Raw genomic sequence first — 57,671 nt, forward strand, 5'->3', positions numbered from 1 at the left:
CTAATAATTTACCTGCTAGACGGACGCTGATACTATCGAGTGGTAAAACGGAGGGATCGGTTAATAATTGGGAGAGATGGTCGTCGGCTTGTAAGTTGAAGGGTTTAATTTCTGGAAAAAAGGCATTAATCCGCATGACTGTACCGATGCTAAAGCCAATCATAAAGAAACCGATCACGAAATTCCAATCATCGTAAATCCATTTCAGGTTTAATAAATGAATGGCAAATGCGGTTTGCCAAATTAACCAGAATAGAACTGCTAATAGAAAACTGATGGGAATTCCCAACCAAGGGGCGATTTGTAATAGGAATGACTGAGGCTTAACTTGGCAGGATTGTTCAATGGTTAGATGCAGTTCAGGTTCTAAGTGCCAATGACGGGCTATTTCACATAAGCGTTCGATGCGATCGCCCATTAAGGGGTGGCTATTATTAATCGTAAACCATCGCCGATAGGGATTGAAGTTTTCCCACATTAAGAATGACTCAAAGGAAAGATGCCCTACTATACTTCCTAAAGAGAGACTTTGTTGGTAACTGACTGGAGCTAAGACATTCAAGCTTTCTAACTGCCAACTAGTCTGTTCTTGTTTTTGAATATCACCAGCAACACCAATGGAAATTTTGAGTAAGGCACGAATTAGCCCATTGGGATTACCTGTAATTTCGGCGGCATGGCGATCGCTATAATAAAGCCGAAACCGTGAATTAAGCAAAGTTGTACCAGTCAGTAAACACCAAATTCCATAGGTCAGTCCAGCCAAACCAGTAGTAGTCCAGCGCCAGATTTTATTTTCGCTTTTGTTTCCCCAAACTGATACTTGGTGATACAGTCGATAAAATGGCAGAGTCACTAGCAATGCCAAGGACATGACATTAAAATCCCATCGGCCAATTTGTCCAAGAGCAAGTGCGTAGATAGTAGCTATTTCATCATCTGTTAATTGTTCCAACAGACCCTGACTCACCGTAATTCTGGCTGTACTGGGCAAATTCCCATAGGACAGCATGATAGGTGCTGATATTGGTAAAATTCGCAATTTGGGAATTTTCCAATGTCGCTGTTGACAAGTTCGTTGTAATACCCGAAATGCCTCACGACTGTGAGTATGTAAAACTTCTTTGGATAGGTGTTGTTGACTATAAAAGGTTGCCAATAGCCCATCTATCAACCAAGGCGACAAACCAATCAAAACCAACAATAAAACTAGTATTAATAAACTAGGATTGCCATATAAAAGTTGTAATGGCTTTAAATAGGGAAGTTTGTCTAAAATCTGGTTGATTAAACCCATTCCCAACCTGACGAATGCTCGCAACATCCAAAATAGCGCCATGAATGTTCCTGCGGCTAGTAAGCAGGAGAGCATGGAGAGCATGAAATTCGGCTTGCGTAGGGGTTGCCATATCTTAGCGCGTCTGGCTTGTCGCCAAAAGATGTTAATCGGTTCAGTTTTTGTCCGACCGACAGAGCCTATTAAGCCAGTATTTGATAGTTCTGGGGAAGTAGCAGAGATATTCTTTTTAATCACACCCTCTAGTGGTGGATGTGTTGACACAGCATCGACTGGGGAAGTATCTAAAGAATTATCAAAGTTGACAAATTCGGTTTCAATTTTTTTGCTTTTTTGATGGCGTTTTTGGCGTTTTTTGAGGTGTTCAAGAGCGCGTTTTGCCCACTCTTTAACTTCTGGATTACCACTAGAAATCAGATTCTCACACAGGGCGATCGCCTGAGAACCTTCTCCTGTACGTGCATAAGCCATAACCAAACCAACCTGTGCTTGCAAGCAAGTATTGCTCTGATTTTGGCTGCCAGCAAGAGGTTCAAGTTGAGTAATGGCTGCGTAGTAATTTCCCTGCTTGAGGGCAACTAAACCAGCCTCCAAAGACGATTTTTCATGTGAAGGCATACAAATTTTGGCACTCCAATTTCTTCAAGGTGATACACGTTGGTGCAAAAGTGCGAAATTGAGATACTCTGATAATTCGTAATTCGTAATTCGTAATTCGTAATTCGTAATTCGTAATTAAGAATGACGAATCAAGTTGATAATTGCTCCCTTGGTTGTGTCAAAAGTGAATTATTCCTCCACGGGTTTTTGGCTAGAGAACACAGGAGCGATCGCACTTAATTTCAACTCTGGGTGGTCTCCCTCTAGCTGTTGACAATTCCATTCATTACGGAATAGCAACACCGGCCGTCCCATAGTATCTTTCACAGTAGTTGTGTTGAATAAACGTCCCACCTGATTCAAAGCTTCCCAACCGCCATCAACCCAACGGGCGACACTGTAAGGTAATACATCCAGTATGGTTTCTACACCATACTCATTTTGTAACCGAAACTGCACCACTTCAAATTGCAACTGACCCACCGCTGCCAAAATAGGATCGCGCTTGGCTTCATCAGTAGAGTACATAATCTGCACAGCACCCTCTTCCCGTAATTCGGAAACGCCTTTTTGAAATTGCTTAAATTTGGAGGGATTGGGGTTTCTGAGAGTGGCAAACAGTTCTGGTGAGAAGTAGGGAATTCCCTCATATTCCAGTTTTTGTCCTGTATAAATTGTGTCGCCAATTGCAAAAACGCCGGGATTATTCAAACCGATGACATCACCAGGATAAGCAACATCAATGGATTCCCGTTCTTGAGCGAAGAGTTTTTGCGGTCGAGATAGACGGACAACTTTACCTGTGCGAGCATGGTTAACTGTCATATCTTTTTCAAACTTACCTGTGCAGACCCGGACAAAAGCCACGCGATCTCTGTGCTTGGGGTCCATGTTGGCTTGCAGTTTGAAGACAAATCCTGAAAACTCTGGGTAGCTAGGGGGAACTTCACCGAGACTGCTGTTATGTGTACCTGGTTTGAGAGCATAGTCCAGGAAGTACTTGAGAAATAACTCCACCCCAAAGTTAGTCATGGCACTACCAAAGAATACGGGGGTCATTTTTCCTTGATGCACTAAATCTAAATCTAAGTCTCCTCCTGCTCCTTCTAATAGTTCTAAATCACTTTTTAGTTGGTGGTAAAGGCTTTCTTCTAGTAATTCTTCAATTGAGCGATCGCCTAAGTTGATGATAGTATCACGGGCTTCCTTGCTGCCGTGGGAGCTACGTTCAAACAGATGGATTTGCTGTTGGTGGCGATCAAAAACACCTTTAAAGCGATCGCCCATCCCAATCGGCCAATTTACCGCATAGGTCTGTAATCCCAATTCTTGCTCAATCTCATCCAATAGTTCTAGGGGTTCTCTTCCCGGACGGTCGAGTTTATTGACAAATGTGAAAATAGGTATACCCCTAAGCTTACACACTTCAAACAGTTTCCGTGTTTGGGGTTCTAACCCTTTAGCGGCATCAATTAGCATCACCGCATTATCTGCTGCTGCTAAAGTTCGATAGGTGTCTTCACTAAAATCTTGGTGTCCAGGAGTATCAAGTAAATTAATTTGACAATTACGGTAGATAAATTGCAACACCGTCGAAGTAATAGAAATACCCCGTTGTTGTTCCATCGCCATCCAGTCAGAAGTCGCTTTACGCTGCGCTCTCCGGGCTTTTACTGCCCCAGCTTCGTGAATAGCACCCCCGTATAATAATAGTTTTTCTGTTAACGTAGTTTTACCAGCATCAGGGTGAGAAATAATTGCAAAATTGCGTCTTAGTTCCACCGCTTCCAGTAGTTCGTCTTGAATTTCAGTAGACATGAGTGTAATTTGTTTGTTACCTAACTTAACTTAATGTAATCTTTTTCAGGACTAGGACTAGGAATCACATTTGTAAATTCTATTAATCTTTACATCTAAATCAATCTTACTCAATTCAGAAATTAATCAGTGTGATAGTTGACAAATGCCCGATTTTTCATTATATTTTTATTATAGTGGGAATCTGTACGCGCATATATATAAAGGTGAGATTTTCCCAACATAATTATTATTGTCAGAATCAAGATTTACAAGATTTTAGGATTGACAGGATTTAAAAACTAAATATCAATTAACGCTTCCTTTAATTTTGCAGCACTCTGAAAATAGATTTGCGGCTTTTCGGTTAAAACGATATAACAAAAGATTATATGTTTCTAGATAAACAGGAAAGGAAAGTAGGATTGTTAAGTTTTCTGCATTGATTCTTTGTATTTGGATTTTTGAATGCTGATGATATTGATCATCTATTTGTTCAGCGAGAATTTGATCATGATTTACCGACGTATTCAAAAATCCACTTCCCTTAGTTGCAGGAATAAAGTTGATTATTTTTTTTGGAGGTAAATAACCACGTTGACCAAGAAATTCTATGATCGCATTTTCAATAATATCATTAGCAGGTAACACATTTTCCTGATCTTTGATATAACTATTGAGAGCTTTGGCTAATGTATCTGGTAATGTGATATTTAGGGATTGCATAGGCTGTTAGTGCAAACTATGTCTATATTATATTACTGTCTGAATCAGGATTTTCAGGATTTAAGGATTTTCAGAATTTTGGTTTAAAGAATGATATTTTGAATATTGATTTGATGAGTAATTCTGAAAGTGCGAGAGTTAAGATAGAATTACTGGATAAGTATAATTCCGAAAATATCCAAAAAATCTCTACATCAAAAAAATGTATCCCCTCAATATTTCGGGGAAAGAGTTATTCAGGCACCCATGACAAACCAAAAGGATTGAGAACAGATTTTTCGCGAATAAATAATAGTTGCTAAAGAGGGAATATTCCCAAGCTGAGAAATGCGGTCACGGATATATTCAAAAAAGCTAATTCCCAACTGACGGGTAGTGGCAACAAGAGACATGATGTCATGTGTCCTATTCTATGACACTGTGTGTACCCCGTTTCATTTATTTTCCTCTGCCACCCCTACTTATTGATCGGATACAGAAAAAATATCTCAAAGAAGCTATGAAAGCTTATGATAAAATTATAGAATCAAAAGATGATATTCTCAAAATAGCCAATCAGTATCAATTAAGTTCTGAGGATATTGAAAGAGCTAAACAGTATGCTTTTGGTAAGGGAGTATTACAAAATCAATTTATCCCTGATTTACGTATGGCTCAAAGTTGGGAAAGAATGGTATTAGGAGAAGAAATTGATAGTGATGAGGTTTTACTAAAGCACGAAATTCTGGAATCTGACTTGGTAATTAATCAAGGTTTAAATCAATTAGATGCTCATAAAATAGCTCAAGCCCAATATCCTTGGTCTATGATCATAACTAAAGGAAATAAGCAAACATGAACCAAACATCTGAACAAAAGTTTGTTGAGTCCTTAGATATTTGTCAATCATTGATTGATTTTAAATATCGTCCTACCAATTTAACCTATCAAGCAATAGAGTTCTTTTGTGAAATCGGTAAAAATCCTTTTGAATTATTAGAATTATGTCAAAAATATTCCAGTAAAATTGATAACATATGTCGAATGATCAAAGAGTATACAACAAGTATAGATAATTGGCGTGTAGATTGTCGCCTAGGTTTTGGTGCAAAAGATCATTGCAGTTTTTTGAGTTTTTTTCTCAATCTTGATATTTGTAAATTTGAATATTTCACAGAAAACTTTACCACACCTGAAGAAATTGCTGAATTATTTAAAGATTGGAAGGAAATTGATTTCAATCCTGTCATTGCAAAGCGAAAAGCAGTTACAGTTTAATAAATCTTTGGTTAACAGCCGGTTGGCATCCACCTATAGATGATCCATGTCAAGAAAAATAAAAAATGCTTAATTTATATTATTAATAAATAAATGATGCAATCAGATTTACAAACGCCTTTAGATTTAGAAGAAATCACTTTTTCCCATATTCCTGTTCTCAGTCAAGAAGTGATTACAGGTTTAAATATCCAACCTGGTGGACATTATTTAGATTTAACTGTTGGTGGTGGTGGCCACAGTCGGTTAATATTAGGAAGTGCTGAAGATGTGAAAGTCACCGCAGTTGATCAAGATGAAGATGCTTTAAAAGCAGCAAAAGAGAATTTATCAGAGTTTGGAGATAGGGTTAATTTTATTCACAGCAATTTTGCTAATTATCAATTTCCAGAAAATACTTATGATGGAATTTTAGCTGATTTGGGTGTGAGTTCCTATCATTTGGATAACCCAGAAAGAGGTTTTAGTTTTAGAAATACTGCAAGTTTAGATATGCGAATGAACCAGCAACAATCTTTAACTGCTGGGGATATTATTAATGAGTGGGATGAAAAAGAATTAGCAGATATTTTCTTTCAATATGGAGAGGAAAGACTTTCACGACGTATTGCCAGAAGAATTGTTGAGAAACGCCCATTTCAGACTACTACAGAATTGGCAGATGCGATCGCATATTCTGTTCCTGCCAAATACCGTCATGGTAGAATCCACCCCGCTACCCGTGTTTTCCAAGCTTTGCGAATTGCTGTCAATGATGAGTTAAAGGTGCTGGAGACTTTGATAGCAAAAGCACCTTTAGCGCTGGTTCCTGGGGGAAGAATTGTGATAATTAGCTTTCACAGTTTGGAAGATAGGTTAGTCAAGCATGGGTTAAGAAATTCACCTATGTTAAAGGTATTGACAAAAAAGCCAATTATTGCTGGTGAAGAAGAAATTTCTCAAAATGTGCGATCGCGCTCCGCTAAGTTAAGGATAGCAGAAAAAAATTAGGTGCATCAAGCCACATCCGAGTCATATCATGTCCGGTTGAATACTTATCATTAAGGCAGCAGGCTTGCCGTGAGCGTAGCCGATAGCGTAGCGTGGCGTTAGCCATACGGGGGCAGGGAGCAGGGAGAAAAAGGGTTTTAGCCTTGTTTACTTTTCTTTACACAGTTTGGTTTTATTCTGCCCACCTACTGATCTGATAGCTTTTTAGTCAATCTTGCGCTCCGGCTTGCCGTAAAATCTGGGCAATTGTGCGATAGTTATTAAACTCGGCAATCATTAAAGCTGTGTAATTACCCTGATTTTTTAAATTCACATTTGCCCCTGATTTAATTAACATCTGCACAGCTTGACCATAACCCTCAGCAGCAGCCCACATTAAGGCCGTTGCTCCAGATGAGTCCTGAAAATTCACATCTGCTCCTTGTTCCAGCAGCAGTTTGAATACTTCTGGATGGTTGCTGGCTATGGCTTTAACTAAAGCAGTTTTACCATCATCTGCGATCGCATTGACATTAGCTTGGTGGTCAAGTAATACTTTTACTGTCTGAGCGTGTCCTTGGGATACTGCCAGTGTCAGAGCTACTTCACCAAAGTTTTTCTTATCCATATCTGCTCCAGCACGCAGTAAAGCCTCAACTATTTCGCTGTGTCCCTGGAATGCAGCTAAAAGCAATGGTGTATCACCAAGATGATTTCTAATTTGTACATCTGCTCCCCGTTGAAGTAATAGTTGCACTACATCAATGTAGCCTTCAACAATGGCACAATGTAGGGCAGTTTCACCTTCTTTATCTTGGTGATTTATTTCTGCGCCTCTATCTAATAAAGCTGCGATAATATTACTATGTCCGGCGGCAGATGCGGCTAAAAGTGCAGTGCCACCATCGGGATTTTGCAAATTAGGATTAGCCCCTTGTGACAACAGTGTTTGCACTACATCTAAATATCCCAAGTCTACCGCTATCATTAACGGTGTCTCACCTTCTGCATCTGGTTTATTGACGAAGGCACTATTTTGTGTGATTGCTTTAACAACTGCTGTATAGCCTTGCTTAATGGCAAGTTTTAAAGCCGTATCATCATCTTGATCAGCAATATTTGCATCAGCACCCGCACCTAATAAGACTTCTACCACATCCAGATGACCTTTGAGTGCTGCTGCCATTAAGGCTGTGCTGCCATCTTCATTAATAGCATTTACATCTACACCTTTAGATATTAGAAGCTTAACAATATCAAGTTTATTAGCACTCGCTGCCAACATTAAAGCCGTTAAACCATAGGTTTTTCTACGTAAGTTGATGTTAGCACCAAAATCTAGGAGCAATCGCACAATTTCTGTATAGCCTAAATTCGCCGCAAACATTAATGCTGTCGTGCCAGTGCGATCGCACACATCCACCTTAGCACCCGTAGCTAGTATTTCACACAGCCGCTGAATATCGCCATTTTTTGCAGCCTTGAGCAGCAAGTTCTCTTTGTTTTCAGTCATAAATGCAATCCCGCTTCGGCAAATTTATTGATCTAGCCTCCAATTTCAGTCTGAGATTATTTAACCACTTTTGCAAGAGAAAATTTTTAGCTACTGTAACTTCTGAACTCCTAAACCAAGGTATGCTAAATTTTATTAAGATTTAATAATTGGAAAAAACACAATGAGTCTTGAACTTTCTCCAGACATAAAATTTGCTTTAAACTTCTTTCACCCAGCCATCATGTGGATCTTATTGGCACTATCACTTTATGCCGCCTACTTAGGACTGCAAGTACAGCGTACCAGAAATGCCAAGGGTGAAGAAAAGAAAGAACTAATTCAAGGTAAATATACCATCAAGCACTACCAAATCGGCTCAATTCTCTTAGCTGTGATGGTAGCGGGTTCAATTGGTGGTATGGCTGTCACCTACATTAATAATGGTAAATTGTTTGTTGGCCCCCACCTATTAGCAGGTCTGGGCATGACAGCTATAATAGCTTTCTCTGCATCCCTCTCTCCCTTTATGCAAAAAGGGGCAAATTGGGCGCGTGCGACGCATATTTTACTTAATTTCGGGCTTTTAGGATTATTTGTTTGGCAGGCTTTCTCTGGTGTAGAAATTATCCTCAGAATTATTAGTAAAGCATAGATGATCCGTCCTGAGGAGGCAGGAGATAGAAGAAATATTATTCCCTATTCCCTATTCCCTGTTCCCTGTTCCCTGTTCCCTGTTCCCTGTTCCTCATGACTAATGACGCTTTTTCGAGGAATTAACAGGAAAGGGGAGATTGAGAGATTGATGAAAATCTTCTTGGACTTTGCGGGTTAAGCGACGGGAGACTTGGCGAACAATTTGATTAAGTAAGCGATCGCCTGTAGATTGAATCAAAGAATGTGGTAAACGCTGAATAAATCTGGGAAAATGCAGCTCAACGATCAAATCTAATTCCCATTCTACCCGCGTCACCTGTTCCAAACCTTCTACTAAGTGCATTGAAGCATTATAGTCCACATCATAACCAGGCGCTTGATAGTCAGGGATGGGAATTGTACGGATACGGTATTTACCTTCCTCTGGAGCTAACAATTCCAAACCAATTTTTGGTTCTACCTCATAACCAAAAGAGCCAAACTTACCAATCACCAAAGCATAACCATTATCACCCAAAGGTTCCACCCTCATTGGTTCAGCACAGCGGACAAACCATGAAGAATGACTACTAAGATACTCAGCCACCTGATCAATAGGAGCATACATTTCCATACAGTCTTGATAACGACTGCGAAATTTACTTGGCCCTACATGATGAGCCTCTTTTAATGGCGTTTCATTGACCGTAACACTAGAACCCATAGGCAAAACTGACTCTGTTATATCTAAAGATTGATATTCCCACTTGTTTGTCACCATAAATCTGTTTTTTGTATAGTTTGCAGTTTGTCTATATTAATCATTCCCTCTTCAGGAGGGTTTTTCACACAAAAATGCAAATTTCACGAAAACCTCAAGAATCTGTCATCAACTCCATAGAATTACTAAAATAAAGAACGGAACAAACACATATTAGTTTCCTAGGATAGCGTTAATTATGAAAGTATTTGTAGCAGGGGCGACAGGTGAAACAGGTCGTCGGATAGTACAAGAGCTAGTATCCAAGAATATTCCCGTTCGGGCGTTGGTACGGGATGAAGATAAAGCTAAGGCTATCTTGTCTCCTGAAGTCGAGTTATTTGTAGGCGACGTATTAGAACCAGCAACCCTAACTGCTGCATTAGGTGATAGTACGGTGATAATATGCGCCACAGGAGCAAAACCAAATTTTGACCCCACAAGCCCCTATAAAGTAGATTTTGAAGGTACGAAAAATTTAGTAGAAGTTGCTAAAGCCAAACAAATAGAGCATTTTATTTTAGTTTCTTCTTTGTGTGTTTCCCAATTTTTTCATCCGCTCAACCTGTTTTGGCTGATTTTAGTATGGAAAAAGCAAGCCGAGGAATACATTCAAAAAAGTGGACTTACCTATACAATAGTGCGACCGGGAGGACTGAAAAATGAAGATAACTCTGATGCCGTCATCATGCAGAGCGCCGATACGTTATTTGATGGTAGTATCCCTCGGCAAAAAGTAGCCCAGATTTGTGTTGAATCCATGTTTGAATCTGCCGCACGGAATAAAATTATCGAGATTATCGCTAAACCTGAAGCTACACCAAAAAGTTTTCAGGAATTATTTCAAAGCACAGGGAATAGGGAATAGGGTTGAAAGTCTCTTTGCATAAGGCTTTGTCCTTAAATTTTGTGCCTCATCTGAAGCACCCTAATAATATGCCAGTTGTGTAAGTCCTGGTTTAGACAAATACGTAGCAGATGATCAATTTCCCGAAATCAGATCATTGGTGATTGTTGTTTTAGATTAGAAAGTAAATTTTAAGGAGTCCAACTCTGAAAGGCTTTGAACTCAAAGGCGTAGAAAAACTGATTGCCCCCCTAGCGGCACTGCTCGGCTTTGTATATTTATTACAGTGGTATATTGGTGGAAATTTGCGTTCATCTTCAGATCCTGTATTTGAGCGCAAACAACCTCCCTTAGTCATGCAAGACGGTGATCCTTACATCCGGGCTTTGATGCGAACTATTTCTACAAGCGAGGCAAATAGTAACCGTCCCTACTCTCTGCTATATGGTGGACAGCAAGTAAATGACCTCAGCCGTCATCCTGAGATATGTGTCACCATTGTCACAGGCCCCAATATTGGTAACTGTTCCACTGCGGCGGGTAGATATCAAATCATTAATACCACCTGGTATCAAATTGCGCGTCGCTATCACCCAAAACCAACGCAGTTGATGTTATGGTCTAGTTATAGTTTTGAACCAGAGTATCAAGATGTAGTAGTTTACCGTTGGTTAAACGATTCAAAAGTTTGGGGAACAGATATTTCTCAACTGCTCAGACAGAAAAAGTTAGATGAAGTTTTAAAGCGGCTTTCCCCAACTTGGACAAGTTTAGGATATGGAATAGAAACTAATTCTAATACTCGTTTTTTACCTCAAGTTTATCGGAAGTTATTGCAAGAAGAATTAAAATAATTTGTAATTCGTAATTCGTAATTCGTAATTAAAAATTATCGGTATGTATTTGGCGAAATTTTCTGGAAAGATATTGCTAATAAATCAAAAAAGCTCGGATAGTTTTCACAAATGCCAATGTATTTTCTAGATGAATATTATGTCCAGCTTGACTAATAATTTTGAGTTGGGCATTTTCACATTTATAAGCCATTGCTGTATTAATAGTGATAAATTTTTCATCATATTCTCCAACTAACAAAAGCAAGGGTATTTGATTTTCTTGAATCTTGTCCCATAGCGAAGGTTGGTATCCAGATCCCATAAATCGCAATGATTTTGCCAGTTCTAAAGGATTATTCTCTAACCTTTTGGTTAGCATTTGTTCATATAATTGATTATTTTTAATAGCACCAAAAATTTTTTGACTATACCAATTATTTAAAAATATCTTAAATTCATTTTTATTGACCATTCTGGTAATTTTTTTTGCAATTTGGGAATCACTTTTAATTCTGGCTAGTCTTTCTGCTCCTGTTGGTAAACCTGGGGAAACTGACTCTAATACAACTTTTAAAAAACGTTCAGGAAAATGAAGCATAAGATATAAACCTAATCTTCCTCCCATTGAATAACCGACTAAAAAGCATTTTGCTATTTCTAATTTATCCAATAAATTGATTATACCTTGAGCGGTAGGTTCCATTTTATAGTATTCATCACCTCCTAAAACTTGAGTTTTACCATGTCCAGGTAAGTCAAGTGTGAGATAATAAAAATCTTCTCCTAGTAATTTTATGACTTCATCAAATTCTTCAATATTACCCATGAAGCCATGTAGAAAAAGAATTAATGGTTTTTGGGAATTACCTTGCAAAGAACAGTGAAATTGATAATTTTTTAGCGTCATGTTTCCGAAGCCCAAGCAAAAAGATTTATGGCTGTATAAATAAGGCTTGTTTATACAGCTTAGGTACTTGTTTGACTTAGATACAAGACAGTATATTATTTCTGCACGTGATTAAGCAAGTGCATATACTTAATGTTTACGATTTTTCGTAATTGCTAAGGCAAAAACCGATCTAAAGCTGCTTTGAGTTGTTCAATTTCTACATCAATATTGCCATTTTTTGAAGCTCTAGCAATACATTCAGTTAGATGTTCATCCAAAACAATGCGGGCTACTTTATCTATAGCACCTCTGACAGCGGCAATTTGTAATAAAACATCAGGACAGGGGCTATTTTGCTGCACCATTGTCTTAATCCCGCGAACGTGTCCTTCTATACGCGATAGTCGGTTGATAATTCGCCGTAAAGATTCTTCACTATGAACGTGAGGATGAACGGAATCAGTCTGCCCAGAAGTATGATCTGTATGTTGGTGGTTGAGATCGTGATGGTGTGTGTATTCTGCTGGTTGAGAAGGCAAGGATTCGTCAGCTAATCGGTTTGATCCATTCATTGGTCATCACAGTTTTGGTATTAATTAAGATCCTAACCTAGAGAGATTTGAGATTTAACAGTAGTGGCCAGAAGAGGTGTATGGCAATACGCCTGTACAGCAAAATTTTGTACTATATATTTTAGATTTGGGGAAAATCCGAACCAGAACAGTCCAAATTTCCATACTAGCTTTATATCTGATTGTTCCATTAACTTAATCGCAGTAGGACAAATTCCATCTGGAAATCGTCTAAAGAAACGTAAGAACGTTACAGCACTTCCCGGTGTTATGAGGTACAAGAACCCCACCCCCAACCCCCTCATCGCTTGCGGGGAGGGGGCTATGATGTACCTTATATAATTGGAAACCGCTGTAATAGACGTGGATTTTTATCCAAGCTGTAACAATTGTAAATAACTTTATCGTTTATCTGTTGTTTTTTCTGAGGCTTCTAGATTAGGTTGTAATTATGCAAATTTCCAAACTACCTCGGTCTATACGCCAACTCACTACCCATGCGATCGCAATTTTTATGGGAGTGATGTTGAGCGTTACCTCTTTACAAGTGTTACCATCTCAGGCTGAACCTGCGCCCGATTCTGTAGTTTCTCAAAAGCTATCTCCGGCTGTTGCGGCTGTTGGTAGTAGTAGTTTTGTCACGGCTGCGGTGAATCGGGTGGGGCCGGCTGTAGTCAGGATTGATACAGAGAGAACAATTACCCGCCGTGTTGAGCCGATGATGGAAGATCCTTTTTTACGGAGGTTTTTTGGCGATAGCTTCCCGCAACAGTCACCAACTGAGCAGCTACGCGGTTTAGGTTCTGGGTTTATTCTTGACAAGAGTGGTCTAATTCTGACTAATGCCCATGTGGTAGATCAAGCTGATAAAGTGACAGTCCGCCTTAAAGATGGCCGCACATTTGAAGGAACAGTGAAGGGCATTGATGAAGTAACTGATTTGGCGGTTGTCAAGATTAATGCTGGTAGTGATTTGCCTGTTGCACCTTTGGGTTCGTCTAATAATGTTCAGGTTGGAGATTGGGCGATCGCAGTTGGGAATCCTTTAGGATTTGATAATACCGTTACATTGGGCATTGTCAGCACTCTCAAACGTTCTAGCGCCCAAGTGGGAATTAGCGATAAACGCTTAGATTTCATTCAAACTGACGCTGCGATTAACCCTGGTAACTCTGGGGGACCCTTATTAAATGGAGAAGGTGAGGTAATTGGGATTAATACTGCGATTCGTGCAGATGCTATGGGGATTGGGTTTGCGATTCCTATTGATAAAGCTAAAGCGATCGCACTTCAATTGCAACGAGATGGAAAAGTTGCTCACCCTTATTTAGGTGTACAGATGATCACCTTAACACCCCAACTAGCCAAAACAAATAACAGTGATCCCAACTCCATGTTTGAGATTCCTGAAGTCAAAGGCGTTTTAGTCATGCGGGTTGTTCCCAATTCCCCAGCTGCAAATGCAGGTATCCGTCGTGGAGATGTAATTGTGCAGATTGATGGTAAACCAATCACCAATGCAGAACAGTTGCAAGGAGTGGTGGAAGATAGTAACCTCGGTCAATTATTGCAGGTGAAAGTGCAACGAGGTAATCAAACACAGTTGCTTTCAGTCCGCACCGCTGAACTAAAAGATATTTCTTGAACAGGACTTACGCAAGATGTGACCGAAAACCTGATTCTTTCGTAGCGGTAATTCATGAATTACCGCTACTTTCGTTGTGTTGTGCGTAATATCACGTCCGGTAAAATGCTTGTCATTCTGAACGAAGTGAAGAATCTCCGAGATACTTCGCTGCACTACGTTCCGCTCAGTATGACACATATATTTTATCGTAAGTGATTAGGCGGACATGATATAAGTCTTATTGAAGAAGAAATAAATCCGTAGGTTGGGTTAGCCAAGCTTCTCCCACCATGAGAAAATCTATTACTCCTAAAGTTTCAACACCTTTTCTGCTTGGAAATGCAACAACAAACCATATTCCAAACCTTCAACTACCGCTTGATAAGAAGCTTCCAAAATATTCGTAGAAACTCCTACAGTTGTCCAACGTTGTTGACCATTTCCCGATTCTACTAAAGCGCGGGTTTTAGCTGCTGTCCCTGTATGTCCATTGAGAATTCTGACTTTATAATCTGTCAACTCAAAAGCAGCAATGTGGGGGTAAAAGTTGACCAATGCTTTGCGTAAAGCTGCATCCAAAGCCGCTACCGGTCCATTACCTTCCGCTGCTTCCAGAATATTGTTACCGTTAACAGCTACTTTAATTGTTGCCAAAGAATTGGTCGGTTCTTTCCCTTCGACCAAATCACAGTGGACTTGAAAACCTTTAACTTCAAAAAACTCCTCACGCCGACCTAAAGCCTCATACATCAGTAAGATAAAACTCGCCTCTGCGGCTTCAAATTGATATCCTTCACTCTCCAAATCCTTCATGCGTTGGAGAATCTGCCGTGCTTGGGGATTTTCCTTATCTAATTCAATGCCAAAAGTCCGAGCTTTCGCTAACACGTTGCTGAGGCCAGACTGTTCAGAAATGACAATTCGGCGCAGGTTCCCGACTTGTTCCGGCTGAATATGTTCATAAGTCAAAGGGTTACGTTCTACTGCTGATACATGAATACCACCTTTATGAGCAAAAGCAGAACGTCCCACAAAAGGCGCGTGTTCATCAGGAGCGAGATTTACAACTTCGCTGACAAAGCGACTAGCTTCTGTAAGTTGATTTAGCTGGTGTCCACCGATACAGCTATAACCAAGCTTTAGCTGTAAATTGGGAATCAGAGAACACAGGTTAGCATTACCACAGCGTTCACCATAGCCGTTGATTGTACCTTGTACCATCTTCGCCCCAGCCATTACTGCTGCTAGGGCATTAGCTACAGCCATCTCTGAATCATTATGAGTATGAATACCGATTTGAGGAATTGTCATTGATTTTTGACAAATGACTAATGACAAATGACTAATGACTAATTCCACAATTTGAGAAACTTCATGAGGTAAAGTCCCGCCATTGGTATCACATAAAACTAACCATTCAGCCCCTGCGGTTACTGCCGCTTTTAATGTCTCTAAAGCATAATTAGGATTTTGTTTGTAGCCATCAAACCAATGTTCAGCATCGTAGATGACACGCCGTCCTTGAGAACGTAAGTACTCAATTGTGTCAGTAATCATGGCTAAATTTTCTTCTAAACTGGTCTTGAGTCCGGCTGTGACGTGTAAATCCCAGGATTTACCAAAAATTGTCACCCAGCGCGTACCTGCTGCCAGAATCGCTTGCAGCATTGGTTCATCTACGGCTTTAGTGTGAGGGCGACGAGTGGAGCAAAAGGGAACAACTTCTGCTTGTTTGAGCGGATTTTCTTGGAGTTGCCAGAAAAATTGTACATCTTTGGGATTTGCTCCTGGCCAACCGCCTTCAATAAAGGGAATCCCTAATTCATCGAGTCTGTGAGCAATGCGTAACTTATCTTCTATGGACACTGATAATCCTTCCCGTTGAGTCCCGTCCCGGAGAGTAGTGTCATAGAGCCAAAGTTGATTTGAGGGAGTTATGGTCATAAAAATTCGGTGAACCTTTAGTTCAACACTGACACCTGAGAGACAACTTTGCGGCGATGTGCCAATATACAACAAAAAGCTATTTTGGTAATTTCAATATGCCCCAAGTAGTAGCTCAAGGTAAATTAATTGAGTGTGAAAGCCAAGCCAATTTACGTAAAGTTCTGTTAGAAAATGGCATTGACCTCTACAATGGCGGTTCCAAGCTCATAAATTGTCGAGGAATTGGCAGTTGTGGTACTTGTGCGGTTAAGGTAGAAGGCGAAGTATCCGCAGCGAATTGGCGTGATCAAACGCGGCGTTCGCTTCCTCCCCATTCTCCTACATCAGACTTGCGTTTAGCTTGCCAAACTCAGGTTTTAGGTGACGTGAAAATAACAAAGTTTGATGGATTTTGGGGTCAAGGTTCTCAATTAGTTTGGACACCAGAAGGTTAACAAGGAGAGAAACAAGATGGGTAGATGGACACCCTTAATTCTGATGGCTGGAGGCGTGGCAATTTTGCTGGGTACGTTACTAGGTATTAATTTTCCTATGGGCGGACAACAAAGTGCTAATGTTCCGCCTGGACGTAGAGCTTCTAGCGTCCTCCCGGCTAATATTAATGTTAATAGCACTGCTACCCGGAATGATTCTGAAACTGCTACCCGGAATGATTCTGAAACTGTTAACAGCAGTGATTCTGAAACTACTAACAACAATGATTTTGCTAATGATAATCGCCGCACCAGCGTAGCTCAAAATAATGCTTCTACTGAGCCTACAGGAATAAATGATAGTACACAAGACGGAAATACTACTGATACTTCCATAACAGACAGTAGTTCAAGTTCAGGTAATCTTAATCAAGAAAAAGAACCTATTCGCGCTTTGTGGTAGTCAGAGGATGTCTGAAAAATTTTTCCTGTGGTATCCAATACTTGTAGATCCCCCTTGTTGAGAGGTAAGGGGGGATCTGAATAAAACTTGATATTTCTCAGACATCCTCTTCGTTTGTGGACTCTTCAAAAATCCCACGGCTAGAAGCCGGGGGTAGTTGTCAATCCTGATAGGTTATTAGTTATGTAGTAATGACTAATGACTAATGACTAGTGACATTTTAATTATTGGCGGTGGCGTTATTGGCTTGGCTTGCGCTGTCGAATTGAAATTACGGGGGGCAAATGTCACCGTGCTTTGTCGTGATTTTTCAGCCGCAGCCAGTCACGCAGCCGCAGGGATGTTGGCTCCTGATGCGGAAAAAATATCTAATGGGGCGATGCTTTCTTTATGTTGGCGATCGCGCTTTTTGTATCCCAACTGGACACGCAAACTAGAAGATTTAACTGGTTTAAATACAGGTTATTGGCCTTGTGGCATCCTCGCTCCAGTATATCAGGAGGCAGAGGGGCAGGGAGCAGGGAGCAGGGAGCAGGGAGCAGGGGGAAGAAGTAAAAATAAGGATGTTACTTACTGGTTAGACAAAGCAGCTATTGAGCAATATCAACCAGGTTTAGGTGCAGATGTAATTGGTGGCTGGTGGTATCCTGAAGATGGGCAAGTTGATAACCGCGCTTTGGTGAAAGTTTTACGAACTGCGGCTGAGTCTTTGGGTGTGGAATTCAAGGATGGCGTGACAGTGGAAGCGATCGCTCAACAACAAGGAAAAGTCATCGGTGTACAAACCAATTTGGGTTTACTGCACGCCTCCCATTATGTTTTAGCCTCTGGTGCTTGGGCTAATCAATTATTACCTTTACCAGTGCGTCCCCGCAAAGGACAGATGCTGAGTTTGCGAGTACCAGAATCTGTCCCAGAATTACCATTGACGCGGGTGCTTTACGGTGAAAATATTTACATTGTCCCCCGGCGTAATCGTTCTATTATTCTGGGGGCAACTAGTGAAGATGTGGGCTTTACTCCTGATAACACCCCAGCCGGAATTCAAAGTTTACTCCAAGCTGCAATTCGTCTCTATCCACAATTAGCAAATTATCCCATTCAAGAAATGTGGTGGGGATTTCGCCCCTCTACTCCCGATGAATTACCGATTTTGGGCAATAGCCATTGTGATAATTTAACTTTGGCTACTGGACATTTCCGAAATGGCATTTTGCTCGCACCTGTCACAGCCGAATTAATTGCTGATTTGATTTGGGAAAAAAAGGCAGATCCTCTCCTGGATAATTTTAATTATTCGCGCTTTCAAGCTCAGTCATCTACCACTACATCCATGCTGACTCATTCTGCTAATTTCACCAACGGACACCGTAGCCTACAACCCACAGATTTAAACGTTCAAGATTCAAAATTGATTATTGCTGGTAAATCTTTTCAATCTCGCTTAATGACAGGAACTGGTAAATATCGCAGCATTGCAGAAATGCAACAAAGTGTTGCTGCTAGTGGGTGTCAAATTGTGACTGTAGCGGTGCGGAGAGTGCAAACTAAAGCACCTGGACATGAAGGTTTAGCGGAAGCTTTAGATTGGAATAAAATTTGGATGTTGCCAAATACCGCAGGTTGTCAAACCGCAGAAGAAGCAATCCGGGTTGCCCGTTTGGGACGCGAAATGGCAAAGTTATTAGGACAGGAAGACAATAATTTTGTCAAGTTGGAGGTAATACCTGATGCAAAATATTTACTTCCAGATCCCATTGGCACTCTGCAAGCGGCTGAACAGTTGGTCAAGGAAGGTTTTGCTGTTTTGCCATATATCAATGCTGACCCGATGTTAGCCAAGCGTTTAGAGGAAGTTGGTTGTGCAACGGTGATGCCTTTAGCAGCCCCTATTGGTTCAGGACAAGGGTTGAAAACTACTGCCAATATTCAGATTATTATTGAAAATTCCAATATCCCTGTTGTGGTAGATGCTGGTATTGGTGCGCCTTCTGAGGCTTCTGAAGCGATGGAATTGGGTGCGGATGCGTTGTTAATTAATAGTGCGATCGCACTAGCTCAAAATGCCCCAGCTATGGCTTATGCGATGAATTTGGCAGCAGTAGCCGGTCGCATGGCTTATTTAGCAGGAAGAATGCCGATGAAAAACTATGCTAGTGCTAGTTCACCTTTGACAGGGACAATTACCTAATCTGGAAAATCTCTCTCCTTGCAGGAGAGAGACTTTGAATTTATCCCTTTAGATGTATGAAAAATACTATTAATATTTTCAACAATAATAGAGTAACAATTTTGAATATTTAATAAATATACATGGAAAATGTAATTACCTATAACAATGATAAAGGACTTCTAGCTTATATTCAATTTCTCGCATCAAGAGCATTAAGAACCAAATATGATGGTACTGATCCAATCTTTAATTTTGAAGATGCACTTGATCAAACCGAAATAGCACATTTCACAGTAGATGAACTTAAAAAAATCCCTGAAGTTAACACTCTATTTACAGAACGCTGGCTACCTGCACCAATAAATTTAGATGAATTAAGTAAACTTCCTGAAGGAACTTTAGGCTATGTTTATGCTAGGGAAATGAAAGCTAGAGGTTTTGATCCCAACTTCTATCAAACAGTTCCTGTGGTTGATGATATTTCCTATCTGAAAATGCTGTGGAGAACTACCCATGATATTTATCATGTAGTTGCAGGATTTGATACTGATATCTTTGGAGAACTTGGTTTACAAGCTTTTGTTTTAGCTCAAACTGCTATTCCTATTAGCATTATGCTGGTGAGTTTTGGTATGGTTTTAATTAGTCTCTACCAACCGGATAAACTCAAACCTTTAATGACAGAAATATCCCGTGGCTACCGTTTAGGTTCTCATACTCCCAGCAAACTTATTGCTCAAAAGTGGGATCAGTTTTGGGATGTTCCAGTTATGGAAATTCGCACTCAATTAGGAATGAATTCTATTCCTGAAAACTGAAAATCAGTTAATTATGAGTATTTACAAATCAGATTTTATTGTGAAAATTCGTATTTTACAGGACTTACACATTGACAAAATTTATCAAATATAGCTTATGGATTTAATCTCTTGTAGGGTGTGTTAGCGACAGCGTAACGCACCAAAATATTGAGAATGGTGCGTTAGGATTCCATCCTAACGCACCCTTGTATATTAGAAGAAGTAGTAGACCGTCGCACCCTTGGTCAGAAAAGACCGCTTTGTAGCATGGGTCACTACAACAATCTCCATGACAGAACTCGAACAGTCGCCTGGGGTAAATACTGTGAATCAAAACATAGATAAAATAGCCCGAATCATGCAAGGATGAGTGAAATCAAGGGGATGAAAAAGAGTAAAAGAAATTAGTTAAAAGTTGAGAGTTAAAAATGGAAAACATCTCTCAGTGGATAGGCATTGACGTAAGTAAAGCCACACTTGATGTTTACATACGTCCAATAGGTAAAGCATTTCAAGTTGCTAATACTGAAATAGAAATATCTAATTTAGTTGAGCAACTTAAAATATATGATGTAAACCTCATCGTATTGGAAGCAACAGGAGGACTAGAAACTGAATTAATAATTCAATTGCAGTCTGCACTGTTACCAGTAACATTAATCAATCCGCGTCAAGGAAGAGATTTTGCTAAAGCTACAGGTAAGTTAGCAAAAACTGATGCAATTGACGCACAGACTTTGGCACATTTTGGTGAAGCAATGAAACCACTTATGTTACCAATTGAAAGTGAAACAGCACGTCAATTGGGTGAATTAATTAGTAGGAGAAGACAATTAGTTGAGATGTCTACTGCTGAAAAAAATCGCCGTGACCGCTCTCGTGTTAAAACTTTAGCAGATATTGAGGCACATATTGATTATTTGGATAAACGTCTTCAACAAATTAATCAAGAGATTGAAGAATTGACCCAAAATAATCAAGAATGGATTGATAAAGTCAATTTACTCAAAACTACTCCTGGTATTGGTCAAGTTATTTCTACCACTCTGGTGTCTGACTTACCAGAATTAGGTCAATTAACCGCTAAACAAATTTCTCGTTTAGTTGGTGTGGCACCAATTAATCATGATAGTGGTGAAGCAGTGCGTTCCTGTCGCCTTGCGTCGGAAAGCAACTGCTGAACCCGTAGGGTCAACATAAAGGTAAGCGAATGATTAATGGTGGTCGCGCTCATGTTCGTGCTATTCTTTATATGGGTGCTGTTGTTGCCATGCGTTTTAATCCTGTAATTAAGGCTTTTTATCAGCGTCTTGTTGAACGTGGTAAACCCAAAAAATTAGCACTTACTGCTTGCGTTCATAAAATGTTAGTCATTTTAAATGCGATGGTTCGGGATCATCTTCCTTGGGGTGCTAAAGATAATTTGCAACCAGCTTAAAACTTTTTCATTTCTGAAATTCATTTTTTGTCATTACAAACTATGTCGGCTTTTTTACTCTATGAGTCAGAGTTCCTATTTGTGCTTACAAAAATTAATTTTTCCTCAACCTTGATGTGAATATTCAACTTTTACCCCCACGAGTGATCTAGCAACTGGGGAAGATTGGGCGACGCAGTGAAGTGGTAGGGCGGGCTGCGACTATCTAGACTATCAACCCAAAATCTTTATGTCCGTCCTACCACCTCCCAATCTAGCAGAGCGTTCCCCAGTTGCGTCAACAAGAGCGATGGCTACGCCCGCCGCAGGCATCGCTTGACATTCAAGACAGTCGCTACAATACCTAATCTTGTTCAAAAATCAAATAGGAGTCCTATATCATGTGAAGTTTGTACAGTGTGTAAGTCCTATTCTCTTCAAATACTTTCTTCTAAAACCTGACTTCTGTACTTAATTAGCTCAATACTATTATCACCATTCAGTCTTTTGAGCCGTTTCTTAAGTTTAATTTCTACAGAACTATTAATATCAGGAGTGGGATTTCTATTTAATACAATACGTGCATAAATTTTAAAATCTTGCATTTCCGTTATAAGTTTAGTTATAGATGAATCTATTTGTCCAATTGCTTTTTTTAAATCATGTCCTTTTAACTCTACAAAAAATGCTAATTTATCTTCACAGGATAAAATTAGATAATCACATCTTTCCCCCCCTGTAATTAAGCAATCATCTACCTTAATTTTACAAATCTCTTTACCATTGTCATTGGTGACTCTATACTCTTGTTTATTCCCAGAATCTTTAACAACTATGGTTTTCCTAGGATCACAAAATTCCTTACATTCACTTTTTCTAAAAAAATCGTTACACATACTCAGTCATCTAGATTAAACAAGTCATTAAACTTGTTATTAATTATACTAGATGCGCTATCTATTTTTTCAGCTTGAATTAATTTCAGTTCTTCATCAATAATTGATTCATAGTAATTTTCAGATATAAAGTAAGCTGAAATACGATCTGGATCAATCCAACTTTTACTACTGACAATGCTTTCTACTGCTTCTCTTTCATCACCAACTTTATTTGTACCCACTTGGTGAGCATATAAAAGATTGTTGAAAGATGAGAGAATATAAGGACTATGAGTAGTAATAATTATTTGATTATTATTAATATTTGCTAATAAACCAATTAATTCTACAATATCACTTTGGGTTTCAGGATAAAGATGTGCTTCTGGTTCTTCAAAAACCATAAATACACTCGTTTCATCTAAAATATATCTAAATATCAGCAAAAGAATCCAGACTGATTCTTGTTGTCCTGAAGAAGCATATTGTAATTTGACATATTTTTCATTATTAATATAAATTCTCTCTTTATCAAGATCAACATTAAATCTATATTCACCTTTAAGGATTTTTCTTAATAAATCTGATAAATCAGAACCTGGATTAAAAGCAATATTTTTGTTTTTAATGAGAGTGTTTAAATCATCTGTAAAATAAGATTTTAATAAATTAATTCTCTCGACAAAAGATTTTGTAAAGTAGTCTAAAGTATCTGGGTTTTTGATATCTTGGACTTGTTCAGTCAATGTAGACATCAAACTTCTACCAGCAGGAATAAATACAGGGTAGTGCTTTTCTTCAAAAATATGATCTATGTGCGATTTAAAATTTCTAAACCGTAATCTTTTGTCTGATTCAATTTCTCGTAATTCTTCTAAGGACTTAAATTTATTCTGTTGTTCTTTGGATATTATTTTGTAATTTAAAATTTCTATAACCAGCAAATTTAATTCATTTTCCAGTGTCGGACTTAATTTGATATCTAGATTATCTTCAGATTTAGAAATTGTTATATGTTTTTCACTTGAATATTGATATTGTAATCTAAATTGTTCACAATCTGGATTCAGTCCAAAATATTGGACGAAATTGAATTTTATAAAGTTTAACAATGCATAATATATACGATGTTCTGGCAAATACTCTAGATTGTCGGCATAGATATGATTCAGAATTGCGTCTTTAATAGACTTAAATATAAAAATTGATTTACTAATTGTACTTTTACCGCTTGCTTGGGGACCAATTAATAGCATTACATCTGTGACATCAGCCTCAAATTTTTTTACAGGTCCAAAATTTTCTATAGAGATTCTTTGCATAATTCTGATGTTTCGTTTTAGATTCAAAAACAAATTACTATTAACAGTGTAGCAAAATATATTTTGTATATGTTTATTCGGTTATTCGTGTTACTAACAATTGTACCCAATTAGGAATAAATTCTATTCCTGAGAACTAAAAATCAGTTAATTGTCAGTTAGAAAGTGTATGGATAAAATCTAGCAAGAGGTACTAGTGATTACAAGCAAATCCATATTTTGTTTATTATGTCAATGCGTAAATTCTACTAAAATATAATTTTTTGATCTTAAATGTAAAGATTTATATAATAAAATGAAAATAAACTATAATATAGTCAACACTCAATAAAAAAGATAAGAAGGAATCACTTCATGCCCTATACAAACGAAGAAGGCGGACTGATAAACAATTTTGCTCGTGAACCTAAGGTTTATGAAGCCGAACCTCCTACACCCACTCAACAGCGTAACTATGTTGTTTTAGGACTTGCTGCTGCGCTTTTGGTTGGTGGTGTGATTTTTGTCGCCTTCTCTGTTTCTCACGTTGGTTAATCTCAAAATATTTTAATAAAATTTAATTTTTCAGAATTTCAGGTTCCAATCTCAGGAGGAGCCTGATTTTCTAATTTTTTGCTAAAATTAAAAAGAATATCTAAGTATAATTAGACACTAGCTAATCCTTCAAGTTTGGAAAAGTCGATTTATCCTGAGCAGAAAAACATTTACTTGAAAATCAGAATATAAGATTTTTCAGTTATGTTTATTTGACTGACTTGAGAATGTATACTGTATTTCGGCTGTTTTAGCCACTATGAGCGTGAATGAAACTTTACCTACAGATATTTTTGCTTGGAATCGGCAGGTATATCAACGCCTAAAATTTGCCCTGAGTATTGGTTTACGACGGCAGATATTTTTTGCTGTATGTGATGACTTACACTTAAGAAATCAAGTAGCTACTCGGTTACATTCTACCTTGGCTTATCCCGTGGGGCAAGTGCTATATCAGCCAACAGAAACAAGGGGAATTAGTACTCCAGCTTATCCACGGTTAGTCACATTGCGGTTGAATTTAAATGATCCTAATCCTATAGCGCAGATAAATCAATGGTTAGCTAATTATCCTCCACCGATTGTGGGAGAATCAAAAGACACACCTGGTCGCCCCTTACCAATACCCGCATTTCAGATTGTCGGAGTGGAACTGCTCACTAAACAATCAGTAGCGGTACAACGTTTATTTTTACATTATCTCCGATTAAGCGAACAATATTTTTCTACCCAAGAATCCAGTCCGTTTCTAGAATCTAGTCTGCTGTTTTGGGTTCCGCGTCCTTGGTTATCTGCTATTCAGCAATCAGCACCCAAGTTTTGGCATGGTCGAACTGGTGTGTTTATCTTTGCTGGAGAACCGACACCAACAATAGATAATCGGGCTTATACAGAAAATTTCTCTAGTTTGAGAAGTGTAGATTTAGGAAATCTTGAGAAATCAATTATTGATGAATCAATCGCTTCAGAAGAATTGACAGAAAATCTTATTCAAGAGTTTAAGTTTACTGAAGATGATGATTTCTTGGGAGAGAAACATAAAAATATAGAACATCCATTACATGGTATATCAATAGACAAAATTGAGATTCCTAAACTCTCATCTTTCTTGCATATTAGCGATGAATTAATATCGTTAGTTAAAGAAACATTGAATACCGATATTCCTGAAGATGCGGATGAAAATTTGCAACCGCAGCAACTTCTCTGGGAAATTGAAAAATTACAAATCCAGCAAGCTGCTGGGCAAGAAATAGCGGTAGCTTATCATAATTTAGGAAATTTATATCGCCTTCGCATTGAGCAAGGAAAGTCAAGTCTAGAAAATTTAATGGTGGCAATTATTGCCTATCAGGAAGCAGTCAGTTATGACGACAATTCACCACAACTCCCAGATACTTTAAATGATTTGGGTACGTTGTACTGGATGCTGCACCGCACACCTGGTAATAGTGCAGAAGGAAAAACTTATATAGAACAGGGAATAGAATTTTATCAGTTAGCAATAAAACTAATTACACCTGATAGCCAACCGGATATTTATGCTCGTGTGCAGAATAATTTAGCCACAGCTTACGGAGATTTAGCGCGATTTTCTAACCCTGTGGAAAATTGGCAACAGGCGGTTACAGCTTATGGTGAAGCACTTCTCTACCGAACAGAGGAAATTGATCCTATTAAATATGCTGCTTGTCAGAATAATTTAGGGACTGCTTACTGGCATTTGGGACAACATAGTCAACCGGTGGAACATCTCAAAAAAGCGATCGCAGCTTATAATCTAGCACTTGTATATTATAAACCCAGTGATGAGCCGCTCAAGTATGGCATGATTCAAAATAATATCGGCACTGCTTATTGGAATTTATCTCAATATGAACAACCATTGGATAACTTACAATTAGCAGTTGATTTCTACCGTGAAGCCCTTAAATATCGTACTCCTGCTAATGTTCCTAATGCCTGTGCAGCTACTCGCAATAATCTTGGTACTGCCTATTGGCATATAGCAAATCTACCACAAGTCACTAAAGACATTCGCCAAAGTTTTTTGAAATTATGCGTCAAAACTTATGAAGAGACTCTGAGTATATCAGATTCTGTAGATCGTAAAAATTTAAGTTTTGATTTATTGGCAACGCAAAATAATTTGGGACTAGCTCATTATCAATTAGTCACAGATCCGTCTTTTAATGGTGACAAAAAAATACTTTCTCAGCATTTAGAAGCATCTTTAGAAAATCATGTCCAAGCATTAAATGCCTTGACTCAAAACACGGAAGCTTATCAAACGACTTTTACCCACATAGTGAAAATAATTCGCACTTTCCATGATCAATTAGGTATTCAAGGACAAAATTTGGCTTTATCTAAGGTTCCGGGTAATTTAATTCCTGAAATTTTACCTAAGTTATAAAAGAACTGATACTCTTTTAGAACCAACAGAATATGGATTAAATGAACCGCGAAGAAGCGTTCGCGGTAGCGTTGCGAAGCAAAGGACGCGAAGAAAGAAGGAAGAAGATAGGTAATCTTATACTGGGAAGTCCCTAAGTTGATTGGTAGTTATTGGCTAAAAGTGTAACAATCGGTAAAATTACCGCAAGGGGTTTTCAAAGGCTGAAAAAGTCTTTTGTTCCCTGTTCCCTGTTCCCTGTTTAATTACTACCCCAGACCTATGAAAGAAACTATCCTAGAGGTTCGCAATCTACAAGTTGAATTTTCCGGTGATGGCAGTAAAGTTAAGGCTGTGGATGGTATCAGCTTTGATTTGCATCGAGGTGAGACTCTAGGAATAGTGGGAGAGTCTGGAAGTGGTAAATCAGTTACGGCTTTGGCTGTGATGGGTTTGTTGCAGTATCCCGGTAGAGTTGGTGAGGGAGAAATCTGGTTTCGTCCCCAGGAAAATGCCCAACCTCTGGATTTATTGGCTTTACCTGCTAAGGAGATGCAGCTGTACCGGGGTGGTGACATTGCGATGATTTTCCAAGAACCGATGAGTTCACTCAATCCGGTTTATGATATTGGGTTTCAGATGACAGAAGCAATTATGCGTCATCAAAATGTGAGTGCAGCTGAGGCTAAGAGAATTGCGATCGCAGGTCTGCAAGAAGTTAAACTTTTACCTAGTGATGAAGATATCCAGCAGCAGTGTCTTGATCATCAGTCATCTCCACCCAATAGCTTCCAACTAGCGCAGTTGGTGAAAGAACAAAAAGCCGCGATGCTGGAACGCTATCCCCATCAGTTGTCTGGTGGTCAGTTACAACGGGTAATGATTGCAATGGCAATTTCTTGTAACCCATCATTGTTAATTGCTGATGAACCAACCACAGCCTTAGATGTGACGGTACAGGCGACAATTCTGGAATTGCTGCAAGAATTACAACAAAGTCGCAATATGGCTATGATTTTTATCAGCCATGACTTGGGGTTAATTTCGGAAATCACTGACCAAGTAGCGGTGATGTATAAAGGTAAAATTGTCGAATCCGGTGCGGCAGAACAAATTTTTACGAATCCCCAACATCCTTATACAAAGGGGCTTGTGGCCTGTCGTCCTTCTCTTAACCGTCGTCCCCAAAAACTGCTGACTGTTTCTGACTATATGAGTGCAAAGGAGGATGAATTTGGACAGGTGGTAATTTATCCCCAAGAACCAGCACAACCACCAGATATCAGCAGCGAAGAAATTAACGCCAGATTGGCCAATCTCAGTACTCAAGATCCCCTTTTAAAAATTCGCAATCTGAAAGTTGGTTTCCCACTTCGGGGTGTATTTGGTGGGACAAAACGCTACAGTATGGCCGTGAATGAGGTTTCTTTTGATGTTTATCCAGGTGAAACTCTGGGATTGGTGGGAGAATCTGGTTGTGGTAAAACTACTTTGGGTAGAAGTTTGCTGAGATTAATCGAACCGATGAGCGGTAAAATTATTTTTGATGGACAAAATATAACTACTCTCAAAGGAAAACCGTTGCAAAAATTGCGACGGGAAATGCAAATAGTTTTCCAAAACCCGTTTAGTTCTCTTAACCCCCGGATGAAAATTGGTGAAGCGGTGATGGAACCGTTGTTGATTCATTCTGTGGGTAAGTCTCAGTCACAGCGACGGGAAAGGGCTGTGGAACTGTTAGAAAGGGTGGGATTGGGTGCAGATGATATGAAACGCTATCCCCATCAGTTTTCTGGTGGTCAACGTCAACGGGTTTGTATTGCCCGATCTTTGGCTTTAAATCCTAAGTTTATTATCTGTGATGAGTCGGTTTCGGCATTGGATGTGTCGGTACAAGCCCAGGTATTAAATTTGTTAAAAGAATTACAGCATGATTTTAACTTGACGTATATTTTTATTTCCCATGATTTAAGTGTGGTGAAATTTATGAGCGATCGCATTTTGGTGATGAATCAAGGGAAAATTGTCGAAGAAGGTACAGCAGAAAGTCTCAACCGCGAACCAAAAGAAGAATACACACAGAAGTTAATTGCAGCAATTCCTACAGGTAGTTCAGAGAGAATGAGAAAGAAGTAGAAGTCAGGGAGCAGGGAGCAGGGGGAAAGAGAATTTTTGGATTTCTGCACAAACAATTTATATCGCAAGTGATTAGGCGGACATGATATGACTCCTGACTCCTTCTCATTTAACATCAGTGTAAAGATAAGCCCTAATATATTGATGATTGCGAATAATTTCCGCAGATTGTTCAGCTGCACTAGCGAAGTTTTGACTATAAACACCATGACCATCTATTCCGTCTAAAGTCATCCAAGCATAAGCTATTTGATAAAGTTCGCTTTTGTCTAATAAATGTTCAAGCAGAGGTTGTTGGTCAGGTAGAGTTTTTCTATTTAACAAATTATTTTTATCAGCGAGAATTACCACTTTTTCATCATACAATTTCTGAGCTACTTCAATTTGCATATCTGGATTTCCTAAAATTTCCTCATCAGAAATATTAGGGTCAAATCTATCTCTAGAAATTTGGAAAGCACCATAAAACTTACTATTTGGTCGGTGTTCTTGCCAATTACCACCACTAGATTCTGTAGCTGATATAGCAATTAAAAAAATAGCAACTTCTTGACGAAGAGTACCTTGTTTAACTTTTTCAAGAATTTGTTTAGCAAAATCAATTTTAATCGTACCATCAATAATTACACCAGCTTTTTGAGCTTTTTTAGCGGGGATAACATCTTGAGATAAATTCTGAGAAGAATTAAAGTTTATTTTTTTGGATAAGTTTTCCTCACTATTTATATAAGCAACAGGAACTAGTTTTTTATCTACTCTATTTTTCACACTAATTGCCACTACAAAAGCCAGCAATATGCAAATTAATAAACTAAATTTTTGTGTGAAAATAAAATGAATTTTATCACCTTGGAGGTTGAACCAGTTGTTTTTATAAAATAGTAATTTTTTTAATTTCCAACTTCTTTTAGAATGAACTGGTTTAACATCCTTTAGCATTCCTTTTCCTGCTAATTTCTTTAACAGAAATTGTATATCTTCGCTGTTAACCTTGTATTTAGCAGCGATGGTTTTTGGTGGTAATTTACCTAACTGTAAAAGTATATCTTTTTGATAAGGGCTGATTTGAAGATAGGCTAAACTATTTGGGTGTTCCATACGCAAGAGCCAATAACCATTTGGATTCCATATCCACTGCACTGCGGATTTAAGTAGAGGCCAACGGTTAGGTTTTGTGGAATATTCTCGCAGTACATAAGCTCTTTTATTCTCTGTTTTGTGAATTCCTAAAACTCCCAAAGCCACTAATTTTTCTAATAGCTTGATCACAAAATCAGGGTGAATTTCTTTCCCAAATTGCTGTTGACACTTTTCCTGTACCTGTCTGACTGTCAATTTTCCATTAAACAGCTTGAGAGCGTAACCTTCTATGAATGAAAATGGAAACCTCTGTCTGGTTTTAATTCCTTGTAAAAGTATTGGTGAAAACCCGCTTACCCCTTGCTCAGATTCAGGTACAGAGATTATTTTCCAGTGAGATACCAGATTTGGACACACTAAACTCTGATCATTACGTGTATTAACAGGTGATAGTTTGACTGGGTTCATGTGCTAAAAAGATATCAAGGTTCTGCTGTACCCACATCAATTTAGTGACTAAGGGTTGTTGTCATATTATACCAGTAGATACGACTGAACTTTACAAATACAGCGGATTTCGCTGTTGGGAGGTACATACCTAGCGGGCAAGATGCCCGCACCACAAGAGTTTCATTATTCAAGTTTGTATCTCATTTAAATGAAATCCGCTGTATCATCCAAGCGATCGCACAAAAAATCTTATCACCTATACCGACCGAAAAGCGATCGCTGTATTGTTGCAGATATCTCATACCAAAAACTATATCTAAAATATAAATTTTGATTTCAAGATTTTGACATATAAGCTAATTTTATAAACTCTTATTTTCAGCATAAATCAAGTTTGTAAAACCTACAACTCAATTAATAACAGTAATTACTAAATTAAGCTAAAATAAAAAAAATAGCAAAATCCTAGCCAGTATATGGTTACATCAATACAAGCAACAATTCAAACTCTATACGACCAAGATTATTACCTGTGGCTGAGAACAACCATTAACCAACTTCGCACAGGACAGTTTTCTGCTGTTGATTTAGAGAATTTATTAGAAGAATTAGAAACTATGGGTAGAAGTGAAAAGCGAGCAATTAAAAGTTTATTACTTAAACTGCTTGAACATCTTCTAAAACTCAAATGTTGGGATAGTGAAAGAGAACGTAATCAAGGATCTTGGAAAAGAGAAATTAGGGCTTTTCGTACACAGATAAAAGATGAACTCAAAGATAGTCCTAGTTTAAAACCTTACATTTTAGAGATATTCGACCAATGTTATCAAGAAGCCAGAAAATTAGTAAGCGATAGCTCTCAACTTTCTATTGACAAATTCCCTCTTATACCCATTGGTTCTTTAGAACAAATTTTAGATGAAAACTGGTTTCCTGAATATAGCTGCAATCATCACGGTAAAGCCGACTAAAATAGATACTTAACTCACGCTTACTCAAGGAGTATCTAGCGGTGCAGCCAGATTTAGTAGGTTTAGAAATCAGCAAAGGGGAACTGAGACGTTTAACAGGCTTTGATACTGAAGACGTTTTTAGACCCTCAATTATGGCAGACAAGGAAAAGCGTATGGGCTTTTTCTTCAACGAAGGCTTGGTAGCTTTGGCACTTACGCCGATTATTGTCGGCTTTATTTATGCTTTTATAATTTTGCCCACATTGGGATCTTCCACTAAATTGGGGATTATTTTACTGATTATTGTACCTATTGGGGTGGTTGTGGGGCGATCGCTCTGGCGGCGAAAAACCTGTCCCCATGCACTGACAATACTTTTAGATGAAGTTGATAAATATCACACCGTAGTTCAAGCTATAGATATCAATGATCAACTCGCCACCTCTGGCAACTCCCAAAGTAGCATTAGCGACCGAGAACAAGTAATATCTGCACTCCAATTAATTAGAGAAGATTTAGTTCGCGCCTTAAAAAGTGAACGTATTTTGCGCGATAATAAAAAACTGCTTCTTAACAACCAAGAGTTACTAGTCAATAACTTAGCCAATTTGCAAGCCTTACAAGTTAGCTCTCAAGCTGGTGAATACGCACGACTCCTAAATGAGTCATTACAGATTGCGTTAGATGTGCAAGCGGAAATCAGAAAACTCAGAAAAGTGTAATCATAAATTTATTCCCCAAAATTCAATGCTTAAATCTTAATCTGTCTATTCAATCAGGAGAGTCCTAAATGCTATCTAAATTATTGAGTCAAACTCTTTATGAACAGGATTATCCCCAGTGGTTAGAAACCACTTTACAAAAGTTACAAGAACGGGATTTAGAAAATCTTGATTGGGAGAATTTGATTGAGGAGATTGCCACATTAGGGAATGAACAAAAACACAAACTAGAAAGTTATCTCCTGCAACTTCTCAAATATCTGCTGTTGTATCAGCATTGGAGTCTTCCAGACTGTAAAAATCATTGGGAAGTAGAAATTGATAATTTTCGCGTAGAGATTAGGAAATTAACAAAATCAAAAAACCTCTACAATTATATGTTAACAGTAGTGGATGAAGTTTATACTGATGCAGTACGACAAGCAAATAAAAAAAGTGGTTTAAATTGTTTTCCTCAAATTTGCCCTTACACAGTTGAGCAGATTTTAGATGTAGAATATTTGCCACCATTCACATATTTATGAATAACAAACCCAAAATAATCGTTTTAGATGATGATCCTACTGGTTCTCAAACCGTTCACAGTTGCTTATTATTGATGCGCTGGGATGTGGAAACCTTACGTTTGGGACTAAAAGATGATGCTCCCATTTTCTTTATTTTAACCAATACTCGTTCCCTGACCCCAGAATCAGCCGCAGTCGTCACCAGAGAAGTTTGTCAAAATCTCAAACTCGCATTAGCCGCAGAACAAATAGACGATTTTCTCGTAGTTAGTCGTTCTGACTCCACCTTACGCGGGCATTATCCCATAGAAACCGATGTCATTGCCGAAGAACTCGGACCCTTTGACGCTCATTTTCTTGTCCCGGCATTTTTTGTTGGTGAAGCCTCACAAAGTGAAGGGGGACGCATTACCCGCGACAGCATCCATTATCTAATTATTGATGGTGTTCCTACCCCAGTCCATGAAACAGAATTTGCTCGTGATTCCGTCTTTGGTTACAATCACAGCTATCTTCCTAAATACGTAGAAGAAAAAACGAAAGGGCGCATCAAAGAAGATACTGTCACTAGATTTTTACTTGCAGATATCCGTGCTGGTAGTTTAGAACGTTTACTACAACTCCATGATAATCAGTGCGGTGTGGTAGATGGTGAAACTCAAACCGATCTCAACACCTTTGCTGTAGATATATTAACAGCCGCAAGTAGAGGAAAACGCTTTCTATTCCGTTCCGCTGCCAGCATTTTAACAGCTTTAGCAGCCTTGCCCCCCCAACCCATTGCTGCCGAAAATATGGCAGAATATGTGCGTGGTGGTAAACCCGGTGCCGTAATAGTTGGTTCCCACGTCAAAAAAACAACTCAGCAATTAGCATCACTATTGCAAGTTGAGGGAACCGTGGGAATCGAAGTTGGGGTTGGACGGTTACTTGATGATGGAGTGAATGAATCAGCTAAACTGCTAACTGAGATTCTCGAAAGTGTCCAAGCAGTACATAACGCCGGTAAAACGCCTGTCGTTTATACTAGTCGTCAGGAATTGACTTTTAAAGATGTCAAAACCAGATTAGATTTTGGGGCAACAGTTTCCTCATTACTTATGGATATTGTCAAGGGTTTACCATCTGATATAGGATTCTTAATCAGCAAAGGTGGTATTACCTCAAACGATGTCTTGAGTACTGGACTGGATTTAACTTCAGCCAGATTACTTGGTCAAATTTTAGCCGGTTGTTCAATGGTGTTAACTCCATCTGACCATCCCCAATTTCCTAACTTGCCAGTTGTGCTATTTCCCGGTAATGTCGGTAATGCTGATGCTTTGGCTACCAGTTATCAAAGATTGACTGCAAAAGGAATTGGAAATTAATAAAGATGGGAACGTGGAGAGATGGGGAGAATCAATAATCAAATCTGACAAATCACCAATTACCAATTACCAATGAATTCTGATTCTACTAACTCCCCAGAAAATTTGGAAACGGAGTCAAATTCTGCACACCCTGATGTGGAATTAATCTCTCAACTAGCTGAACTAGAGGAAAAAACTGCCAAAACTGCCGATATAGAGGCAGATACTGCTGTTGATGATGGAGATAGTAATTCTATTATCCCCAATGGGGAGTTAAATTCTGTTCTTAACTATTTACAAGCTAATTCTACTGCTACAAATGTAGAGTCAAGTGCTGCTACAGATATAGAAATTAATTTTGACTTGGCTGATTTGAATAACAATGAGCTAGGATTACCAGAACAGAAGCTCAATCATATCCAAGTTCAGTTAAAAACTGAGGAGGGAAGACTGTTATTAATTTTGCCAACTGAATCTCAAGTAACTGCTTCAGAAATTAGTTGGTCAGAGATTTGGCAACAAATGAGACAGCGGCTCAATGCTGGGGATCGCTTGCGGACTCCTAATACCACAGTACATCTGTTAGCAAAAGACCGCTTATTAGATACTAGGCAACTGCAAGAACTGGCGGAAACTTTAAATGAAGTCAAACTTCAGCTAAAATCTGTAGCTACTAGTCGGAGGCAAACAGCGATCGCAGCTTGTACTTTAGGTTATTCTGTAGAACAAATACAGCTACAACCTTCCTTTAGTGCCGATCTCCAAGCTACCTCCAAACCTCAAGCAGATGCTCTCTATCTAGAAATGACAGTCCGTTCTGGTGGAGAAATTCGTCATCCTGGAACAGTCATCATTTTGGGAGATATCAATCCTGGTGGTATTGTAGTCGCAGATGGAGATATTCTGGTTTGGGGTCGTCTGAGAGGTGTTGCTCATGCTGGTGCGGGGGGTAATCGTGATTGTCTAATCATGGCTTTGCAAATGGAACCAACCCAATTGCGGATTGCAGATGCTGTAGCTAGAGCGCCGGAAAAATCTCCGTCGCAATTTTTCGCGGAAGTGGCACATATCACACCCGAAGGAATTCGCATCGCTAAAGCTACTGATTTTTCTCGCAGTCAGTTAAGTAAAATTAATCAGAGTCTCTAAATATTTAGTATTATTTGCTGAACCCTATTCGAGCGCAATCGCTATTATGACTCGCATTATTGTAATTACCTCCGGTAAAGGAGGAGTGGGCAAAACCACAGTTTCCGCAAATCTAGGCATGGCTTTAGCCAAAATAGGCCGCCAAGTTGCCTTGGTTGATGCGGATTTTGGTTTGAGAAATTTAGATTTGCTATTAGGACTAGAAAACCGGATTGTCTATACGGCAGTAGAAGTTCTGGCTAGAGAGTGTCGGCTAGAACAGGCTTTGGTTAAAGATAAGCGACAACCAAATCTTGTACTTTTGCCAGCTGCCCAAAATCGCACTAAAGATTCAGTCACTCCTGAACAGATGAAGCTGCTAGTAAATGCACTGGCGCAAAAATACCAGTATGTGGTGATTGATAGTCCCGCAGGTATTGAAATGGGATTTAAAAATGCGATCGCACCAGCCAAAGAAGCTCTCATTGTCACCACTCCTGAAATTTCCGCCGTTCGTGATGCTGACCGAGTAGTGGGGTTATTAGAAGCACAAGGAGTGAAGAAGATTCATTTAATAATTAACCGCATCAGACCCGCAATGGTACGAGCAAATGATATGATGTCTGTGCAAGATGTTCAGGAACTTCTCGCCATCCCTTTAATCGGGGTAATCCCTGACGACGAGCGTGTCATTGTCTCTACTAACCGTGGTGAACCTTTAGTATTATCAGACACCCCCTCTTTAGCAGCCGTAGCCTTTGAAAACATTGCTCGTAGGTTAGAAGGGCAAACTGTCGAATTCCTTGAGCTTGACTCATCCAACGACAACATCTTTTCGCGTTTGCGGAAGTTGTTGTGGACAAAGATCGTTTAACTCATTTTCCAGTCTTCGCCTTAGACCTAGCCGCAATGATTCTTGAACTTTTAGAAAAACTTTTTGTTCGCACACCCGATACCAGTCGCACTCAAGTTAAACGTCGCTTACAACTAGTGATAGCCCACGACCGCGCTGACTTAGATCCCCAAACCTTGGAAAAAATGCGCCAAGAAATTTTGGAAATAGTCTGTCGCTATGTGGAAATTGAGACAGATGGTTTGGAATTTTCCCTAGAAAGCAATCAGCGCACTACAGCCTTGATTGCCAATCTACCTATCCGCAGAGTCAAAGATAGTAACACTGAGTTAGAAGACAGTGATACATCACCAAAATAGTACTGAGTATTGAGTACCGAGTACCGAGTATTGAGTATTGAGTATTGAGTATTGAGTAGTAAGTAAAGATGTAAAAAATAACTTGTGTACAGGGTGGGGGTTTCTAACAACTTGATCAAAATCACACATTGCGCTACTCTTCCTTAGCGTCAACCAGTGATATCTGAACATAAATGACAACCCCCACCACCCTGCAAATACCATCCTGTACTTGGAACCGTCCCATTGGTTTAGGCTGGGACAAACCCTATACCGTTCGTTACGCTAGTAATATTGATGACGGACCTTGGCACGGAATGCCCCTTGGTGGTTTTGGTGCAGGTTGTATTGGTCGTTCATCACGGGGAGATTTTAACTTGTGGCACATTGACGGTGGTGAACATATCTTCAACACCTTCCCCGCTTGTCAATTTAGTGTATTTGAATCAACGGGTACAAGTAGTAAAGCTTACGCTTTATCTACCCAACCCCCAGAAGATGGAACGTTAAAAACGTGGCAATGGTATCCAGCATCTAGCACTACAGAGGAAACCGGGAAATATCATGCTTTATACCCTCGTAGTTGGTTTGTTTATGAAAATGTATTCCAAACTCAGCTAACTTGTGAGCAATTTTCCCCTATTTGGGCAAATAATTATCAAGAAACTAGTTACCCTATAGCAGTATTTATTTGGAAAGCACACAACCCTACAAATGCACCTATTACTCTTAGCATTATGCTGACTTGGGAAAATATGGTGGGTTGGTTTACTAATGCTTTGAAATCGCCAGAAGTGCAGATACGGGATGATGGTAGTCCGGTTTATGAATATCAGCCACGTTTGGGTGCAAGTCAAGGTAATTACAACCAGATAGCAGAAAATACAGAACACTTCAGTTGTTTTTTAGGTCGGGTAGCTAGTGGTGAACCTGTCCAGGAAGGTGATGGTAGCTGGTGTATTGCTACGCCAAAACATCCCCGTGTGGAAATATTTTATCATACCCGTTGGCATTCAGTAGGGACAGGTGCGGATATATGGCAAAGCTTTACAACAGATGGATCTTTGGCTAATGATCAAGATGCAACTCCCGCAGACGAAAATACACGTTTAGGCGCAGCAATTGCTGTCCGTTTTACTCTCCAACCAGGAGAAACTCTGGAGATTCCTTTTACTTTGGCTTGGGATTTTCCAGTTACAGAATTTTCGGCAGGAATTAACTATTACCGCAGATATACAGACTTTTTTGGACGCAATGGGGAGAATGCGGGGAAAATTGCGACTACTGGATTACAAGAATATCAAAATTGGCGATCGCACATCCTAACTTGGCAAAATCCCATTCTCGGACGAGAAGATTTGCCAGAATGGTTCAAAATGGCGTTATTTAACGAACTTTACGACCTTACCAGTGGCGGAACTCTCTGGAGTGCAGCTTCAGAAATCGATCCTATCGGTCAGTTTGCAGTATTAGAATGTTTAGATTATCGCTGGTATGAAAGTTTAGATGTCAGGTTGTATGGTTCTTTTGCTTTACTGATGTTATTCCCGGAATTGGAAAAATCAGTGATTCGCGCCTTTGCACGGGCAATACCTCACAGTGATGACCATCTACGGGTAATTGGCTATTACTACACAATCGGGGCAGACACGACAACAGCAGTCCGCAAAGTAGCCGGCGCAACTCCACATGATTTAGGCGCACCCAATGAACACGTTTGGGAAAAAACCAATTACACCTGCTATCAAGATTGTAATTTATGGAAGGATTTAGGTAGCGATTTTGTCTTGCAAGTATACCGAGATTTTATCTTTACAGGTGGGCAGGATGTGGAGTTTTTGGCAGATTGTTGGGATGCAATTGTGCAGACTCTCGATTATCTGAAAACCTTTGATTTAGATGGTGATGGTATACCCGAAAATTCGGGCGCACCTGACCAAACCTTTGATGATTGGCGGTTACAGGGTGTGAGTGCTTATTGTGGTGGGTTGTGGTTGGCGGCTTTGGAAAGTGCGATCGCAATTAGTGATATTTTAACAAACCGCAGTAGTTCGACTTCGCTCACTATAAAAGGCGCAGAAAACACAGAGAAATTGCAATCGCAAAAATCAATTTATCAATCTTGGTTACAGCAATCACTACCTATTTATCAAGAAAAGCTTTGGAATGGGCAATATTACCGCTTGGATAGTGAAAGTGGTTCTAATGTAGTTATGGCAGATCAGTTGTGTGGGCAATTCTACGCCAGACTACTGGGTTTACCGGATATTGTCCCCAGCCATAACGCCCTCTCAGCTTTGCAAACAGTTTATGATGCTTGTTTTGTAAAGTTTTGTAATGGTCAATTTGGTGCTGCTAACGGCGTTCGTCCTGATGGTTCACCAGAAAATCCTCAAGCTACCCATCCCCTAGAAGTATGGACAGGTATCAATTTTGGACTAGCAGCTTTTCTCCTACAGATGGGCATGAAAAATGAAGCAATGCGCTTAACCCAGGCTGTAGTGCAGCAAATTTATGACAATGGATTGCAATTCCGTACTCCAGAAGCAATTACATCGGCTGGTACTTTTCGTGCCAGTACTTATCTCCGGGCAATGGCTATTTGGGCAATTTACTTAAATTTTTAACACGAGTGCGGCGACTCTTCCCCATTACCGAATAACTGTAACTTTATTTTCCGGTTATTTCCGGAATCCATAGAAAAACTAAGTAATGGATAAGAGTCGAAAGATTTCATGCTCAGTAACCCTGTTTGAAACTATACGCTTATTACGGTTTTAGGTCAGAAAGATCATGAATATCCGCTATCCCCTCAACAAAAGCTATGATTATAAAATTTTTGTACAAAAAAATCGAATTTAAGGTGTAAAATAATACTCTTAATCCGACATATTAGTTTCTCACCTTCTATGACAACGTCATCTAAAGGAAATTTAGAAAAATGAAAAATTAGCAGCCGCAGCGATTGTCTTAATTAATTGTGTCAGGTTCACAGGTAGTAGCACTCTTAACCCACAGACAGGCAGTTCATTATATCAGGACTTATATTATAACCCTTTGATTGCTAATTGGCAATCAATTGTTGTTTAAAAATCAAAATTGACATATTAGCATCACAGACCCAAGCTCGCATTTATCAACTTTGTTCTCTAAAATCAAAGTATCAATTTTTAACTAATCATAATTAAGCGATTAAATTCGCCTTTATTAAAAATAAAATAGCAACTGTAATCTCACTGAATTTAGTTAATTTTATTCCCAAAAATTATAAATTTTATCAAAACAATAATTCCAGAAGTATTTATTTGCGCTTAACTTCAAATTAGCGTTTTAATTAGATTATTGCATACAACTTTAATGAGCTAACTCTGTTGTTAACGCATCCGCTTATAAGTGTTTTCTCATATACTTTGAGTGTGACAATTATCCTTTATATATCATATCATAAAATAGTATCATAAACAACTTAATAACAGAATCAGTTGACTTGTTACCTTGTAATATGTTACTCCTATTTCACCAGACTCTATTGAATACAGGTGTGGCTGTAACTATTTTCAGATAAGACTTCAAAGAAAAACATATAACAATATATAATGACTAAACTATTACGGCTAATCTTTATAAAAAAAGCAAATTTCATTTTTACAGAAGCCGTCAAAAGTCTTTACTGGTAAGGTTTTCAAAAAACAGTTAATCCTAATAATTGCTAAAAAAGTAACCACAATTAAAGTTTTTAAGTACATAAAATGAGGGGTGACACCCCTCATTTTTTTGACAAATCTGGGACAAAAGTGAAAGTTGCACAACGCATAAATGAACATTCGGAGATATTCAGTAAATTTAACTTATAAGCCTGCCAAATTGGCAGATGACATTAGCGACAAAAAATAGTATAAATACGAATGTAGGTCTTGAGATTCCCATATGAATTATCTTCTCAGTGCAATTAAAAATTATGAGGCTTTACTGAAAAGACTTCCTAATTTTCAGCGGTAAGTTATACAATAATAGCCAAGGGTCATCTATTGAATTAAAGGTTGTGAAATTTTTAGAGGACACAACTGCATCTACTCAGCCCGCTAAATTACAGAAAGAAGGTAAAAATTTACCTTTCATTCACTAATCAGCAAAAGCCACAGTCGAGACGTAACTAATGGCAGTTGTCTTCATCAACAACCAAAGCCACTAAGCTACAAAACTGCACAACAGGGTCAATACATCAACGCAGTACACAGACTTGATTAAAAACAGTCAGGTTTTCAATCACAGGTCAGGTCATGAAACAAATCATCAGGTCAAATGCAGTCGAAACACCAAGCCAACGAAGTATTTTAGAGATCAAAATCTCTGATTTGCATTCTCGTCAGGCATCCATTGAAGAAAGTCCCGTACTTTCACCAACGGTAACTTTATCAGTCCTAACTAAAAGTAGTGACATAGCAATTAAAAATACAGACAACAGGTCAACATCCTTTCAAACAGAAGTTATCTCAGTCCTTCTGTATTTAGTTTGGTGGAGTAAGCTAGATTTTTTGCCCACAGTTGTGGTTTGGGTGTGTACAGGAAAGATTTTACAAGTCAGTCACACCCAGGTAAAGCAAATCACATCTGGGATATCTCAGACTTCTTCAAAGACTCAAACTCTTGGAGTGATTATAGCTAGAGCAGAACCAGCACCCCCAAGGGCATTAGCTTTGAAAGTTTATTTATTGAAGTTGCTCCCAAACGTACAGAAAAAAACCCAGTTAGTCGCCAAAATTGCTCAACCTAAAACTTGGCTCAATAGCATCTATACGCAGCGAAAACAACAGAGCCATTTTAGGAATAGCTTTTTCCACTGGGAGTTACGGGAACCGCTGTTAAGTTGAGAAATTTCTGGTTGTGCCTGTTGGAAAGTTTATCTATTTTTTCAACATTCGCTACTAATCAATTACGAATATATTCCTGTAATTAATTCAACATCTGTCTCAAGACTAGTAAGCAACCAAACCATGACTGCTGGGTGCAAGTACGCACAGGAAGAATATCAATTATCTTGCTGTTGTGAACCCATCAATGTTGGTGTGGTGGACTAGTATTGCAGTTTGTCAATAGCACTTGAAGAACCTGGACTAGTTTACTTTATTCAAATAAAACTAACACTCACTATGAATCAAGACATTTCTGGCAGTAGTAACAACTTAGATAAGAAAATTAATCCTGAACAGTTTGATCAAGTATTAGAAGCAATTCTGGCTGGTAAGTATTCATGGGCTTGTGTTTTAATGCTACGGTTTGTTGGTTATAATCCTTTGCATTACATTCCTTACCGCACTTATAATCGGCTACTCAAAGAAAACTCCCGCATGAGTAGATCAAACTCTCAAAACAATGAAAATCTAAAAATTGCCAAATCAGCTACAGAGAAAAGGTCTGATGGTCATTTAGCACCTAGCTGTTTGAGCAAAATGAAAGATTTAGCTTATCTGGAAGTAGCTGGTAAGCAAAAAGCCGAAATGCGTGGTAGTCTCAGGGAAAAGAAATCGGCATAGGTGTCTACGATGTCAGTTAGGTTGAGTAGAAGTATTTTGGGGAGACACTGCGTGTTCGCAAAACTTCCTATTCAGGCATGACTCAAAACCATTATCGCTCAACCTAACCTACAGTTTTTTCAGAGTAAAAATTCAAAGCCTATCCCTTTCTAGGGTTACGATCTACACACAAGCGCCAAAAACCACCACGACTGACGTCACGCTATGCTATTCAGAATCAATAGTAAGGATTTGATAGCGAACGTCCTCTAAAGACAATTGAGAGAATATTTCAGTTCGTTTTAATGGACTTGAGTGAGCTATTAGACTGGGAATTCAGTCCCCGTGCTTCAGGTAGCTCGCTGAAAATGGTGCAAGATGTTAAGTGTGTCAATTTCTATGTCTTCTAAAAATCGAATAGTTTTATCATGGCTGGTATTATTACTGAGTTTTTCTAGTCTATTTCTCAGTGCTTGGATTATTATTCCTGCTCCGAATATGTTTTTACTTAATCTAGGAGTGGGAGCGCCAGAAGTTAGTCCGTGGTTGTTGATGTTAAATTTATTTTCTGCTTTGCTTTCTTTTTTATGCATTCATCATCGTCAAATACAGCGTATAGCCTCTATTTTTAGCTTGATAGGGTTGTTATTTTGTTCCTTGGTGCTAGTGAATATAACCACGACTCAAATGCAGATGAAACAAGCGATACAACAAGGACTTGGTGCAGATTATCTAGCCAAAATTCCCGTTGAAATTAGCTCTAAAATGCAAACTAGTCCTTTTAGTTTAGTTAATACTTTCCGGGGTATCTCTTTAGGTAAAACTATTCATAAAACAGGGATTATTTTTGCTAATCCGGCAGGAGTGCCGTTAGAAATGGAAGTTTATCAACCCTTAAAAGTGGGTAAACACCCCGTGCTGGTAGTAATTTATGGTGGAGCTTGGCAAAGGGGTAATCCTCGTGCCAATTCTGAATTTAATCAATATCTTGCCAGTCGTGGATATACGATATTTGCTATTGACTATCGACACGCTCCAAAATATCAATTTCCAGATCAGTTAGAAGATGTAAATACGGCTCTTAATTTTATTCGTAAACACGCTGCTGAATATGAAGCAGATTCAGAACGTATGGTATTATTAGGACGTTCTGCAGGAGCGCATTTGGCAATGTTGGCAGCTTATCAACCAGATGCACCACCTATCCGGGCTGTGGTAAATTATTATGGGCCTGTTAATTTAACTGAAGGATACAAATCGCCGCCACAACCAGATCCTATTGATACCCGTTCTGTTTTAAGAACATTTATTGGTGGTTCTTTGGAAGAATTTCCCAAACAGTATGAAATTGCTTCACCGATAAATTACGTGACTCGTTCTTTACCACCAACTTTATTAATTTATGGCAGTCGAGATCATTTAGTAGAAGCTCGATTTGGTAGGCAAATGTATGAACGTTTACATGACTTCGGTAACACTGCGGTTTTTCTAGAAATTCCTTGGGCTGAACACGCTTTTGATGCCGTTTTTAATGGTGTTAGTAATCAATTAGCGTTATATTACACGGAAAGGTTTTTAGCTTGGGCGTTTTTCAGCCAATAATTTAATCATCGAATTTTATAAATTTTAAAATATTGTTAATAACAATATCTAAAAAAGGTATATTAGGCTCTTGTCTAGATAAAAAATAATTTTTTATCTAAAAATACATTTTTTTTGTGGTTCTGAAAGATTTTCTGCTAGTAAAAGTAAATCTTTATAGGGTAAGGATGATGCACCATAAAATGAATGCTCTTTTAGTCGTGGAGTGTAATCAAAAAAGATGCTAAATCTATCTCCATTTACAGGCATCTTACCTCGATGAAACATACTACCAGTAGCAGCAAAAATTACCGTGCCAGCAGAACCAGAACATGATTGATAATTTGTAGTAGATGTAACCTCTTGCATAGCTTTATCAAGAATATAGCCAGATTTATATCTGAGTGATTGAACTATTTCTAAGGTTAAATACTGGGGAATATATTGAAAGGGACCTTTTTCTTCATCAATATCATTTAAATAAACTATGATTTTTAATACATTTCTGGCTTCTTTGTCTATATGCCATAGTCTTGAGCCTTTCTCTACTTGATTGGCAATATCTATACGAAAATATACACCATGATAGGCTACTGGTAAACCAAGAAAATTTTCGACAATATTTAATAACCGTTGTTCTAGTCCCCACAAAAATATCTCTGGATAATCCATAATTTGCTGAGAACTAGCATGAATAGCAAATTTATTATTATGATCAGAAGTATGTTTTTGTATTTTGGGCATAAGGTTTTGTGCAGCTTGAAAAAATTGATGAGTAGATGGAATTTTCAAGTCTGTTAATGAAGTAATGAAAACACCTTCCTGGTGGATTTTATCAACCAAATCTAGATCATTGTTTGAAAGAGTAGGTAAGTTGGGAATATGTTTGTTTACTTCTGTTTGATAAGCAAGTTCAGATCGATGTCGCACAAAGGGAATTGTATCAATCTTTTTTAAAATTTTATTTCTCGTCTTTTGTAAAATAAAACTATACATAATGTTTGTTATTACTTAAATTTAATTCAGTTTTAATTGGATGGGTTAAAAAGTTATTCTATTCCATTCCATTAAGTCTCCACCAGGATAACTCTTCATATTTATTTTAATAATCTTCCTATAGTTAGATTTTTCTGGTTTATCAGATTTTGTTTAGATATGAACCAAGTTTAATTGGAATTATAAGTAGTGATCAAAGCAGCAAAATACATATTGAGATTTATTCATGAAAAAAGAGGTTTAGGTATACAAATCAGAGTTTGATATATTAACAACTAGCTTCCAAATATTCTCAACTTTGATCTAGCGGCTAGAAAATTGAAAAAATATACCACTATACTAACGGTGGAGAGTAGTAATACAAAAAACATGGTGCGTTTTGTTTTGACGGGTCTTTTGGTGTTTTTAACAGCTTGTAGCAGTATTGCGTTGCTACCGACTTATGAATTAGTGCAAAAAGCGATCGCAATTCAGCTAGAACAAACCCAACAGCAGCTTAATCAAAAGCTCGATCTAGACTTCCAAAAATTCAATATTAAAGGACTATCAATTACTCAACAGCAACCGCTAACGATTGAAAATTTACCCGCTTACCGTGTGCGCGGAACTTATGACTTAACTGTTAAATTACCAAAACGACAACTCACTCAACCGCAAAAACCCTTTGAAGTTTACTTGCAAATTCAGCGAGAAGGTAAAACTTGGCGGTTGCTGCTACCGGAAAAAAATACTGAAAATCCCCAATTAGTTTGGCATAGTTACTTAATTCTCTAGCTAGTTTATTTGTACTATTATGCCTATAAAGCTGCTAAAGCATAATTAGCAACTTAGGTCAGTATGGCCTGATAATGAGTTTTTAGAGAACTTTGAAAACGTCTTTAGTATGCAAACTAACCAAACATTATCTCTTCCTAATATGGGTTGCGGGACTTGGGCATGGGGAAACCAACTCCTCTGGGGATACAATGAAAGTATGGATGACCAATTGCAACAGGTGTTTAACCTGTGTGTAAATAATGGTGTCACCCTATTTGATACTGGTGATTCCTACGGAACAGGAAGATTAAACGGACGTAGTGAATTGCTTTTAGGGCGTTTTGCAAGAGAATACGACGGGATAAATAAAAACAATATTTGCATTGCTACCAAACTGGCTGCGTACCCTTGGAGATGGACAAGAAAGTCGATTATATCTGCTTGTAATGCTTCTGCAAAACGTTTGGGTAAAAATGTCGATTTGGTGCAAATGCACTGGTCTACAGCTAATTATGCACCTTGGCAAGAAGTCGGTTTATTAGATGGTTTGGCAGATTTATATGAACAAGGCTTGGTGAAGGGTGTAGGATTATCTAATTACGGTACAAAACGACTTTTATGGGTGCATAAAAGATTTCAGGAAAGGGGAATACCCATTAAAACTTTGCAAGTACAATATTCATTATTATCTACCTATCCAGTGACGGAATTAGGTTTAAAATCAGTTTGTGATGATTTAGGAATTAAATTAATTGCTTATAGTCCTTTAGCTTTGGGTTTATTAACAGGTAAGTTTTCTGAAAATGGTAATTTTCCTAAAGGTGTGAGAGGAATATTATTTAGGCAGATATTACCAGGGATTCAAGGTATTTTAGGCACTTTGCAGTCAATAGCAAATAGTCGAAATAAAACCATGTCTCAGGTGGCAATTAATTGGTGTATTTGTAAAGGTACAATTCCCATTCCTGGTGCTAAAAATTTGGAACAAGCACAACAGAATCTTGGTACTTTGGGTTGGTTTTTGAATGATGGTGAAGTTGCAGAGTTAGATAATGCTGCTGCTAAGTCTGAGAAAAAGATGGTGCAGAATATTTTTCAGACAAAGTGAAATCCACAAGGAACTCTTTGAAAACTTTGATTTATGACAAAGTTAAATCATTAGACCAATAATTTGCTAAACTCCAAATTCAAGAGTGCAAATCACAATTTGAGCATCAGGTATTGGGGGAGGTTAGCAAAGTGACTCAAGGTGAAGGTACAATCAATGTAGAAAACGTCAACCCCCAGGACTATTTATGGAAGTTCTGGCCTGTTGTCCCCCTTTATCCTTACGGTAAACGTCGCACTATCCGCAGGATGGTGATAAAGGATACCATCTGGACTTTTGACCAAATGCAGGGGGTTTTCTATGTGGTTGTGCCAATTCGCATGACGGTGGTAAAGTTAGAAAATGGCGGTTTGCTGGTTTATGCACCTGTCGCTCCAACTAAAGAATGTATCCGATTAGTAAATGAGTTGGTAGCAGAACACGGTGATGTTAAGTATATTATTTTGCCGACTATATCAGGGATAGAACATAAAGTATTTGTCGGACCATTTGCGAGATGCTTTACTAATGCACAGGTTTTTGTTGCACCTGAACAATGGAGTTTTCCGCTAAATTTGCCTTTGAGTTGGTTGGGTTTACCTGCTAAACGCACTCAGATATTGCCGGAAGATAGCCAGGAAACGCCTTTTGCAGATGATTTTGATTATGCCATATTGGGAGCAATTGACTTAGGTCCTGGTAAGTTTGCAGAGGTGGCTTTTTTCCACAAGCGATCGCACACTCTCTTACTTACAGATACCATAGTTTCTGTACCAGCAGAACCACCTGCGATCGTACAACTTGACCCCTATCCGTTGCTATACCACGCAAAAGACAAAGCTTATGACATCGTAGCTGATACCCAAGCCAATCGCTGTAAAGGATGGCAACGTGTGACTTTATTTGCTTTGTACTTCCAACCCAGTGTGTTAGATGTACCTAAATTGAAAGATGTCTTCCGTGATGCCTCCAAAGCCCCAGAACGCACAAGAAAAGCATATTTTGGCTTTTTCCCCTTCCAATGGCGACAAGGCTGGGAAAGGTCTTATGAAGCGTTAAGGGGAGATGGACGGATATTTGTCGCCCCAGTTTTACAGAGTTTAATACTCAACCGCGCACCCCAGGAAACAATAAATTGGGCTGATAAAGTGGCAAAATGGGATTTTCAATGGATAATTCCCTGTCATTTTGATGCACCTATTAAAGCCGAACCACAGCAATTTAGAAAAGCGTTTTCTTTTTTGGAAAAATACCCCAGTGCGGGTTTAATTAATAGTAATAGTTATCCTTTACCGGAGGATGATTTTCAGATTTTACGAGATATTGATGAGGGGTTGAATAGGTTTGGTATTGTGCCACCTGCGAGGGAGAGGGTGTAGAAGAATAAATTTATAAGAATGATGAATATAAAGGATTGAAATTAATTATCAATTTTTTTAATAAAATCTGTGAAGTTGTAATTTTTAGCCATCAACTCATGATACACTCAGCTTTTATAACATTTATTTAACTCATATTATGATTAAAGATATTCCAAGTCCTGATGATTTATCTGCTAATTTCATAGCATCAGGTACTGATTTTCTCAATATTGCTTGGGAAACAATATTATATCTATTACAAGATTACGCAATCATAAAAGCTAATTCAGAAATAGAAAATGGTGAACAAGATAATGTAGAAGTTGACAATGAATACTGGAAAAAAGTACAACGTCATCTTTCGACATCTCTTGCACTGATTCAGCAAGGTAATGAATTTATTCTAAAAGGATATATAGCTAAAAAAAACCCTTGCTTAATACTCTCAAAAGATTGGCAAAGCCAATTGCAAAAAGATGAAAATGTAAGTTTTAGCGAAATTAAAACAATTGACGCAAGTGAGCTAATTAAAATATACAATGACTTCATAAATCCTCCATTAAAAATTGAATTTAAAATAGTATTTGAAAATCTTAGAGAGAAGCGAAATACCGTTATTCACTCTGTTCCAAAAAATTTAGATATAGAATATAAGGATTTGTTGCTTAATATATTGGAAATTAGCGATCACCTAATTGGGAAGCATTCATGGATTAAAACTCGAAAAACTTTTCTTGAAAATAACCCGAATGTAAAAATGATTGAAAGAGATAAGAATTTAATAAATGCTGGTATTACGAAACGTGTAACTTATGAAATTCAGTATATAATTAAACTATTAGAACCTAGATATGTAAAAAAGTATTTTGGTATTAGTGATAAGACACAATTTTGGTATATTTGCCCACATTGCTACAAAGCATTTGAACTATTCAGCAATTATGGTGAAGATTTTGAGGAAATTCCGAAATTGGCACAAATGAAACCTAAAGGAGCAAATACAACCACACTTTACTGTCTTGTATGTGATCAAACTAGTGAAGTTAGTCGTCGTGATTGTAATCGTCATGTTTGTAATGATGAACGGTGTCCTGGTAACGTAATTAGTGATTTAGGAATCTGTCTTACTTGTGGAAATTTAGAAAAAAATCCTCCCATGATTCCAGTTACTCTAAAAATGCCAAAAGACGTAGTAAAAAAATTGGAAAAACTTGCAGCCATGCTTGGTTTTTCTGTTTATCAATCGTTAATTTGTGCATACATTAAGCAAGAAATGAGAGCAGATTTAGAAAAGTTAGAAAATAATGGAGTTAATGCTTTAATTGCTAGTTTAAAACGACATGGTGTGAGTGATGATGTCATTCATGAAGCATTAAATGAGTTATTAATAAATAAGTAAGATAGCCGAAATTAATAATCTAATATTTCTCTAATAATGCTCTTTAAATCTGCATCGGCAGGGCGTTTTGTAAACTGTTCATGACTATAAATCCATACAGGCTTAATTATACAAATTTCTTCATTGACTAAATACATCAGTCTAATTTGTCCAGAAGCACCCTTAGCAAACCTCAATTCCAGTTTATGAAACGTCCATTTTTCAGGTAAATCAATCTTACCAGGTAAAGGTTCTTGGCGTGAATTTGGAGGATACTGATCAACAATTAAATCTTCTAATACCTCTACAACAAACTCAATAAAAGCATCCCCGTGAACTTTTCTCAGTTTTTTGAAAGAACGCTTGAAATTATCGGATTCTTCAATCGAGAAGGGAGTTAAGCCAGTCACGCACTTCTCCTTTCTTAATTCTAGTTGATGATTTTGAAGTACAAGCTTCTTTCAAAACTTCAGACATTACACTTTGATATGCAGGATGATCACGTTCTATTAAGTCTAATTTCTGATGACCTAATGCTTTCAAATCCTCCAGCAAAATCGGTTCCGTTGAGCTTGCTTGAGGTGGTAAACCCTTGCGAGCTTTTTTCCAAGGAAACTCCAAATGAGTCATATTACTAAGTCTATAGGCGTGATAACCTCCAAAATATTGCCAGACTTCTTCAAGAAGTTGTTTCTTATCATCTGGAATTTGTAACAATAATTCTTGACTAGGAATAGGTAATTGTTTAGCTTCAAATTCGCTATACAACTTATAAGCAGGAGGACACACAGGTCCATATCGCCATGCTTGAATTTCCTCTTCAAATAACGGTTCATCGTACATCGCCAAATGTAAGCTTTGTGAATAATACAAAAGCTTCTGAACTTTCATATTAGTCATCTCTGCTTCCATACTGTCTTCGTAGGCTCTCGCAATGAAGTAGCGAGCCGCATTGAGACAATCAATCATATTCAGACTCGCAAATTAAAAGAAACTATCTTTTTTAGCAAGTTACAAAAGGGTAACTCACACATACTATTATAATTTAAGTTGATATTATATAGTACATTTTTACTAAAAATCTAACTTTTCATTTCCTTAAACCGTTCTTTTGCGCCTTCAAAAGCCTCTTGCATGACTGCTTGAATCTTCTGAGGATCAGGTTTTTTCCCACCCATCAAATCACCAAAATACACACAAGCAGCTTCACCTAAAGACCATGTATAAGCACCTGCCCAAGATGCAGCAATTACGCTGCCGAAACCAGGGATAAATTTAATTAACTCCCGTGCTATGGCTTGGGCTAAAAAACCACCTGCGATCGCACTCACAATACCCCCAGCTTGAGATGGTGTCAACGTTTGCCCATATAATTTACCCAATAATCCCACCATTGAGACTTGCAAAGCCGTTAAAACAGGCATAGTTGCAAAAGGTAAAGGCACTGCTGCTAAAGTAGCTGCCATAATCGAAAAAGGTAAAATATACCGTCTTCCCGCATCTCGGTAGATATTACCAAGTTTTTCACCCGCTTGCTGATCTAATAACTGATAAATTGCTTTTGCTTCTGCTTCAGGGAGGAGTTCAGCTAAATTATCTCGCAGTGCTTCTAAGCCATAAAATACAGGATTATAGCTATCTTCTTCTAAAGTGAAATCAATTAAAACTGCACTATTATATAAACCTGTAAAATTTTCTTTTATCGCAGTAAAAGCTCGGTTAACTTCCGCAAAATTTGGGGGATAATCAGGATGATCATCTGTTTTTGGTGGATAAAGTTCATGTAAGCAAGTCACCACCAGCAAACAAGGAATATTTGGATATTGTTGACGCAACTTTTGAGTAATTTGTCGCAGGGTATCAGTTGCGAAATCATTAATTTTAACTGTGAGAATTAAAACTCTAGCCCCTGTAGTCTCTTTTTGTAAATCACCAATCAATTCTTGAATAATTGTTTCAGTATCTTGATTTACATCTCCTAATCCCACCGTATCTGTAAAAACTAGCAACGGTAAATCATTGGAAGGATATGCGTAGCGTTGGGTGTTTTGAGTATGGGGACGAAATCCTTGTCCGACAATTTCCGCAGAAACCCCCGTTAAACCCCGGACAATGGAACTTTTACCCGCTTGAGGTTTACCTAACAACAATGCTTCTGTAGTGGGCAATTCAGCGCGAATCGTCTCTAAAATCTCTGCAACTTGGGCATCACTGACACTAAACCATTTTCCTACGGTCTGCGTCACTTGGTCTACAGGTAGGAGTTGGGTTAATTTGGCTGTGGTTTTGTTCACAACACCGGAAATGCGGTTTTGCCAAGAGTCATTATCTGACTTGGGTGTTAGTTCATCAGTCGGTGTCTTCAATAAGTCTGCGTTGGGTTGCTCAGTCATTGGCGTAATTTCAACTTGCCACCATTTCTAGTATAACTTGCTGTGTTGGTGTGATGAAAAGGCAGAGGTAAAGCTGGACAAAAACTTACAAATTATAATTCAGCAGTGAGGAGTCAAAAAAGAGGAAAGGAGCAGAGAGGAAGGGGAAAACCCCATACATAAATGTAAGGGGGTGAAACAAGGACACATTTCAGATGATTGCTGGGCATCCTGCCCGCACCACAAGAAAGTTTAAGGTGTTTGAAACCCTGAAAAATCAGGGCTATTTCTTCCTCTATTTCCGCCCCGAAGGGCTAGTCATTAACTCTGAGCGATACCTTCTGCCCGTGCGGCTTGTTGTACGGCAGCAGCAACAGCGGTAGCAACACGTTGGTCAAAAACCGAAGGGATAATATGTTGTCGATTCAAGTCTGAAGGATTAACTAAAGATGCGATCGCACTGGCAGCTTCTAAACACATCATCGTAGTAATCGTACTAGCTCGACAATCTAAAGCCCCACGAAACACCCCAGGAAACGCCAGGACGTTATTGATTTGGTTGGGGTAGTCACTCCGACCTGTAGCCATGACTGCAACGTTGTCAGGCGCTAATTCTGGTTGAATTTCGGGAATCGGATTAGCCATTGCAAACACAATTGCATCTTTGCTCATTCCTTGTACCATTTCTGGTGTCAAAACTCCGGGTGCGCTGACACCGATAAAGACATCTGCACCTTGCACTGCATCGGCTAAAGTTCCTTGGGCTGTAACTGCAAATTCCAGTTTCTCTGGGGTTAAATCTGTACGAGTAGTTGATATAATGCCCTTAGAATCGCACATCCAGATGTGTTCTGCACCGGCTTTGCGAAGTAAACGAGCGATCGCTACCCCAGCAGCACCAGCACCGTTAATGACAATCCGAATGTCTGCAATTGATTTATTTACCAGTTTCAGAGAATTAAACAACGCTGCCAAGGTGACAATTGCTGTACCATGTTGGTCATCATGAAAAATCGGGATATTTAATTCTGCTCGCAGTCTTTTTTCAATTTCAAAACAGCGGGGTGCAGCAATATCTTCTAGATTCACACCACCAAAAACTGGGGCGATATTCTTCACTGCTTTGACAATCTCATCTGTATCTTGGGTATCTAGACAGATAGGAAAAGCATCCAACCCTGCAAATTCCTTAAATAGCATGGCTTTACCTTCCATTACTGGTAAAGCAGCAGCAGGCCCCAAATTCCCCAATCCTAAGACAGCACTACCATCGGTGACAATAGCAACGGTGTTTTGTTTGATAGTCAGATTGTACACTTCCTCTGGATTTTGGGCGATCGCAGTACAAATTCTACCGACTCCTGGAGTGTAAGCCATTGCTAGATCAGAAACACTCCTCAGAGGAATTCTACTAGTAATACTAATTTTGCCACCACGATGTAAATTAAAAGTGCGGTCATACACGCTAATCACTTTAATTTCTGGTACGTCTTTTACCGCTTGGACAATAGCTTCAGCGTGTTCGGTACTAGCTGCATCGACTGTAATATCGCGGGTTGAGTCTTGGCGACTTTGCTCTATTAAATCAATTTGTCCTAGATTACCACCACTGTGAGCGATCGCTTGAGTTACAGATGCTAACATCCCCACCCGATTGGGAATCTGCAAACGCATGGTGACACTGAAACTAGAATTAGGAGTTAGATTTGCCATAGTAATTTTAGATTTTAAATTTTAAATTTTATAGTGAATTGTTTAATAAAAATCTATTTCCCCAATTAAATATGACATTTAATGTGTATACTTAGGCATTTGCTGTAAAAAGCAATTCTCTATCGTATTAAAATACACATTCAGAAGTCGGATGCTCAGGATTTAAAGATTTTGTAGGTTTTGATTTGTTTTGATGTTTTTTGCCAAAATCAGGAATCATTACCCAGGAATTTTGGGAACATCAATATTTATAGCTTTTAAAAATTCTTTCTTCTCAAAGCCAAGAGTATTAGCCACTAAGAAGTTAGGAAAAGTTTGAATTTTTTGATTATAAGCTTGCACTGCTTGGTTATAACGCATTCTTTCTACAGCTAATCTATTTTCAGTCCCTGTAATTTCGTACTGAAGATTAGTAAATAATTGACTCGATCGCAATTGGGGATTAATGGTGGCATAATCACGGAAACGGTCAATGGCTTGATTGACTTGCACTGTTGCAGCAGCTTTGTCATCAGGAGTAGCCGCTTGCAAATAAGCTTCGTGCGATCGCACTAATAAAGAGACTAACTCTTTTTCCTGTTTAGCATAAGATAGGGTGACATTCACCAAATTGGGGATCAAATCAGCACGGCGCTGGAGTTGATTTTCGACTTGCGCCCAAGCTGCTTGTACTTTGGAGTTACTATTTTGAATAGAATTGTAAGTCCAGGCACTCCAGACACTTAATGCAGCTACCACACCAGTAGCAGCAATCAGAATTTTTTGACGCAGGTGGGTTAATTGCTGTTGTTGCTGTAACTGTTGTTTATGCTTTGCTTGAACATCCAGGATGGCTTGCTGAATAAACTCCGCAGGAATATCAACTTCCTTACCTGCGGCTACTAACTCCGAAGCTGAATAACCTTGATTTTGATGGGTATAGTAACGCGAGGCTAACTCTAACACTTCTGGAGCAATATCTTCAGGAACTCTTTTACCTTGATTGTTCATAAGATTTATTAGACTAGAAACGCTGTGTAAGACTTATTTAAACACGGGTTTAATCAGACGACGCGGATACAAGGCATTAGTGTAGGTACTTCACCAACTGTCACCAGCACCACCACCACCGCTACTACCACCTCCAAAGTCACCGCCTCCACTACTGCTACTACCGCTACTGTAACCGTAACTACTACTGCTACTACCGCTACTGCTACTATACTTAATAGCGACAACATGAAACTCATTACCAGTGTGTTGCTGAGAACAACTAGGACATCTCCAACCCTGAAATCCAACACTACCTAGTTCTTGTTCTGTTATTTCTTGTTCGCTCAGACATGATTGGACCGTATCATAGTCTACTTTGTCCATTGGCTGTTTGCAATCAGCACACAAAAAAATGTAATTCCCTGGCTTTTTACAACTGCGCCCTTGTGGTGCAATAAGTATTTTTCGAGGGCGATCTGAGATAGAGATAAATATATATGAGATAATCTTATCCAGTAGTTCTCCTAGTACTTGCATTACGATCACACATATACTTAAAGTAACGAATAATATAAATAGTTGAAGGTAGTATGTGACATCTGGGTTTGTTTGAATGCTTGGAAGTATTGCCTGATTGTCAGGTGATGCTTGATCAGCTTTGAGAACTACTATTAATGCTTTGCTACCTGCCAGCGTACCACCTGCAAAATCTTCTTTTTTGAAATGGGGGATGATTTCGGTTTTGATAATATTGCCGACTTTGGCATCTGGCAAAATTCCTTCTACGCCATAACCAGTTTCAATTTCTACGCGGCGATCGCCTACTGATATCAAAAATAATACACCATTATCTTGTCCTTTCTTCCCGATTCCCCAAGAATTAAACAATTCTGTAGCAAAGCTTTTTGGTGATGCAGCAGGACTCGTTGTTGGCACAGTTACTACTGCCATTTCTTTGCCTGTTTTTGTCTCCAATTCAGAAATCATCTGATTGATTTGGGCTTCTGTTTCATCGTTGAGGATGTCTGCCATATCAGTTATCCAGCCACCAGAATCTTTGCGAGGATTGGGAACTTCTTGTATGGTTATAGCCCAACCCGAAACAGGAAAAAGTAAAATAACAGGGAAAAAGACACTCGCCCAAAAAATACGTTTTGGTTTGAGTAGATCAAATTTCATGGCTTGCACCTCTAGCCCAAATACTTTGGGAATTTACTTTACTATCAGATTCTATTTTTCTGAGGACAAATTTGTAATCAAATAAAACACTGATTAATAGCTGACTACACAATTACAAAAACTCTTTCCAGATTTGATTTCTTTTTTTAAACAATTAAACAAACAATTAAACTATACATATAAGTAATCCTGTTCATCCTCAAATCCTGGAAATCCTGATTCAGACAATAAAAAATACCCCCCATTTCTGGAGGGTATCTTTTATTTAGCTAAGTTTATTAACTCAGTTGAGATATTAACCGTTGATTGCAGGAGCAGTTAAAGCAACAGGAGCAACATCACCAGCAGCCAAATCTAAGGGGAAGTTGTGAGCGTTACGCTCGTGCATTACTTCCATACCCAAGTTAGCGCGGTTGATTACGTCAGCCCATGTACCGATGACACGACCTTGAGAATCAATGATTGATTGGTTGAAGTTGAATCCGTTCAAGTTGAAAGCCATTGTGCTTACACCCAAAGCGGTAAACCAGATACCGATTACAGGCCAAGCAGCGAGGAAGAAGTGAAGTGAACGGCTGTTGTTGAAGGAAGCGTATTGGAAAATCAAGCGACCGAAGTAACCGTGTGCAGCAACGATGTTGTAGGTTTCTTCTTCTTGACCGAATTTGTAACCGTAGTTTTGAGATTCGGTTTCGGTTGTTTCACGAACCAAAGAAGATGTAACGAGTGAACCGTGCATTGCAGAGAACAAGGAACCACCGAAGACACCAGCTACTCCCAACATATGGAAGGGGTGCATCAAGATGTTGTGTTCAGCTTGGAACACGATCATGAAGTTGAATGTTCCGGAGATACCCAAAGGCATACCGTCGGAGAATGAACCTTGTCCTAGTGGGTAGATCAAGAATACTGCGGTAGCAGATGCCAAAGGCGCGGAGTAAGCTACGCAAATCCAAGGACGCATACCCAAGCGGTAAGACAATTCCCACTGACGACCTAAGTAGCAAGCGCAACCGATCAAGAAGTGGAAAATTACCAATTGGTAAGGACCGCCGTTGTACAACCACTCATCTAAGGAAGCTGCTTCCCAGATTGGGTAGAAGTGCAAACCGATCGCGTTAGAAGAAGGAACAACTGCACCGGAGATGATGTTGTTTCCGTAGATCAAGGAACCTGCAACTGGCTCACGGATACCGTCGATGTCAACGGGAGGCGCAGCGATGAATGCGATGATGAAGCAGGTGGTAGCAGCTAACAGGGTAGGAATCATCAATACGCCGAACCAACCGATGTAGATGCGGTTTTGGGTGCTGGTGATCCATTCGCAGAAGCGATCCCAGACGTTAGCGGTTGAACGCTGTTGAATGGTTGTGGTCATTTTATAAGTGCTTTATGTTTTTATGATGTTGATAGGTTTTTTTGCCTATCTGTATTCAACATTAAAACCTTAGTTGAGTTTTGTAAAGATAATTAAAATTAGTATTCGTTATATCAGTTATATGTTTTGCTAATGTATTCGGATTTCACAGAATGATTGGTGCGGGCAGGATGCCTACACCACAAGGAATTTCTTAAAAACTAGAGTCCAAACGATTGGCAAAAGCAGCTACTGCAATCATGGGCAAGCCAACAAGTAGACAAATTAACCATTGATTCAAGTCTAAGGGGGCTGTGTAAAATAGTTGGTTCATCAAACTCCATTGGCTGAAAATGACTTGCAAAATTACAGTGCTGGCAATTCCTACATACATTGCAGTTTGATCGCCTATTTCTCGTCTAATTCCTCGGATATTATCAATAATAGCCACACCTAATTGAGTGATGCTTAATAGGTAAAAAATTCTTCCTACCACTAAAGCTTGAATTGCCATCGTCCTAGCAACAGCAATATCTCCAGTTGTTTGTCGCATCCATTCAAATACACCAAAAATTAAAATCCAGTTAAAGATAGAAATAATGAAAATGCGCTTGACTAAATTAGGAGAAAGTAATTTCTCATTGGGGTTACGTGGTGGTTTTTGCATCACCTGATCAGATTTGGGTTCAAAGGCTAAGGGAACTGTCATGGCAATGGAATTCACCATATTTAACCAGAGAACTTGTAAAGATAGAATAGGTAAATCTCTGGCTAACAAAACGCTAATCAAGATCGTCATAGATTCACCACCATTCACGGGGAGAATAAAGGCGATCGCTTTCAGCAGATTACTGTAGACTGTTCTTCCTTCCTCAACCGCAGCTTCTATAGATGCAAAGTTATCATCTGTCAAAATCATATCAGCAGCTTCTTTAGCTACTTCTGTACCAGCCCCACCCATGGCAATACCAATATCTGCTTGTTTGAGGGCAGGTGCATCATTAACACCATCCCCAGTCATAGCAACTATTTCACCTTTAGATTGCAGTGCTTCCACAATCCGCAATTTCTGTTCTGGTGCCACACGGGCAAATACTACCCCATCTTCTATAGCTGTGGCCAGTTCTGGTTTTTCCATTCTCGCTAACTCAGCACCTGTAAAAGCCAGAATTTCCCGATGATGATTAAAACCCATACGAGATGCGATCGCTGCCGCAGTCACAGCATGATCACCTGTAATC

General features: G+C 38.8%; 49 protein-coding genes and 1 pseudogene (2 of these 50 running past the window's edge). 30 read left to right on the forward strand and 20 right to left on the reverse strand.

Annotated elements, in window-relative coordinates; all coding sequences use genetic code 11:
• The 3 genes from ACSQ6I_RS22135 to ACSQ6I_RS22145 form a co-directional block, all read right to left on the reverse strand.
• Positions 1-1,915 carry the 5' portion of a M48 family metalloprotease gene (locus tag ACSQ6I_RS22135; protein ID WP_438892419.1) on the reverse strand. It extends 308 nt beyond the left edge of the window, so 1,915 of the gene's 2,223 nt are visible here — the first part of the coding sequence; the start codon lies at positions 1,913-1,915; its stop codon lies off the left edge, out of view.
• A gap of 171 nt (positions 1,916-2,086) precedes the next feature.
• Positions 2,087-3,715 (reverse strand): peptide chain release factor 3, encoded by a 1,629-nt coding sequence (prfC, locus tag ACSQ6I_RS22140; protein WP_438892420.1) that lies wholly within the window; start codon positions 3,713-3,715, stop codon positions 2,087-2,089.
• A 288-nt stretch (positions 3,716-4,003) separates the two neighbouring features.
• Positions 4,004-4,420 (reverse strand): hypothetical protein, encoded by a 417-nt coding sequence (locus ACSQ6I_RS22145; RefSeq protein ID WP_438892421.1) that lies wholly within the window; start codon positions 4,418-4,420, stop codon positions 4,004-4,006.
• Positions 4,421-4,832: 412 nt separating this feature from the next.
• Between ACSQ6I_RS22145 and ACSQ6I_RS22150 the strand changes: the two genes are divergently transcribed.
• From ACSQ6I_RS22150 to rsmH, 3 genes are all read left to right on the forward strand, one after another.
• Entirely contained in the window at positions 4,833-5,258 is a 426-nt protein-coding gene (locus tag ACSQ6I_RS22150; RefSeq protein ID WP_438892422.1) for a hypothetical protein, read from the forward strand.
• On the forward strand, positions 5,255-5,677 hold the full coding sequence (locus ACSQ6I_RS22155) for a hypothetical protein (RefSeq protein WP_438892423.1): 423 nt from the start codon (positions 5,255-5,257) through the stop codon (positions 5,675-5,677). The genes ACSQ6I_RS22150 and ACSQ6I_RS22155 overlap by 4 nt, the downstream gene beginning before the upstream one ends.
• A 96-nt stretch (positions 5,678-5,773) precedes the next feature.
• Complete coding sequence (gene rsmH, locus ACSQ6I_RS22160; protein ID WP_438892490.1) at positions 5,774-6,667, forward strand: 16S rRNA (cytosine(1402)-N(4))-methyltransferase RsmH; 894 nt, start codon at positions 5,774-5,776, stop codon at positions 6,665-6,667.
• Between the two features lie 208 nt (positions 6,668-6,875).
• Here the strand turns inward: rsmH and ACSQ6I_RS22165 are convergent, their stop codons facing one another.
• Entirely contained in the window at positions 6,876-8,159 is a 1,284-nt protein-coding gene (locus ACSQ6I_RS22165) for an ankyrin repeat domain-containing protein (protein ID WP_438892424.1), read from the reverse strand.
• A gap of 163 nt (positions 8,160-8,322) precedes the next feature.
• Here ACSQ6I_RS22165 and ACSQ6I_RS22170 point away from each other — a divergent pair, with 163 nt between their 5' ends.
• A complete protein-coding gene (locus ACSQ6I_RS22170; protein WP_015213147.1) occupies positions 8,323-8,793 on the forward strand; it encodes a DUF4079 domain-containing protein in 471 nt (156 codons plus the stop codon).
• A 99-nt stretch (positions 8,794-8,892) separates the two neighbouring features.
• Here ACSQ6I_RS22170 and ACSQ6I_RS22175 read toward each other — a convergent pair whose 3' ends face one another.
• Positions 8,893-9,555, reverse strand: coding sequence for a DUF1997 domain-containing protein (locus tag ACSQ6I_RS22175; protein ID WP_438892425.1), 663 nt, complete (start codon positions 9,553-9,555; stop codon positions 8,893-8,895).
• A 178-nt stretch (positions 9,556-9,733) separates the two neighbouring features.
• Here ACSQ6I_RS22175 and ACSQ6I_RS22180 point away from each other — a divergent pair, with 178 nt between their 5' ends.
• Positions 9,734-10,402: an SDR family oxidoreductase gene (locus tag ACSQ6I_RS22180; RefSeq protein ID WP_438892426.1), complete on the forward strand. Its 669-nt coding sequence runs from the start codon at positions 9,734-9,736 to the stop codon at positions 10,400-10,402.
• A gap of 167 nt (positions 10,403-10,569) precedes the next feature.
• On the forward strand, positions 10,570-11,235 hold the full coding sequence (locus ACSQ6I_RS22185) for a glycoside hydrolase family 24 protein (protein ID WP_438892491.1): 666 nt from the start codon (positions 10,570-10,572) through the stop codon (positions 11,233-11,235).
• Positions 11,236-11,311: 76 nt separating this feature from the next.
• On the opposite strand, the gene menH is transcribed toward ACSQ6I_RS22185, so the two are convergent.
• The gene (gene menH / locus ACSQ6I_RS22190) at positions 11,312-12,124 is read right to left on the reverse strand and encodes a 2-succinyl-6-hydroxy-2,4-cyclohexadiene-1-carboxylate synthase (RefSeq protein ID WP_438892427.1); all 813 of its coding nucleotides are present in this window, start codon (positions 12,122-12,124) and stop codon (positions 11,312-11,314) included.
• 155 nt (positions 12,125-12,279) lie between these two features.
• Positions 12,280-12,678 (reverse strand): metal-sensing transcriptional repressor, encoded by a 399-nt coding sequence (locus tag ACSQ6I_RS22195; RefSeq protein ID WP_438892428.1) that lies wholly within the window; start codon positions 12,676-12,678, stop codon positions 12,280-12,282.
• A 451-nt stretch (positions 12,679-13,129) separates the two neighbouring features.
• Here ACSQ6I_RS22195 and ACSQ6I_RS22200 point away from each other — a divergent pair, with 451 nt between their 5' ends.
• Positions 13,130-14,323 (forward strand): HhoA/HhoB/HtrA family serine endopeptidase, encoded by a 1,194-nt coding sequence (locus ACSQ6I_RS22200; protein WP_438892429.1) that lies wholly within the window; start codon positions 13,130-13,132, stop codon positions 14,321-14,323.
• Positions 14,324-14,614: 291 nt separating this feature from the next.
• On the opposite strand, the gene cimA is transcribed toward ACSQ6I_RS22200, so the two are convergent.
• Positions 14,615-16,249 carry a citramalate synthase gene (cimA, locus tag ACSQ6I_RS22205; protein WP_438892430.1) on the reverse strand — a complete coding sequence of 545 codons (1,635 nt, stop codon included), beginning with the start codon at positions 16,247-16,249 and terminating at the stop codon, positions 14,615-14,617.
• 98 nt (positions 16,250-16,347) lie between these two features.
• On the opposite strand from cimA, the gene ACSQ6I_RS22210 reads away from it, so the two are divergent.
• The 5 genes and pseudogenes from ACSQ6I_RS22210 to ACSQ6I_RS22230 all read left to right on the forward strand — a co-directional run bounded on the left by ACSQ6I_RS22210 (position 16,348) and on the right by ACSQ6I_RS22230 (position 21,539).
• Positions 16,348-16,686, forward strand: a complete 339-nt coding sequence (locus ACSQ6I_RS22210) for a 2Fe-2S iron-sulfur cluster-binding protein (protein WP_323311679.1) — start codon at positions 16,348-16,350, stop codon at positions 16,684-16,686.
• 16 nt (positions 16,687-16,702) lie between these two features.
• Positions 16,703-17,128, forward strand: coding sequence for a hypothetical protein (locus tag ACSQ6I_RS22215; RefSeq protein ID WP_438892431.1), 426 nt, complete (start codon positions 16,703-16,705; stop codon positions 17,126-17,128).
• Between the two features lie 205 nt (positions 17,129-17,333).
• The gene (gene thiO / locus ACSQ6I_RS22220) at positions 17,334-19,319 is read left to right on the forward strand and encodes a glycine oxidase ThiO (RefSeq protein ID WP_438892432.1); all 1,986 of its coding nucleotides are present in this window, start codon (positions 17,334-17,336) and stop codon (positions 19,317-19,319) included.
• Between the two features lie 122 nt (positions 19,320-19,441).
• Entirely contained in the window at positions 19,442-20,119 is a 678-nt protein-coding gene (locus ACSQ6I_RS22225) for a Coq4 family protein (RefSeq protein WP_438892433.1), read from the forward strand.
• Between the two features lie 410 nt (positions 20,120-20,529).
• Positions 20,530-21,539 (forward strand): annotated as a pseudogene (locus ACSQ6I_RS22230) (IS110 family transposase).
• Positions 21,540-21,955: 416 nt separating this feature from the next.
• On the opposite strand, the gene ACSQ6I_RS22235 reads toward ACSQ6I_RS22230, so the two are convergent.
• Together ACSQ6I_RS22235 and ACSQ6I_RS22240 are read right to left on the reverse strand one after the other, a co-directional pair.
• Positions 21,956-22,414, reverse strand: a complete 459-nt coding sequence (locus ACSQ6I_RS22235; protein ID WP_438892434.1) for a hypothetical protein — start codon at positions 22,412-22,414, stop codon at positions 21,956-21,958.
• A gap of 2 nt (positions 22,415-22,416) precedes the next feature.
• A complete protein-coding gene (locus ACSQ6I_RS22240; protein ID WP_438892435.1) occupies positions 22,417-23,718 on the reverse strand; it encodes an AAA family ATPase in 1,302 nt (433 codons plus the stop codon).
• Between the two features lie 354 nt (positions 23,719-24,072).
• Between ACSQ6I_RS22240 and psb34 the strand changes: the two genes are divergently transcribed.
• The 3 genes from psb34 (at position 24,073) to ACSQ6I_RS22255 (ending at position 28,783) form a co-directional block, all read left to right on the forward strand.
• Positions 24,073-24,252 (forward strand): photosystem II assembly protein Psb34, encoded by a 180-nt coding sequence (gene psb34 / locus ACSQ6I_RS22245; RefSeq protein ID WP_438892436.1) that lies wholly within the window; start codon positions 24,073-24,075, stop codon positions 24,250-24,252.
• 259 nt (positions 24,253-24,511) lie between these two features.
• Entirely contained in the window at positions 24,512-26,668 is a 2,157-nt protein-coding gene (locus ACSQ6I_RS22250) for a tetratricopeptide repeat protein (RefSeq protein WP_438892437.1), read from the forward strand.
• Between the two features lie 261 nt (positions 26,669-26,929).
• Entirely contained in the window at positions 26,930-28,783 is a 1,854-nt protein-coding gene (locus ACSQ6I_RS22255; RefSeq protein WP_438892438.1) for an ABC transporter ATP-binding protein, read from the forward strand.
• 105 nt (positions 28,784-28,888) lie between these two features.
• Here the strand turns inward: ACSQ6I_RS22255 and ACSQ6I_RS22260 are convergent, their stop codons facing one another.
• Positions 28,889-30,331 carry a hypothetical protein gene (locus tag ACSQ6I_RS22260; RefSeq protein WP_438892439.1) on the reverse strand — a complete coding sequence of 481 codons (1,443 nt, stop codon included), beginning with the start codon at positions 30,329-30,331 and terminating at the stop codon, positions 28,889-28,891.
• Between the two features lie 458 nt (positions 30,332-30,789).
• Between ACSQ6I_RS22260 and ACSQ6I_RS22265 the strand changes: the two genes are divergently transcribed.
• The 11 genes from ACSQ6I_RS22265 to ACSQ6I_RS22315 all read left to right on the forward strand — a co-directional run bounded on the left by ACSQ6I_RS22265 (position 30,790) and on the right by ACSQ6I_RS22315 (position 43,280).
• A complete protein-coding gene (locus tag ACSQ6I_RS22265) occupies positions 30,790-31,284 on the forward strand; it encodes a DUF29 domain-containing protein (RefSeq protein ID WP_438892440.1) in 495 nt (164 codons plus the stop codon).
• A 41-nt stretch (positions 31,285-31,325) separates the two neighbouring features.
• Complete coding sequence (locus ACSQ6I_RS22270) at positions 31,326-31,988, forward strand: hypothetical protein (protein ID WP_438892441.1); 663 nt, start codon at positions 31,326-31,328, stop codon at positions 31,986-31,988.
• Between the two features lie 68 nt (positions 31,989-32,056).
• Positions 32,057-32,512 (forward strand): DUF29 domain-containing protein, encoded by a 456-nt coding sequence (locus ACSQ6I_RS22275; protein ID WP_438892442.1) that lies wholly within the window; start codon positions 32,057-32,059, stop codon positions 32,510-32,512.
• Positions 32,509-33,864, forward strand: a complete 1,356-nt coding sequence (locus tag ACSQ6I_RS22280; protein ID WP_438892443.1) for a four-carbon acid sugar kinase family protein — start codon at positions 32,509-32,511, stop codon at positions 33,862-33,864. Before ACSQ6I_RS22275 ends, ACSQ6I_RS22280 begins: the two co-directional genes overlap by 4 nt.
• A gap of 72 nt (positions 33,865-33,936) precedes the next feature.
• Positions 33,937-34,995, forward strand: a complete 1,059-nt coding sequence (gene minC, locus ACSQ6I_RS22285) for a septum site-determining protein MinC (RefSeq protein WP_438892444.1) — start codon at positions 33,937-33,939, stop codon at positions 34,993-34,995.
• 46 nt (positions 34,996-35,041) lie between these two features.
• A complete protein-coding gene (gene minD, locus ACSQ6I_RS22290) occupies positions 35,042-35,848 on the forward strand; it encodes a septum site-determining protein MinD (protein ID WP_015213165.1) in 807 nt (268 codons plus the stop codon).
• A gap of 35 nt (positions 35,849-35,883) precedes the next feature.
• Positions 35,884-36,186, forward strand: a complete 303-nt coding sequence (minE, locus tag ACSQ6I_RS22295) for a cell division topological specificity factor MinE (RefSeq protein WP_438892492.1) — start codon at positions 35,884-35,886, stop codon at positions 36,184-36,186.
• A gap of 173 nt (positions 36,187-36,359) precedes the next feature.
• Entirely contained in the window at positions 36,360-38,792 is a 2,433-nt protein-coding gene (locus ACSQ6I_RS22300; RefSeq protein ID WP_438892445.1) for a GH116 family glycosyl hydrolase, read from the forward strand.
• Between the two features lie 1,653 nt (positions 38,793-40,445).
• Positions 40,446-41,036 carry a hypothetical protein gene (locus ACSQ6I_RS22305; RefSeq protein ID WP_438892446.1) on the forward strand — a complete coding sequence of 197 codons (591 nt, stop codon included), beginning with the start codon at positions 40,446-40,448 and terminating at the stop codon, positions 41,034-41,036.
• A gap of 279 nt (positions 41,037-41,315) precedes the next feature.
• The gene (locus ACSQ6I_RS22310; protein WP_015213169.1) at positions 41,316-41,699 is read left to right on the forward strand and encodes a HetP family heterocyst commitment protein; all 384 of its coding nucleotides are present in this window, start codon (positions 41,316-41,318) and stop codon (positions 41,697-41,699) included.
• Between the two features lie 378 nt (positions 41,700-42,077).
• Positions 42,078-43,280 (forward strand): alpha/beta hydrolase, encoded by a 1,203-nt coding sequence (locus tag ACSQ6I_RS22315; RefSeq protein ID WP_438892447.1) that lies wholly within the window; start codon positions 42,078-42,080, stop codon positions 43,278-43,280.
• A 93-nt stretch (positions 43,281-43,373) separates the two neighbouring features.
• On the opposite strand, the gene ACSQ6I_RS22320 is transcribed toward ACSQ6I_RS22315, so the two are convergent.
• Positions 43,374-44,255 carry a 2OG-Fe(II) oxygenase gene (locus ACSQ6I_RS22320; protein ID WP_438892448.1) on the reverse strand — a complete coding sequence of 294 codons (882 nt, stop codon included), beginning with the start codon at positions 44,253-44,255 and terminating at the stop codon, positions 43,374-43,376.
• 369 nt (positions 44,256-44,624) lie between these two features.
• Here ACSQ6I_RS22320 and ACSQ6I_RS22325 point away from each other — a divergent pair, with 369 nt between their 5' ends.
• The 4 genes from ACSQ6I_RS22325 (at position 44,625) to ACSQ6I_RS22340 (ending at position 48,858) form a co-directional block, all read left to right on the forward strand.
• Positions 44,625-45,029, forward strand: coding sequence for a hypothetical protein (locus ACSQ6I_RS22325; protein WP_438892449.1), 405 nt, complete (start codon positions 44,625-44,627; stop codon positions 45,027-45,029).
• A 109-nt stretch (positions 45,030-45,138) separates the two neighbouring features.
• Positions 45,139-46,119, forward strand: coding sequence for an aldo/keto reductase (locus tag ACSQ6I_RS22330; RefSeq protein WP_438892450.1), 981 nt, complete (start codon positions 45,139-45,141; stop codon positions 46,117-46,119).
• Positions 46,120-46,250: 131 nt separating this feature from the next.
• Complete coding sequence (locus ACSQ6I_RS22335) at positions 46,251-47,477, forward strand: DUF4336 domain-containing protein (RefSeq protein ID WP_438892451.1); 1,227 nt, start codon at positions 46,251-46,253, stop codon at positions 47,475-47,477.
• Between the two features lie 139 nt (positions 47,478-47,616).
• Complete coding sequence (locus tag ACSQ6I_RS22340) at positions 47,617-48,858, forward strand: hypothetical protein (RefSeq protein ID WP_438892452.1); 1,242 nt, start codon at positions 47,617-47,619, stop codon at positions 48,856-48,858.
• 11 nt (positions 48,859-48,869) lie between these two features.
• On the opposite strand, the gene ACSQ6I_RS22345 is transcribed toward ACSQ6I_RS22340, so the two are convergent.
• The 8 genes from ACSQ6I_RS22345 to ACSQ6I_RS22380 form a co-directional block, all read right to left on the reverse strand.
• Positions 48,870-49,247: a hypothetical protein gene (locus ACSQ6I_RS22345; RefSeq protein WP_438892453.1), complete on the reverse strand. Its 378-nt coding sequence runs from the start codon at positions 49,245-49,247 to the stop codon at positions 48,870-48,872.
• A complete protein-coding gene (locus tag ACSQ6I_RS22350) occupies positions 49,219-49,806 on the reverse strand; it encodes a Panacea domain-containing protein (RefSeq protein WP_438892454.1) in 588 nt (195 codons plus the stop codon). Before ACSQ6I_RS22350 ends, ACSQ6I_RS22345 begins: the two co-directional genes overlap by 29 nt.
• A gap of 113 nt (positions 49,807-49,919) precedes the next feature.
• Positions 49,920-51,230: a YcjF family protein gene (locus ACSQ6I_RS22355; protein WP_438892455.1), complete on the reverse strand. Its 1,311-nt coding sequence runs from the start codon at positions 51,228-51,230 to the stop codon at positions 49,920-49,922.
• Between the two features lie 300 nt (positions 51,231-51,530).
• On the reverse strand, positions 51,531-52,922 hold the full coding sequence (locus tag ACSQ6I_RS22360; RefSeq protein ID WP_438892456.1) for a malic enzyme-like NAD(P)-binding protein: 1,392 nt from the start codon (positions 52,920-52,922) through the stop codon (positions 51,531-51,533).
• Between the two features lie 219 nt (positions 52,923-53,141).
• Positions 53,142-53,912 carry a LemA family protein gene (locus tag ACSQ6I_RS22365; RefSeq protein ID WP_438892457.1) on the reverse strand — a complete coding sequence of 257 codons (771 nt, stop codon included), beginning with the start codon at positions 53,910-53,912 and terminating at the stop codon, positions 53,142-53,144.
• Positions 53,913-54,002: 90 nt separating this feature from the next.
• Positions 54,003-55,073 carry a TPM domain-containing protein gene (locus ACSQ6I_RS22370; RefSeq protein ID WP_438892458.1) on the reverse strand — a complete coding sequence of 357 codons (1,071 nt, stop codon included), beginning with the start codon at positions 55,071-55,073 and terminating at the stop codon, positions 54,003-54,005.
• 295 nt (positions 55,074-55,368) lie between these two features.
• Positions 55,369-56,451, reverse strand: coding sequence for a photosystem II q(b) protein (psbA, locus tag ACSQ6I_RS22375; RefSeq protein ID WP_438892459.1), 1,083 nt, complete (start codon positions 56,449-56,451; stop codon positions 55,369-55,371).
• A gap of 193 nt (positions 56,452-56,644) precedes the next feature.
• Positions 56,645-57,671, reverse strand: partial view of a cation-translocating P-type ATPase gene (locus tag ACSQ6I_RS22380; protein WP_438892460.1) — the 3' end only. It continues 1,697 nt past the right edge of the window; 1,027 of the gene's 2,724 nt are visible here — the last part of the coding sequence; the start codon falls outside the window, past its right edge — the gene reads right to left on this strand; the stop codon is at positions 56,645-56,647.

It is taken from the genome of Anabaena sp. WFMT (assembly GCF_051781005.1).
Taxonomy (GTDB): Bacteria; Cyanobacteriota; Cyanobacteriia; order Cyanobacteriales; family Nostocaceae; genus Anabaena.

What these genes read in the sequence shown, in the direction of transcription:
- ACSQ6I_RS22265 (WP_438892440.1), top strand. Translation starts at nt 30,790, where the DNA reads ATGGTTACATCAATACAAGCAACAATTCAAACTCTATACGACCAAGAT.
- ACSQ6I_RS22360 (WP_438892456.1), bottom strand. Translation starts at nt 52,922, where the DNA reads ATGGCAAATCTAACTCCTAATTCTAGTTTCAGTGTCACCATGCGTTTG.
- ACSQ6I_RS22280 (WP_438892443.1), top strand. Translation starts at nt 32,509, where the DNA reads ATGAATAACAAACCCAAAATAATCGTTTTAGATGATGATCCTACTGGT.
- ACSQ6I_RS22355 (WP_438892455.1), bottom strand. Translation starts at nt 51,230, where the DNA reads ATGACTGAGCAACCCAACGCAGACTTATTGAAGACACCGACTGATGAA.
- ACSQ6I_RS22365 (WP_438892457.1), bottom strand. Translation starts at nt 53,912, where the DNA reads ATGAACAATCAAGGTAAAAGAGTTCCTGAAGATATTGCTCCAGAAGTG.
- minE (WP_438892492.1), top strand. Translation starts at nt 35,884, where the DNA reads ATGATTCTTGAACTTTTAGAAAAACTTTTTGTTCGCACACCCGATACC.
- prfC (WP_438892420.1), bottom strand. Translation starts at nt 3,715, where the DNA reads ATGTCTACTGAAATTCAAGACGAACTACTGGAAGCGGTGGAACTAAGA.
- ACSQ6I_RS22315 (WP_438892447.1), top strand. Translation starts at nt 42,078, where the DNA reads ATGTCTTCTAAAAATCGAATAGTTTTATCATGGCTGGTATTATTACTG.
- psb34 (WP_438892436.1), top strand. Translation starts at nt 24,073, where the DNA reads ATGCCCTATACAAACGAAGAAGGCGGACTGATAAACAATTTTGCTCGT.
- minD (WP_015213165.1), top strand. Translation starts at nt 35,042, where the DNA reads ATGACTCGCATTATTGTAATTACCTCCGGTAAAGGAGGAGTGGGCAAA.
- ACSQ6I_RS22340 (WP_438892452.1), top strand. Translation starts at nt 47,617, where the DNA reads ATGATTAAAGATATTCCAAGTCCTGATGATTTATCTGCTAATTTCATA.
- ACSQ6I_RS22225 (WP_438892433.1), top strand. Translation starts at nt 19,442, where the DNA reads ATGGAAAATGTAATTACCTATAACAATGATAAAGGACTTCTAGCTTAT.
- thiO (WP_438892432.1), top strand. Translation starts at nt 17,334, where the DNA reads ATGACTAGTGACATTTTAATTATTGGCGGTGGCGTTATTGGCTTGGCT.
- ACSQ6I_RS22235 (WP_438892434.1), bottom strand. Translation starts at nt 22,414, where the DNA reads ATGTGTAACGATTTTTTTAGAAAAAGTGAATGTAAGGAATTTTGTGAT.
- psbA (WP_438892459.1), bottom strand. Translation starts at nt 56,451, where the DNA reads ATGACCACAACCATTCAACAGCGTTCAACCGCTAACGTCTGGGATCGC.
- ACSQ6I_RS22320 (WP_438892448.1), bottom strand. Translation starts at nt 44,255, where the DNA reads ATGTATAGTTTTATTTTACAAAAGACGAGAAATAAAATTTTAAAAAAG.
- ACSQ6I_RS22145 (WP_438892421.1), bottom strand. Translation starts at nt 4,420, where the DNA reads ATGCAATCCCTAAATATCACATTACCAGATACATTAGCCAAAGCTCTC.
- ACSQ6I_RS22250 (WP_438892437.1), top strand. Translation starts at nt 24,512, where the DNA reads ATGAGCGTGAATGAAACTTTACCTACAGATATTTTTGCTTGGAATCGG.
- ACSQ6I_RS22195 (WP_438892428.1), bottom strand. Translation starts at nt 12,678, where the DNA reads ATGAATGGATCAAACCGATTAGCTGACGAATCCTTGCCTTCTCAACCA.
- ACSQ6I_RS22325 (WP_438892449.1), top strand. Translation starts at nt 44,625, where the DNA reads ATGGTGCGTTTTGTTTTGACGGGTCTTTTGGTGTTTTTAACAGCTTGT.
- rsmH (WP_438892490.1), top strand. Translation starts at nt 5,774, where the DNA reads ATGCAATCAGATTTACAAACGCCTTTAGATTTAGAAGAAATCACTTTT.
- menH (WP_438892427.1), bottom strand. Translation starts at nt 12,124, where the DNA reads ATGACGCTAAAAAATTATCAATTTCACTGTTCTTTGCAAGGTAATTCC.
- ACSQ6I_RS22305 (WP_438892446.1), top strand. Translation starts at nt 40,446, where the DNA reads ATGAAACAAATCATCAGGTCAAATGCAGTCGAAACACCAAGCCAACGA.
- ACSQ6I_RS22165 (WP_438892424.1), bottom strand. Translation starts at nt 8,159, where the DNA reads ATGACTGAAAACAAAGAGAACTTGCTGCTCAAGGCTGCAAAAAATGGC.
- ACSQ6I_RS22255 (WP_438892438.1), top strand. Translation starts at nt 26,930, where the DNA reads ATGAAAGAAACTATCCTAGAGGTTCGCAATCTACAAGTTGAATTTTCC.
- ACSQ6I_RS22260 (WP_438892439.1), bottom strand. Translation starts at nt 30,331, where the DNA reads ATGAACCCAGTCAAACTATCACCTGTTAATACACGTAATGATCAGAGT.
- ACSQ6I_RS22170 (WP_015213147.1), top strand. Translation starts at nt 8,323, where the DNA reads ATGAGTCTTGAACTTTCTCCAGACATAAAATTTGCTTTAAACTTCTTT.
- ACSQ6I_RS22175 (WP_438892425.1), bottom strand. Translation starts at nt 9,555, where the DNA reads ATGGTGACAAACAAGTGGGAATATCAATCTTTAGATATAACAGAGTCA.
- ACSQ6I_RS22150 (WP_438892422.1), top strand. Translation starts at nt 4,833, where the DNA reads ATGACACTGTGTGTACCCCGTTTCATTTATTTTCCTCTGCCACCCCTA.
- ACSQ6I_RS22370 (WP_438892458.1), bottom strand. Translation starts at nt 55,073, where the DNA reads ATGAAATTTGATCTACTCAAACCAAAACGTATTTTTTGGGCGAGTGTC.
- ACSQ6I_RS22240 (WP_438892435.1), bottom strand. Translation starts at nt 23,718, where the DNA reads ATGCAAAGAATCTCTATAGAAAATTTTGGACCTGTAAAAAAATTTGAG.
- ACSQ6I_RS22210 (WP_323311679.1), top strand. Translation starts at nt 16,348, where the DNA reads ATGCCCCAAGTAGTAGCTCAAGGTAAATTAATTGAGTGTGAAAGCCAA.
- ACSQ6I_RS22215 (WP_438892431.1), top strand. Translation starts at nt 16,703, where the DNA reads ATGGGTAGATGGACACCCTTAATTCTGATGGCTGGAGGCGTGGCAATT.
- ACSQ6I_RS22330 (WP_438892450.1), top strand. Translation starts at nt 45,139, where the DNA reads ATGCAAACTAACCAAACATTATCTCTTCCTAATATGGGTTGCGGGACT.
- ACSQ6I_RS22180 (WP_438892426.1), top strand. Translation starts at nt 9,734, where the DNA reads ATGAAAGTATTTGTAGCAGGGGCGACAGGTGAAACAGGTCGTCGGATA.
- ACSQ6I_RS22275 (WP_438892442.1), top strand. Translation starts at nt 32,057, where the DNA reads ATGCTATCTAAATTATTGAGTCAAACTCTTTATGAACAGGATTATCCC.
- ACSQ6I_RS22300 (WP_438892445.1), top strand. Translation starts at nt 36,360, where the DNA reads ATGACAACCCCCACCACCCTGCAAATACCATCCTGTACTTGGAACCGT.
- minC (WP_438892444.1), top strand. Translation starts at nt 33,937, where the DNA reads ATGAATTCTGATTCTACTAACTCCCCAGAAAATTTGGAAACGGAGTCA.
- ACSQ6I_RS22310 (WP_015213169.1), top strand. Translation starts at nt 41,316, where the DNA reads ATGAATCAAGACATTTCTGGCAGTAGTAACAACTTAGATAAGAAAATT.
- ACSQ6I_RS22200 (WP_438892429.1), top strand. Translation starts at nt 13,130, where the DNA reads ATGCAAATTTCCAAACTACCTCGGTCTATACGCCAACTCACTACCCAT.
- cimA (WP_438892430.1), bottom strand. Translation starts at nt 16,249, where the DNA reads ATGACCATAACTCCCTCAAATCAACTTTGGCTCTATGACACTACTCTC.
- ACSQ6I_RS22155 (WP_438892423.1), top strand. Translation starts at nt 5,255, where the DNA reads ATGAACCAAACATCTGAACAAAAGTTTGTTGAGTCCTTAGATATTTGT.
- ACSQ6I_RS22350 (WP_438892454.1), bottom strand. Translation starts at nt 49,806, where the DNA reads ATGATTGATTGTCTCAATGCGGCTCGCTACTTCATTGCGAGAGCCTAC.